The 54781-nt window shown below is 67.0% G+C and carries 57 protein-coding genes (2 of these 57 cut by a window edge); 32 read left to right on the plus strand and 25 right to left on the minus strand.

What is annotated here, in order from left to right:
- The 4 genes from tatC to AC07O0_RS05800 all read left to right on the plus strand — a co-directional run.
- On the plus strand, window positions 1-18 hold the end of the coding sequence (gene tatC, locus AC07O0_RS05785) for a twin-arginine translocase subunit TatC (protein ID WP_494620887.1). It extends 816 nt beyond the left edge of the window; 18 of the gene's 834 nt are visible here — the last part of the coding sequence; the start codon falls outside the window, past its left edge; the stop codon is at window positions 16-18.
- Window positions 19-178: 160 nt separating this feature from the next.
- A complete protein-coding gene (locus tag AC07O0_RS05790; RefSeq protein ID WP_494620889.1) occupies window positions 179-463 on the plus strand; it encodes a GIY-YIG nuclease family protein in 285 nt (94 codons plus the stop codon).
- 323 nt (window positions 464-786) lie between these two features.
- A complete protein-coding gene (locus AC07O0_RS05795) occupies window positions 787-1971 on the plus strand; it encodes an OpgC family protein (protein WP_494620891.1) in 1185 nt (394 codons plus the stop codon).
- An 11-nt stretch (window positions 1972-1982) separates the two neighbouring features.
- Window positions 1983-2738 (plus strand): SGNH/GDSL hydrolase family protein, encoded by a 756-nt coding sequence (locus tag AC07O0_RS05800; protein WP_494620893.1) that lies wholly within the window; start codon window positions 1983-1985, stop codon window positions 2736-2738.
- A 15-nt stretch (window positions 2739-2753) separates the two neighbouring features.
- Here the strand turns inward: AC07O0_RS05800 and AC07O0_RS05805 are convergent, their stop codons facing one another.
- Window positions 2754-3677 carry an RgsD C-terminal domain-containing protein gene (locus tag AC07O0_RS05805; RefSeq protein ID WP_494620895.1) on the minus strand — a complete coding sequence of 308 codons (924 nt, stop codon included), beginning with the start codon at window positions 3675-3677 and terminating at the stop codon, window positions 2754-2756.
- A gap of 118 nt (window positions 3678-3795) precedes the next feature.
- Between AC07O0_RS05805 and AC07O0_RS05810 the strand changes: the two genes are divergently transcribed.
- From AC07O0_RS05810 to AC07O0_RS05820, 3 genes are read left to right on the plus strand one after another with little or no spacing between them, the layout of a single operon-like run.
- A complete protein-coding gene (locus AC07O0_RS05810) occupies window positions 3796-4365 on the plus strand; it encodes a nitroreductase family protein (protein WP_494620897.1) in 570 nt (189 codons plus the stop codon).
- A gap of 5 nt (window positions 4366-4370) precedes the next feature.
- Window positions 4371-4976, plus strand: coding sequence for a flavin reductase family protein (locus AC07O0_RS05815; protein WP_494620899.1), 606 nt, complete (start codon window positions 4371-4373; stop codon window positions 4974-4976).
- A 5-nt stretch (window positions 4977-4981) separates the two neighbouring features.
- Window positions 4982-5173: a hypothetical protein gene (locus AC07O0_RS05820; protein ID WP_494620901.1), complete on the plus strand. Its 192-nt coding sequence runs from the start codon at window positions 4982-4984 to the stop codon at window positions 5171-5173.
- Between the two features lie 42 nt (window positions 5174-5215).
- On the opposite strand, the gene AC07O0_RS05825 is transcribed toward AC07O0_RS05820, so the two are convergent.
- Both AC07O0_RS05825 and AC07O0_RS05830 read right to left on the minus strand, forming a co-directional pair.
- Entirely contained in the window at window positions 5216-6094 is an 879-nt protein-coding gene (locus AC07O0_RS05825; RefSeq protein ID WP_494620902.1) for an HpcH/HpaI aldolase/citrate lyase family protein, read from the minus strand.
- A complete protein-coding gene (locus AC07O0_RS05830; protein WP_126110786.1) occupies window positions 6094-6585 on the minus strand; it encodes a MaoC family dehydratase in 492 nt (163 codons plus the stop codon). Before AC07O0_RS05830 ends, AC07O0_RS05825 begins: the two co-directional genes overlap by 1 nt.
- Window positions 6586-6722: 137 nt before the next feature.
- Here AC07O0_RS05830 and AC07O0_RS05835 point away from each other — a divergent pair, with 137 nt between their 5' ends.
- From AC07O0_RS05835 to AC07O0_RS05845, 3 genes are all read left to right on the plus strand, one after another.
- Window positions 6723-7859, plus strand: a complete 1137-nt coding sequence (locus AC07O0_RS05835; protein WP_494620904.1) for a transglycosylase SLT domain-containing protein — start codon at window positions 6723-6725, stop codon at window positions 7857-7859.
- On the plus strand, window positions 7856-9067 hold the full coding sequence (locus AC07O0_RS05840; RefSeq protein ID WP_494620906.1) for a DUF2336 domain-containing protein: 1212 nt from the start codon (window positions 7856-7858) through the stop codon (window positions 9065-9067). Before AC07O0_RS05835 ends, AC07O0_RS05840 begins: the two co-directional genes overlap by 4 nt.
- A gap of 233 nt (window positions 9068-9300) precedes the next feature.
- Window positions 9301-10887, plus strand: a complete 1587-nt coding sequence (locus tag AC07O0_RS05845; RefSeq protein WP_494620908.1) for an ABC transporter substrate-binding protein — start codon at window positions 9301-9303, stop codon at window positions 10885-10887.
- On the opposite strand, the gene AC07O0_RS05850 is transcribed toward AC07O0_RS05845, so the two are convergent.
- The gene (locus AC07O0_RS05850; protein WP_494620909.1) at window positions 10874-11137 is read right to left on the minus strand and encodes a hypothetical protein; all 264 of its coding nucleotides are present in this window, start codon (window positions 11135-11137) and stop codon (window positions 10874-10876) included. The two genes, AC07O0_RS05845 and AC07O0_RS05850, sit on opposite strands and share 14 nt — an antisense overlap.
- A gap of 182 nt (window positions 11138-11319) precedes the next feature.
- On the opposite strand from AC07O0_RS05850, the gene AC07O0_RS05855 reads away from it, so the two are divergent.
- From AC07O0_RS05855 to AC07O0_RS05865, 3 genes are all read left to right on the plus strand, one after another.
- A complete protein-coding gene (locus tag AC07O0_RS05855) occupies window positions 11320-12435 on the plus strand; it encodes a M20 family metallopeptidase (protein ID WP_494620910.1) in 1116 nt (371 codons plus the stop codon).
- Window positions 12436-12638: 203 nt separating this feature from the next.
- The gene (locus tag AC07O0_RS05860) at window positions 12639-13817 is read left to right on the plus strand and encodes an E22 family MetX-like putative esterase (RefSeq protein ID WP_494620912.1); all 1179 of its coding nucleotides are present in this window, start codon (window positions 12639-12641) and stop codon (window positions 13815-13817) included.
- Window positions 13818-13827: 10 nt separating this feature from the next.
- Entirely contained in the window at window positions 13828-14274 is a 447-nt protein-coding gene (locus tag AC07O0_RS05865) for a GNAT family N-acetyltransferase (RefSeq protein WP_494620914.1), read from the plus strand.
- A 6-nt stretch (window positions 14275-14280) separates the two neighbouring features.
- Here AC07O0_RS05865 and AC07O0_RS05870 read toward each other — a convergent pair whose 3' ends face one another.
- Both AC07O0_RS05870 and AC07O0_RS05875 read right to left on the minus strand, forming a co-directional pair.
- Complete coding sequence (locus AC07O0_RS05870) at window positions 14281-14814, minus strand: hypothetical protein (protein WP_494620915.1); 534 nt, start codon at window positions 14812-14814, stop codon at window positions 14281-14283.
- 56 nt (window positions 14815-14870) lie between these two features.
- Window positions 14871-15824: a GlxA family transcriptional regulator gene (locus AC07O0_RS05875; protein WP_494620917.1), complete on the minus strand. Its 954-nt coding sequence runs from the start codon at window positions 15822-15824 to the stop codon at window positions 14871-14873.
- Between the two features lie 84 nt (window positions 15825-15908).
- Between AC07O0_RS05875 and AC07O0_RS05880 the strand changes: the two genes are divergently transcribed.
- From AC07O0_RS05880 to AC07O0_RS05895, 4 genes are all read left to right on the plus strand, one after another.
- Window positions 15909-16574, plus strand: coding sequence for a DJ-1/PfpI family protein (locus AC07O0_RS05880; RefSeq protein WP_494620919.1), 666 nt, complete (start codon window positions 15909-15911; stop codon window positions 16572-16574).
- Between the two features lie 24 nt (window positions 16575-16598).
- On the plus strand, window positions 16599-16946 hold the full coding sequence (locus AC07O0_RS05885) for a gamma-glutamylcyclotransferase family protein (protein ID WP_494620921.1): 348 nt from the start codon (window positions 16599-16601) through the stop codon (window positions 16944-16946).
- Window positions 16947-17018: 72 nt separating this feature from the next.
- Window positions 17019-17408: a hypothetical protein gene (locus AC07O0_RS05890; RefSeq protein WP_494620923.1), complete on the plus strand. Its 390-nt coding sequence runs from the start codon at window positions 17019-17021 to the stop codon at window positions 17406-17408.
- A 102-nt stretch (window positions 17409-17510) separates the two neighbouring features.
- Window positions 17511-18896, plus strand: coding sequence for a PepSY-associated TM helix domain-containing protein (locus AC07O0_RS05895; protein ID WP_494620925.1), 1386 nt, complete (start codon window positions 17511-17513; stop codon window positions 18894-18896).
- Between the two features lie 23 nt (window positions 18897-18919).
- On the opposite strand, the gene AC07O0_RS05900 is transcribed toward AC07O0_RS05895, so the two are convergent.
- Window positions 18920-19552, minus strand: a complete 633-nt coding sequence (locus AC07O0_RS05900; protein ID WP_494620927.1) for a MarC family protein — start codon at window positions 19550-19552, stop codon at window positions 18920-18922.
- A gap of 261 nt (window positions 19553-19813) precedes the next feature.
- On the opposite strand from AC07O0_RS05900, the gene AC07O0_RS05905 reads away from it, so the two are divergent.
- The 3 genes from AC07O0_RS05905 to gyrA all read left to right on the plus strand — a co-directional run bounded on the left by AC07O0_RS05905 (window position 19814) and on the right by gyrA (window position 24377).
- Window positions 19814-20797: a Bug family tripartite tricarboxylate transporter substrate binding protein gene (locus AC07O0_RS05905; RefSeq protein WP_494620929.1), complete on the plus strand. Its 984-nt coding sequence runs from the start codon at window positions 19814-19816 to the stop codon at window positions 20795-20797.
- A 63-nt stretch (window positions 20798-20860) separates the two neighbouring features.
- A complete protein-coding gene (locus tag AC07O0_RS05910; RefSeq protein ID WP_494620931.1) occupies window positions 20861-21364 on the plus strand; it encodes a hypothetical protein in 504 nt (167 codons plus the stop codon).
- A gap of 223 nt (window positions 21365-21587) precedes the next feature.
- A complete protein-coding gene (gyrA, locus tag AC07O0_RS05915) occupies window positions 21588-24377 on the plus strand; it encodes a DNA gyrase subunit A (protein WP_494620933.1) in 2790 nt (929 codons plus the stop codon).
- A 163-nt stretch (window positions 24378-24540) separates the two neighbouring features.
- On the opposite strand, the gene AC07O0_RS05920 is transcribed toward gyrA, so the two are convergent.
- The 3 genes from AC07O0_RS05920 to AC07O0_RS05930 all read right to left on the minus strand — a co-directional run bounded on the left by AC07O0_RS05920 (window position 24541) and on the right by AC07O0_RS05930 (window position 29172).
- Window positions 24541-26286 carry an AsmA family protein gene (locus AC07O0_RS05920; RefSeq protein ID WP_494620935.1) on the minus strand — a complete coding sequence of 582 codons (1746 nt, stop codon included), beginning with the start codon at window positions 26284-26286 and terminating at the stop codon, window positions 24541-24543.
- A gap of 178 nt (window positions 26287-26464) precedes the next feature.
- Window positions 26465-28162, minus strand: coding sequence for an ABC transporter permease (locus AC07O0_RS05925; protein ID WP_494620937.1), 1698 nt, complete (start codon window positions 28160-28162; stop codon window positions 26465-26467).
- The gene (locus AC07O0_RS05930; RefSeq protein WP_494620939.1) at window positions 28159-29172 is read right to left on the minus strand and encodes an extracellular solute-binding protein; all 1014 of its coding nucleotides are present in this window, start codon (window positions 29170-29172) and stop codon (window positions 28159-28161) included. The genes AC07O0_RS05925 and AC07O0_RS05930 overlap by 4 nt, the downstream gene beginning before the upstream one ends.
- Before the next feature lie 668 nt (window positions 29173-29840).
- Here AC07O0_RS05930 and ilvD point away from each other — a divergent pair.
- The 3 genes from ilvD to AC07O0_RS05945 all read left to right on the plus strand — a co-directional run bounded on the left by ilvD (window position 29841) and on the right by AC07O0_RS05945 (window position 32938).
- The gene (gene ilvD / locus AC07O0_RS05935) at window positions 29841-31571 is read left to right on the plus strand and encodes a dihydroxy-acid dehydratase (protein WP_494620941.1); all 1731 of its coding nucleotides are present in this window, start codon (window positions 29841-29843) and stop codon (window positions 31569-31571) included.
- Between the two features lie 76 nt (window positions 31572-31647).
- Complete coding sequence (locus AC07O0_RS05940) at window positions 31648-32505, plus strand: tetratricopeptide repeat protein (RefSeq protein ID WP_494620943.1); 858 nt, start codon at window positions 31648-31650, stop codon at window positions 32503-32505.
- Window positions 32506-32569: 64 nt separating this feature from the next.
- On the plus strand, window positions 32570-32938 hold the full coding sequence (locus tag AC07O0_RS05945) for a hypothetical protein (RefSeq protein WP_494620945.1): 369 nt from the start codon (window positions 32570-32572) through the stop codon (window positions 32936-32938).
- A gap of 12 nt (window positions 32939-32950) precedes the next feature.
- On the opposite strand, the gene AC07O0_RS05950 is transcribed toward AC07O0_RS05945, so the two are convergent.
- From AC07O0_RS05950 to AC07O0_RS05965, 4 genes are all read right to left on the minus strand, one after another.
- A complete protein-coding gene (locus tag AC07O0_RS05950; protein WP_494620947.1) occupies window positions 32951-33241 on the minus strand; it encodes a putative quinol monooxygenase in 291 nt (96 codons plus the stop codon).
- Between the two features lie 2 nt (window positions 33242-33243).
- On the minus strand, window positions 33244-34023 hold the full coding sequence (xth, locus tag AC07O0_RS05955; protein ID WP_494620949.1) for an exodeoxyribonuclease III: 780 nt from the start codon (window positions 34021-34023) through the stop codon (window positions 33244-33246).
- Between the two features lie 75 nt (window positions 34024-34098).
- Window positions 34099-34551 (minus strand): hypothetical protein, encoded by a 453-nt coding sequence (locus tag AC07O0_RS05960; RefSeq protein ID WP_494620951.1) that lies wholly within the window; start codon window positions 34549-34551, stop codon window positions 34099-34101.
- A gap of 59 nt (window positions 34552-34610) precedes the next feature.
- Window positions 34611-35063, minus strand: coding sequence for a BA14K family protein (locus tag AC07O0_RS05965; protein ID WP_494620953.1), 453 nt, complete (start codon window positions 35061-35063; stop codon window positions 34611-34613).
- A gap of 212 nt (window positions 35064-35275) precedes the next feature.
- Here AC07O0_RS05965 and AC07O0_RS05970 point away from each other — a divergent pair, with 212 nt between their 5' ends.
- Window positions 35276-35845, plus strand: coding sequence for a TIGR00645 family protein (locus AC07O0_RS05970; protein WP_494620955.1), 570 nt, complete (start codon window positions 35276-35278; stop codon window positions 35843-35845).
- 55 nt (window positions 35846-35900) lie between these two features.
- Here the strand turns inward: AC07O0_RS05970 and accC are convergent, their stop codons facing one another.
- From accC to AC07O0_RS05990, 4 genes are all read right to left on the minus strand, one after another.
- Window positions 35901-37265 (minus strand): acetyl-CoA carboxylase biotin carboxylase subunit, encoded by a 1365-nt coding sequence (gene accC, locus AC07O0_RS05975; protein WP_494620957.1) that lies wholly within the window; start codon window positions 37263-37265, stop codon window positions 35901-35903.
- 29 nt (window positions 37266-37294) lie between these two features.
- Entirely contained in the window at window positions 37295-37762 is a 468-nt protein-coding gene (gene accB, locus AC07O0_RS05980) for an acetyl-CoA carboxylase biotin carboxyl carrier protein (RefSeq protein ID WP_494620959.1), read from the minus strand.
- Between the two features lie 289 nt (window positions 37763-38051).
- A complete protein-coding gene (locus tag AC07O0_RS05985) occupies window positions 38052-38834 on the minus strand; it encodes a DsbA family protein (RefSeq protein WP_494620961.1) in 783 nt (260 codons plus the stop codon).
- A gap of 35 nt (window positions 38835-38869) precedes the next feature.
- Window positions 38870-40276, minus strand: a complete 1407-nt coding sequence (locus AC07O0_RS05990; protein WP_494620963.1) for a M48 family metalloprotease — start codon at window positions 40274-40276, stop codon at window positions 38870-38872.
- A 173-nt stretch (window positions 40277-40449) separates the two neighbouring features.
- Here AC07O0_RS05990 and AC07O0_RS05995 point away from each other — a divergent pair, with 173 nt between their 5' ends.
- On the plus strand, window positions 40450-40731 hold the full coding sequence (locus tag AC07O0_RS05995; RefSeq protein ID WP_494620965.1) for a YARHG domain-containing protein: 282 nt from the start codon (window positions 40450-40452) through the stop codon (window positions 40729-40731).
- 33 nt (window positions 40732-40764) lie between these two features.
- On the opposite strand, the gene AC07O0_RS06000 is transcribed toward AC07O0_RS05995, so the two are convergent.
- Both AC07O0_RS06000 and AC07O0_RS06005 read right to left on the minus strand, forming a co-directional pair.
- Window positions 40765-41478: a DNA helicase gene (locus AC07O0_RS06000; RefSeq protein WP_494620967.1), complete on the minus strand. Its 714-nt coding sequence runs from the start codon at window positions 41476-41478 to the stop codon at window positions 40765-40767.
- Window positions 41479-41616: 138 nt separating this feature from the next.
- Window positions 41617-42552: a LysR family transcriptional regulator gene (locus AC07O0_RS06005; RefSeq protein ID WP_494620969.1), complete on the minus strand. Its 936-nt coding sequence runs from the start codon at window positions 42550-42552 to the stop codon at window positions 41617-41619.
- A gap of 120 nt (window positions 42553-42672) precedes the next feature.
- Between AC07O0_RS06005 and AC07O0_RS06010 the strand changes: the two genes are divergently transcribed.
- The 5 genes from AC07O0_RS06010 to aat all read left to right on the plus strand — a co-directional run bounded on the left by AC07O0_RS06010 (window position 42673) and on the right by aat (window position 46683).
- The gene (locus tag AC07O0_RS06010) at window positions 42673-43398 is read left to right on the plus strand and encodes an SDR family oxidoreductase (RefSeq protein WP_494620971.1); all 726 of its coding nucleotides are present in this window, start codon (window positions 42673-42675) and stop codon (window positions 43396-43398) included.
- A gap of 10 nt (window positions 43399-43408) precedes the next feature.
- The gene (locus AC07O0_RS06015) at window positions 43409-43870 is read left to right on the plus strand and encodes a carboxymuconolactone decarboxylase family protein (protein ID WP_494620973.1); all 462 of its coding nucleotides are present in this window, start codon (window positions 43409-43411) and stop codon (window positions 43868-43870) included.
- A gap of 11 nt (window positions 43871-43881) precedes the next feature.
- The gene (locus AC07O0_RS06020) at window positions 43882-44244 is read left to right on the plus strand and encodes an Atu4866 domain-containing protein (RefSeq protein WP_494620975.1); all 363 of its coding nucleotides are present in this window, start codon (window positions 43882-43884) and stop codon (window positions 44242-44244) included.
- A 145-nt stretch (window positions 44245-44389) separates the two neighbouring features.
- The gene (locus tag AC07O0_RS06025; protein WP_494620977.1) at window positions 44390-45895 is read left to right on the plus strand and encodes a helicase HerA domain-containing protein; all 1506 of its coding nucleotides are present in this window, start codon (window positions 44390-44392) and stop codon (window positions 45893-45895) included.
- Window positions 45896-46005: 110 nt separating this feature from the next.
- Entirely contained in the window at window positions 46006-46683 is a 678-nt protein-coding gene (aat, locus tag AC07O0_RS06030) for a leucyl/phenylalanyl-tRNA--protein transferase (protein ID WP_454027854.1), read from the plus strand.
- A gap of 7 nt (window positions 46684-46690) precedes the next feature.
- Here the strand turns inward: aat and AC07O0_RS06035 are convergent, their stop codons facing one another.
- Window positions 46691-47071: a VOC family protein gene (locus tag AC07O0_RS06035; protein WP_494620979.1), complete on the minus strand. Its 381-nt coding sequence runs from the start codon at window positions 47069-47071 to the stop codon at window positions 46691-46693.
- Between the two features lie 2 nt (window positions 47072-47073).
- Window positions 47074-47682: a DUF2155 domain-containing protein gene (locus AC07O0_RS06040; RefSeq protein ID WP_494620981.1), complete on the minus strand. Its 609-nt coding sequence runs from the start codon at window positions 47680-47682 to the stop codon at window positions 47074-47076.
- Between the two features lie 231 nt (window positions 47683-47913).
- On the opposite strand from AC07O0_RS06040, the gene AC07O0_RS06045 reads away from it, so the two are divergent.
- Window positions 47914-49260 (plus strand): Nramp family divalent metal transporter, encoded by a 1347-nt coding sequence (locus AC07O0_RS06045; protein WP_494620983.1) that lies wholly within the window; start codon window positions 47914-47916, stop codon window positions 49258-49260.
- Between the two features lie 9 nt (window positions 49261-49269).
- On the opposite strand, the gene AC07O0_RS06050 is transcribed toward AC07O0_RS06045, so the two are convergent.
- The 3 genes from AC07O0_RS06050 to AC07O0_RS06060 form a co-directional block, all read right to left on the minus strand.
- Window positions 49270-50466 carry an MFS transporter gene (locus tag AC07O0_RS06050; protein ID WP_494620985.1) on the minus strand — a complete coding sequence of 399 codons (1197 nt, stop codon included), beginning with the start codon at window positions 50464-50466 and terminating at the stop codon, window positions 49270-49272.
- Window positions 50467-50561: 95 nt separating this feature from the next.
- Window positions 50562-50972 (minus strand): NADH:ubiquinone oxidoreductase subunit NDUFA12, encoded by a 411-nt coding sequence (locus tag AC07O0_RS06055; protein WP_494620987.1) that lies wholly within the window; start codon window positions 50970-50972, stop codon window positions 50562-50564.
- A 217-nt stretch (window positions 50973-51189) separates the two neighbouring features.
- Window positions 51190-51885, minus strand: a complete 696-nt coding sequence (locus tag AC07O0_RS06060; RefSeq protein ID WP_494620989.1) for an NIPSNAP family protein — start codon at window positions 51883-51885, stop codon at window positions 51190-51192.
- Window positions 51886-52590: 705 nt separating this feature from the next.
- Between AC07O0_RS06060 and AC07O0_RS06065 the strand changes: the two genes are divergently transcribed.
- Window positions 52591-54781 carry the 5' portion of a vitamin B12-dependent ribonucleotide reductase gene (locus AC07O0_RS06065; RefSeq protein WP_494620991.1) on the plus strand. 1535 nt of this gene lie beyond the right edge of the window, so only the first 2191 of its 3726 coding nucleotides appear in the window; it begins with the start codon at window positions 52591-52593; its stop codon lies off the right edge, out of view.

A 54781-nucleotide genomic window follows, 5' to 3' on the forward strand; every position in this document is an offset into this window, starting at 1 on the left:
GACGCAGGGGGCGAATAAGCTTCGCGGTGGCGATGCGTTGCTCCCATCCGCGCGTCATCCTGGACAAGCCGCGCAAGCGGCGCAGCTCCGGGATCCATCGTAGAGTTCCGGCGCCTTACGATGGATCCCGGGACGAGCTGCGCTCGCCCAGGATGACGGTGGAGGGTGTGGTCACGGTATGTGGGTCTACATCACGGCCAGCGGCTGGAACGGGACGCTCTATGTCGGCGTGACCAATAGCCTGAGCAGGCGTATCGCCGAGCATCGAGAGGGGCGTGGCTCGGGCTTCGTGCGCAAGTATGGCGCCACACACCTCGTCTACGCAGAGCATTTCGAGCGAGCAGACGAGGCGATCGCGCAGGAAAAGCTGATGAAGCGCTGGCGGCGTGAGCGAAAGATCGCCTTGATTGAGGCGGCCAATCCGACTTGGCGCGATCTCTACGATACGATCCACCTGGATTGAGCCTTCGTTATAAAGCCCTGCTATTCTTGACGGGTGACGAAGGCCTCAAAGAGGCAGACGCCTAGCGCAGCTCGGCTACCCACCCAGCTCATACGATCACTCGTTCAATAGTGATGCGATCCGTCACAGGCCGTTGAAGCCGCTGGCGGATCGTGATGCTGCGCGCGCCGGTGACCGCCGAACCAGAGCGTCCTCGTCACGTTGATGCACAGGCTTGTGATCCGCCTCTGCGGAGCCTTGCTCGCAACAGAATGTTAAGATGAACGGCAGATGAACGAATGCACGGCCGCCTCACCGGCCGGACATGGCGACGCGGTGGTGACGTGAGCGGATTCTGGCGCCTGATGCTGTTCGGAAAAGGGCCCCGCGAAGCGGGTTCGCCCGGCCGCGACCTGCGCATCGACGTCATCCGCGGCCTGATCCTGCTGGTGATCTTCGTCAACCACATGCCGGGCAACATCGTCTCAAGCGCGATGCCGCACAATTTCGGCTTCTCCGATGCTGCCGACGTTTTCGTGCTCCTGGCGGGCGTCTCTGCGGCTTTCGCCTATGGCCGTCTGATCGACCAGCGCGGGCTCCTCGTCGGTTCGCTGAAGGTCGGCGCGCGCATCTGGACGCTCTATATCGCGCATCTGGCGCTGTTCGTGCTGGTCTGCGGCATCGTCGCGACGGCGGTGGTGCGCACGCAGAACGCGCTCTATGTCGAGGCGATCAACATCCAGCCCTTCTTCAGCGACACGCAGGCGGCGATCGTCAATGCGCTGGGGCTGGTCTACCAGCCTTACTATCTCGACATCCTGCCGCTCTACATCGTGCTGTTGGCGCTGTTCCCGCTGATCTACGTGATGGCCCGGACCAGCCCGCTCGCCGCGCTCGCGATCTCCTTCGCGGTCTGGCAGGGCGCGACCCTCGCCGGGCTCAATCTGCCGAACCATCCGGGCGAAGGCGGCTGGTTCTTCAACCCCTTCGCCTGGCAGATGCTGTTCACACTCGGCGTGGTCATCGGCCGCCTCGGTCTGGTTGGCGCCGGCGTGCCGAAGCTGCGCCTGCTTGATGCCGCGGCGGTCGCCATCCTCCTGTTCGCCGCGATGGTGAAGCTGTCCTCGGGCAATCCCTTCGGCGTCTCGTTCCTGAACGACTGGATCGACAGCCTGCAGATCGGCACCGACAAGACCAATCTCGCCTGGCCGCGCGTCGTGCACCTGATGGCGCTGGCCTGGCTCGTGCTGCGCTTCATCAAGCCGGACGCGGCCATGTTGACGGGGATGGCGGGCCGGCGGTTGGCGGCGCTCGGGCGGCATTCGCTCGAAGTCTTCTGCGCCGGAATCGTCCTGGCGATCACCGGACAGATCATCCTTGCGGAGACATCCTTTGCCCTTTTGGTGCAATTGCTCGTGACTCTGGGCGGGGTTATCATGCTGCTCGGGCTAGGAACCTTTCTCTCGTGGTACAAGACGCTCACGGCCCGCGCCGCCAGCGCCCCTCGCGAGCAGGCCGCTACGGTCTGAGCGCTGCCCTTATGATCCTGGCATCGGCCTTGCCGGTGACGGCCGGGCCGAGATCGCTTTCACCGATGAACGAGGGGCGCTGCCGGGCCGGTGCGGCCCAGCACCCGTTCAAGCCGGCGCTGCCGGCATCGAAGCGCACACTGACCGAAACCAACCGCCTCACCATCATCGCGCTCGGCTCGTCCAGCACCGCCGGAACCGGCGCGAGCGATGCCGATCGCAGCTACCCCGCCGTGCTCGAAGCCGAATTGCGCCGGCGCCTGCCGGGGCGCGAGATCAAGGTCGTGAACCTCGGCGTCGGTGGCCAGTCGGCTTACGAGATGTATCTGCGGCTCGACAATGAGGTGATCCCGGAGAAGCCTTCGCTGGTGATCTGGCAGACGGCGGTGAACGACGCCATCCGCGACATCGGCGAGGAGAAGCTGGCGAAGATCCTGCGTAAGGGGGCCCACAGGCTGCAGGAGGCCGGGATCGATCTCGTATTGATGGACATGCCCTGGCTGCCGCGCGAAGGGCGCTACCCGAAATATGACGATTATCGCGCCGTGCTGGCGAAGACGGCGAGCGAGAGCGGCGTCCCGGTCTTTCCGCGCTATGGCATGATGAAGACCTGGTCGGGCTCGAAGCAGTTCAGCGAGGAGGAGATCGTCGGCATGGACGGGCTCCAGGTGGTTGAGGCCGGCTATCGCTGCCTCGGCATTCGCCTCGCCGACGGCATCGTGGCCGAGCTCGGCGAAGGGCGCGAGCCGGGCAAGCCGACGAACTGAGCCGCGATTGGCGTCTCAGCGCGCGATCACTTCGATGTCGCGATCGCGCCCGGCCTCGACCTTGAAGTCGCGCGAGAAGACCTGGCCTTCCTGCCGGGCGATCAGGACATAGTCACCCTCGGCCAGGATCACCTGCGGGAAGGCGCCGATCGCTTCGCGGATGACGTCGCCGCCAGGGGTGAGCACGCTGAAGGCGGTGCCGGCGAAGGCCTCGCCACCCGGACCGGCGACGAGCTTCAGCGTCACCTGGGCGGCGCGATGGTGCAGGGTGGCCTGGGTGACCTGTCCGGATTCGACCCGGACATCGGCGCGCTGGATGGCGTTCGAATCGCCATAGGTCGAGACGACATGATAGGTGCCTTCGGGCAGGCGGATCAGTTCGCCGGACTTGGCGTTGGAGACGACGAGGCGCCCCTCGGAATTGCCCTGCAGCGGCACGAACACCGAGAAGTTCAGCTGGGCCGGGGCGATCGGCGTCTCGCCGATCGAGCCGGCGAGCGAGAGCGCGCCGGCGCTGATGCTGAGCCGGTCGCTCAGGCCCTGCGGGCCGAGCGTCACGCGCTTGGTCGCGCTGGCGAAGCCATAGGCGGCGTGCAGGAGATAGATTCCCGGCTGGAGCGAGAAACTCGGCTCGGCTTCGTCCGAACGAGCAACAATGCGCGGCGGCGAGCCGTCCGACGATTCGCTGAGCACACGCCAGACCAGGCCCGAGCGGACCGGCTTGCGGTTGCCGGAGAACTGCGCGCTCAGCGTCAGCATCGCCTGGCCGACGCGCGAGCCGATGGCGGGGTTCGCGGGGGAGCCGGGGGTGGTGGTCGAGGTCGCGGCACCCGGTGTCTGGGCGAGCACGGGCGACACGGTGAGGACAACAGCAAGGACGGCGATGCCGGCCTTGGTCAGGCCCCGCATCCGGTTCTGGAACTTTTCGTGTTGAAACATGCGCTGCGCCGTCATCGTCCTTGCGCCGGGGAAGGAGCAGGTTCGCTTGTCCTCATCATGGCGAAACCTTAACTGGGGAACCATCGCCCGCCACTGCCGCGCCATTTCCGGATCGTTCATGACCGACACGCTCTCCCTGCTCAAGCTCCGTCGCTCGGTGCCGCCGCAATTTCTCTCCGCTCCCGGGCCGGATGACGCTCAGCTCCGCGACATCCTGACGGTGGCGGCGCGCGTGCCGGATCATGGCAAGCTCGCGCCCTGGCGCTTCATCGTCTTCTCCGGCGCTGCCAAGGACAAGGCGGCGGAGATCGTCGCCAGTGTCTTCAAGGAGCGCAACCCGCAGGCCGATGAGGAGAAGGTGGCGTTCGAGCGCAAGCGCCTGCTCCATGCCCCGGTCGTGATCGCCGTGGTCTCGCGCGCCCGCAAGCACGAGAAGATCCCGGAATGGGAGCAGGAGCTCTCGGCCGGCGCCGTCTGCATGAACATGCTGATCGCTGCCGAGGCGCTCGGCTTCAACGGCTCCTGGCTGACCAACTGGTTCGCCTTCGACCGCAAGGTGCTGGACGCATTCGGGCTCGAGCCTGACGAGCGCATCGCCGGATTCGTCCATCTCGGCAAGGCGGATGGCCGCCCGGCCGACCGCGAGCGCCCGGATCTTTCCGCCATCGTCAGCCGGTTCGGAGCCTGAGCGCCGTGTACTACACCAATGAGGGGCGCGATCTCGACTTCCGGCACGACCCGTTCAAGGCGATCGTGGCGCCGCGGCCGATCGGCTGGATCAGCGCGGTCAACGCAAAGGGCGAGGTCAATCTCTCGCCCTACAGCTTCTTCAACGCGATCTCGTCGCGGCCGAACATCGTGATGTTCTCGTCCGAGAACAAGAAGGATGCCGTCGCCTTCATCGAGGAGACCGGGGAGTTCACCTGCAGCCTGGTCACCAAAGCGCTCGACCAGCAGATGAACCTGACTTCGGCGCCATTGCCGCGCGGCGAGAGCGAGTATCGCCATGCCGGGCTGGAGATGGCGCCATCGCGTTTGGTCAAGCCGCCGCGGGTGGCGGCGAGCCCGGCCGCGCTCGAATGCAAACTGCTCTCGATCCAGCAGCTCAGGGACATCGACGGCAATGACGTGCCGCGCTGGATGGTGCTTGGCCAGGTCGTCGCGGCCTATGTCGACGAGGCCTTCGTGCACGACGGGCGTTTCGACACGGCCGGGGCCAACCCGATCGCACGCTGCGGCTACGCCGACTATGCCGAGGTCAGCGAATTGTTCTCGATCATCCGCCCGGCCGGAGGCTGAGAGCCATGGTCCGGCGCCAGGATGAGGAGCCGGACGAGCAATGGCGGATGACCGTCAACCTGCTCGCGATCATCGCCGTGCTGGTGATGATCGGGGCCGGCTTCTGGCTGCTGCGCGAGCTCAACGCTGCCAAGAAGGCGCAGGAGTGCCTCGCCAGCGCGGCACGGCATCAGTGCCGGCAGATCGGGGCGCCGTGAGCAGGCCCCGAAACCTGAATCAGCCGAATCGCTTGCGCCGGGTCACTGACGCAATTTATCAGCTCGCGCCTTGAGCCGGCGGGCCCGCATCAGATGCGGCCGGTCGAGCATCTCGCCATCGAGCCCGACCACGCCGAGGCCGGGATTCTCGTCGAAGAGCTTGATGATCGCCTCGGCCCGGGCGAGCGACTCGGGCGAGGGCGAGAAGACCTCGTTGATCACCGGCACCTGCGCCGGGTGGATCGCCATCTTGCCGGTGAAGCCGTCCCGGCGCGCGGCGATGCATTCGCTGCGCAAGGCAGCCTCGTCGCGGAAGGCAGTGAAGACCGTGTCGATCGCATCGACCTGTGCCGCGGCGGCGGCGAAGAGCAGGAGCGAGCGGGCAATCCGGTAGGGGTCGGTATAGGTGCCATTCTCCAGCCGGTTGGTCTCGGCACCGAGATCGGCGGACAGGTCTTCCGCACCCCAGGTCAGGCCTGCGAGCCGGTGGCTGGCGCCGGCATAGCTGCCGAGGCCGAAGATGCCCTTTCCAGTCTCGGTGGCGATGGCGATGATCTTGGTCCCCCCGTCGGGCAGATCATATTCGGCCTCGCGCACCGCGATATGGGCAGCGAGATGGCTGAGGTCGGGGCCGCCTTCGGACTTCGGCAGCATGATCGCGTCCGGGCTGCCCTGCATGATCACATCGAGGTCGGCCTCGGTCATCCCAGTCGTCAGTGCGTTGACGCGCACGATCAGGCGCGGGCGCTTGGCGCGGGTATTCACCTCCTTGAGGAAATCGCTGGCGAGCTCGCGCGCCGCCGGCTTGGCGTCGAGCGCGACGGAATCCTCGAGATCGAGGATCAGCGCGTCGGCGCCGCTCTCCAGGCCCTTCTGCAGCTTCTTCTGGTTGTCGCCGGGAACGAAGAGGAGCGAACGCATCAGGCCTGTCCTTCGGTCGGGCGCTTCTTCATGAAGGCCTGGCGGCGACACTGCGCCACCAAAGTGCCGTCCTGCTTGTAGGCGCGATGGTGGAAGTCGACGATGCCCGCATCAGGCCGCGACTTCGATTCGCGCTTGGCGACGATCTCAGTCACGCAATTCACCGTGTCGCCCTCGAAGAGCGGGGCGGGGAAGGTGACGTCGGTCATGCCGAGATTGCCGATGGTGGTGCCGACGGTGGTGTCGTTGACGGATATGCCGATCATCAGGCCGAGCGTGAACAGCGAATTCATCAGCGGCTTGCCCCACTCGGTCTCGGTCGCGCAGAAATGCGCGTCGATGTGCAAGGGCTGCGGATTCAGCGTCATGTTGGAGAACAGCATGTTGTCCATCTGCGTGACCGTGCGGGTCAGCCGATGCTCGATCGAGGCGCCGATCTCGAAATCCTCGAAGTAGAGGCCGCCCCGCTTATGCCGCGCCGCTTCCGCCATCATCTTGCTCCTGTGGCACTTTTTCCGTTAGGGGCCGGGTCTGGCAAACGGCCGTTTTAACGGTTCGCTTACCATAATCGGTCCAGTCTCTTTGGGTGCTCCGGTCCGCTTGGAACGGCAGCGGCCCGAGTGACCCAATGTTCCTTTTCAGCACGCCGAGCACCCGCGAGACAACGCCCGCCAATCCTGTCGTCAGCGCCATCAAGGAAGGCGCGGACAAGACCGGCGTCGGCTTCGACTATCTCCTTAAGACGGCGCAACGCGAATCCTCGCTCGAACCGGATGCGAAGGCGCGCACCTCGAGCGCGACCGGGCTGTTCCAGTTCATCGAGCAGACCTGGCTGTCGATGATGCGTCAGGAGGGGCCTAAGCAAGGCATGGCCAACTATGCCGGCGCGATCAGCGACGACGGCAATGGTCGGTTGACGGTGTCCGATCCGGCATTGCGCGAGAAGATCCTGCAATTGCGCACCGATCCGCATGTGGCGACGGTGATGGCGGGTGCACTGACGCAGAAGAATGCCGAGCAGCTCGGCCAGGCGCTCGGGCGCCAGCCGCAGGCCGGCGAGCTCTATATGGCGCATGTGCTGGGTGCACGCGGCGCTTCCGACCTGATCCGCACGGCTGGTAGCGATCCGACTCGCGCCGCGGCCCGCGATTTCCCGGAAGCTGCCGCCGCGAACCGCTCGATCTTCTACGACAAGGCCGGCCGGGCCCGCAGCGCCCAGGAGGTCTACGGCCTGCTCGCCGCCAGCCATGCCAACACCCAGGTCGCGGCGACCACCGGCGCCATGCTGGCGCAGGCCCGTCCGACGGGGGCGGCCACGACCGCCACGGCCTATGCGGCCGAGCCGCCGGTCGTGCCGATCGCCGCCGCGCTGGCGCCGGGCCGGGCCAAGGGGCTGATCGGCCTGTTCTCGACGGAAGGGCCGCGCACTCCGGTCTCGAAGGCGGTCGCCAATCTCTGGACGACGCCGCGCAGCGGCGGCGCATCCCGCACCATCGATGACGATCCGGCGACACGGTATTTCCCGCGCGTTGGCTCGACGGCAGGCGAAGGCAATGCCTCACCCGCCGGCAAGGCCGCCAAGACCGACAGCGCGAGCGGTACGAGCACTACGGCCACCGTCAACACGCCGCTGCCGCCGTCGCGGCCGCGCGACCTGGCTGTGGCCGATACGCAGACGGCTGCCAGCGAAACACCCGCTACCCGCAAGCCGCGGCGTGGGCCGCTCGATCTCAGCCAGTTCATGACCCATGGGAGGCGCGGATGATCGTGCGCCGCTTCCTGCTCTGGGCTCGCACCGCTCCGGCCGAGGCGCGGGCGCAAGGTGCCGCCGCGCTGGCGGGAGCCTATCTGCGCTCGGCGATGTCGCCCGAGGACAGGCGCGAGGCCGAGACGGCGCTGATCGCGCTGGTCGACGATCCCTCGCCATTGGTGCGCCGCGCGCTCGCCGAGGAGCTTGCTGCCGCCCCGCAGGCGCCGCGCAATCTGGTGCTCGGCCTGATCGCCGAGCAGAGCGACATCGCGGCGCTGCTGCTGGCGCAGTCACCCGTGCTGACCGAGGCCGATCTGGTCGATGCCGCGGCGATCGGCGATGGCCTTGCCCAGCGCGCGATCGCGCAGCGGCCCTGGCTGGCGCCGGGCATCTGTGCCGCCTTGGCCGAGGTCGGCTGCGAGGAGGCGCTGGTCGCGCTGCTCGCCAATCCGACGGCGGAGCTTCCCGATTTCTCGCTGGAGCGCATCTTCGCGCGCGAGGGCACAACCGGCGCAGTGCGCGAGGCCATGCTGGCGCGCGACGATCTTCCCGCTGGTCTCCGCCAGGCTATCGCAGCCGAGGTTTCCGATACGCTCGCCGCCTTCGTCTCCGGCTGCGGCTGGCTCACCGAAGAACGCAGCGCCCGGCTCGCCCGCGAATCGACCGAGCGGGTCGCGGTCGCGCTCGCCGCCGGCGGCGAGGCGAGCGATGCCCCGGCGATCGTCGACTGCCTGCGCGAGAATGGCCGCCTGACGCCGGGCGTGATCCTGCGCTCGCTGCTGAGCGGCGAGCCGGCTCTGGCCGAAGCCGCGTTCGCGGCGCTCTCCGATCTGCCGCTGAAGCGCGTGCGCGCGCTGCTCTGGGACCGGCGCGGCGCCGGCCTCAAGGCGCTCTATCGCAAGGCGGCGATGCCGGAAGCGCTGCTGCCGGCCTTTGCGGCTGCCGTCGAGGCGCTGAAACAAGCCGGCCCAGGGCAGCACAGCGCGGGCGGCATCGACCGCCATCTGCTGGCACAGGTGTTGATCGCCTGCGAGGCGCTGGAAGGGCCGGGGGCCAATGCGCTGATGGCGCTGCTGCGCCGGCTCGATGCGGAAGCCGCCCGGGACGAGGCGCGGCTGCTGGCCGATTCGCTCGCCGACGATGCCGCGCTGGCGCTATTGGTCGAAGCTGATCCGAGTTTCCTGGTCGAACTCGAGCTGGACGAGCTGCGCGACGCCGCCTGAACGAGCCGCGCATCAGCGCCGGTCCGCTTGACCGGCCGCTGGCATGCTGATTGCCTGAGCGCCGCCGTATCGCCAGGGCTTCACCATCCCGGATCGACGTCCTGCTGCAGAGCCGGATCCGATCAGGTTGTTCCAACCTGATCGGTGAATCCGTCTCTTCCTTTTAGTTTGGAGACCGTTCGCCGATCGGCTTGCGGTGCAAGCTGATCGGAACGGGCTCCAGGGAGCCTGAAATGCCGACACGTCGCGCTTTCATCGCAGGCACGGCTGCCGCCATTGCGGTCAGCAAACCCAATATCGGCCGTGGCGCCGACAAGAACGTCATCAAGTTCGTGCCGCAGGGCGATCTCGCTGTGGTCGATCCGATCTGGACGACGGCGACCGTCACCCGCAACCATGCCTTCCTCGCCTATGACACGCTGTTCGGGCAGGACGAGAGCTACAAGGCGCAGCCACAAATGGCCGAAGGCGCGCTCGCCGAGGCCGATGGCAAGAGCTGGACGATCAAGCTGCGCGAGGGCCTGAAATTCCATGACGGCACGCCGGTGCTGGCCAAGGACTGCGTCGCCAGCCTGAACCGCTGGGCCAAGCGCGATTCCTTCGGCCAGACGCTGATGGCGCAGACCGACGAACTCGTCGCAGTCGACGACAAGAACCTGCGCTTCCGGCTGAAGAGGCCGTTCCCGCTATTGCCCGATGCGCTCGCCAAGATGACGGCCGCGGTGCCGGTGATCATGCCGGAGCGGCTAGCGAAGACCGAGGCGACGACGCAGGTCACCGAGGTGATCGGCAGCGGACCGTTCCGCTTCATCGCCAGTGAGCGTCAGGCCGGAAACCGGTCGGTCTACGAGAAATTCGCGGGCTATGTGCCGCGCAGCGACGGCAAGCCCGGCCGCACCGCCGGGCCGAAGATCGTCCATGTCGAGCGGATCGAATGGCACACTTTGCCTGACCCGGCGACGGCGGCGGCGGCCTTGCAGAGCGGCGAGATCGACTGGGTCGAGCAGCCCCTGCCGGATATTCTGCCGTTGCTGGCGAAGGATCCGAAGCTCGAGGTCGCGATCAAGGAGACCACCGGCTCGATCGCGATCATGCGGATGAACCATCTGCATCCGCCGTTCGACAATCCGGCGATCCGCCGCGCCGTGCTGATGGCGATCGACCAGGCCGAGTTCATGGAGGCGGTCGGCGGCCCAGACAAGGAACTGTGGCGCACCGGCGTCGGTCTGTTCCCGCCGGGCACGCCGATGGCGAACGATGCCGGCATGGAAGTGCTGAACGGTCCGCGCGACATCGCCAAGGTCAAGCAGGCGCTGGCGGCGGCGGGCTACAAGGGCGAGAAGGTCGTCCTGCTGGGGGTCACCGATCTCGCCAATCTCAAGGCCGAATGCGAGGTCGGCGCCGAGATGCTGAAGCGCATCGGCATGAATGTCGACTACCAGGTGATGGACTGGGGCGCCGTGGTGACGCGCCGGGCCAACAAGGAGCCGCCGGGCAATGGCGGCTGGAACTGCTTCTTCACCGGCTGGAACGGCATCGATATCCTCGACCCGGTGGGCCACATCTCGCTGCGCGGCAATGGCATGGCGGCCTGGCCGGGCTGGCCGGTGGCGCCGAAGATCGAGGCGCTGCGCGAGGCCTGGATGGAGGCCGCGGACCTTCCGGCCAAACAGAAGATTGCCGCCGAACTCCAGAAGCAGGCCTTCGAGGACGTGCCTTACGCTCCGCTCGGCCAGTACTTCCAGCCGACGGCGTTCAGCCGCAAGCTCACGGGCGTGCTGCCGAGCTTCCCGACCTTCTGGAACGTCAAGCGCGTCTAGCTAGCGTAGCTCTGACAAGAAGGCCGCCGAGCAGCAGGCAACCTGCCCGCAGCCAGGCCGCAAGCGCCTGGCGGCCGAGTTCCGGTGTGAGCTGGGCTGCCGGAGGCGGCAGGCCGAGCGAGCGCAGCAGCTGGTCGGCGAGAAGCGCGAGCGTGAGGACCGCAATGAAGCCGGCGAGCGCCGCCAGGAGGCCGCGCAGCCAGTATAGGGCCGGCAGTATGGCAATGGCTGGGGCGGCGGGCGAGCGCATCGTCTGGTCCTCGGCGGGTCTGCTGCGAGGACGGGCGAGGATCGGCCTTGCCGACATCGCGTCGAAATTTTTTTGAGACGCTGCGCCCGCAGGGCTGCTAGGCGCGTTTCGACATGGACAAAGCCGGCAAATCGGCGAATGTCCCGTTATCGCCACGCTTTCCTGCGAAAACACTCCCCATCATGACCATTCACGATCCCGCCGTTCCCGCGCTCTCCGTCTGGGTTGCGCTGGAGAGCCCCACCCATCACGTGCCCGGCGTCAACGGCATGATGGACCTCGTTGCGAAGGAGGTCGAAGGCCTGCCCATCGCCGTCGAGCGCATTCCCGGCCGCAATGGCCTCGGCGACAATCTGATCCTGCGCGCCGGCGTCCGGAACGGCGACAAGGCGATCGCCTTGATGTCGCATCTCGACACGGTCCATCCGGTCGGGACCAGTGCCAAGGATCTGCCGGTGCGCGTCGAGGGCGACCGGCTCTACGGGCCCGGCGTCTACGACATGAAGGGCGGCGCCTGGCTGGCGCTGCAGGCCTTCAAGGATGCCGCCAAGTCCGGCACGGTGCAGCGGCCGCTGGTCTTCCTGTTCACCCCGGACGAGGAGATCGGCTCGCCGACCTCGCGGGACCTGATCGAGGCTGTCGGCCGCGAGGCGATGGCGGTGCTGGTGACCGAGCCGGCACGCGAGGGCGGCAAGATCGTCACCGCGCGCAAGGGCGTCGGCCGCTTCGAGGTCAAGCTGGAAGGGCGGCCGGCGCATTCGGGCTCGCGCCATCAGGACGGCCGCAACGCCATCCGCGAGGCGGCGCACCAGATCCTCGCGATCGAGGGCATGACCGACTATTCGCGCGGCATCACCACGACGGTGGCGCTGGTCGGCGGCGGCACGGCGGCGAACGTCATCCCGCAGCATGCCTGGTTCAGCGTCGACTGCCGCGTCACCACGGTGGCCGACGGTGTCGCGATGGAAGAGCGCATCCTCGGGCTGAAGACGCATGATCCGGATGTGAAGCTGGCGATCACCGGCGGCATGAACCGGCCGCCTTATGAGAAGTCGCCTGAGGTTGCGGCGCTCTATGAGCAGGCGCGGGCGGTGGCGGCGAAGGTCGGCTTCGAGCTGCAGGATTGCCCGATGACCGGTGGCGGCTCGGACGGCAACTTCACCGCGGCGCTCGGCATCCCGACGCTGGACGGGCTCGGCATCGACGGCGACGGCGCCCACACCTTGCAGGAATATGCGCTGATCTCCTCGATCGCGCCGCGCCGCGCGCTGATCAAGGGGCTGCTCGAGACGCTTTGATTCCCTTCTCCCCTCGGGGGAGAAGGTGGCAGCGCGAAGCGCTGACGGATGAGGGAAGGACGGCTCACCCAGTCGAGCCGCCCTCATCCCCCTGCCGGGACCTTCTCCCCCGAGGGGAGAAGGAAGACCCCTTCCGTTAGCCGGACAAATCCGCTCTGATCCGTCTCAAGGCCGAGAACCCGGCCGGAGCGGAGGAGTGCGGCATGAAGGGCTGGATCGCGGGTGCGCTCGCTGTTGCAGGCATGATGGTGACGGGAATGGCGCAGGCGCAGGATCTGATCGTCGAGAAGAAGGTCTTCGATCTGCCGAGCTACACCACGCAAGGCGGGCGCACGCTGAAGAACGTCAAGGTCGGCTGGGAGAGCTACGGCACGCTCAACGCCGACAAGTCCAACGCGATCCTGATCTGCCATTTCTTCTCGGGCAATTCGCACGCCGCCGGCAAATACGCCGCTGCCGATGCCGCGCCCGGCTATTGGGACGCGATCATCGGCCCGGGCAAGGCGATCGACACCAACAAGTATTTCGTCATCGCCTCCGACACGCTGGTGAACCTCAACACCGGCGACCCCAAGACCACGACCACTGGCCCGGCCTCGATCGATCCGGATACCAACAAGCCCTACGCGCTCGACTTCCCGGTGGTGACCATCGGCGATTTCGTCAATGTCCAGAAGGCCCTGGTCGAAAGTCTTGGAATCAGGAAGCTCGTCATGGTCGCCGGCCCCTCGATGGGCGCGCTGCAGACCTATGAATGGGCGGCGAGCTATCCCGACATGGTCGGCAAGGCGATGGCGGTGATCGGCGCGGCCGAGGCTGACGCCCAGCTCATTTCCTGGCTCGACGTCTGGGCGGCGCCGATCCTGGTCGATCCGAACTGGAACAAGGGCGACTACTACGGCAAGACGCCGCCCAATGCCGGCCTCGCCAAGGCGCTGACCGTCGTCACCCTGCAGGCCAACCACAGCGACTGGACCAACGGCACCTTCGGCCGCCGCCCGGCCAAGGAGGGCGAGGACCCCGCCAAGGCGCTCGGCAACAAGTTCCAGGTCCAGAGCATCCTCGACAATGCCGGCGAGGCCCGCGCCAAGGTCTCGGACGCCAACCACTTCCTCTATCTGGTCAAGGCCAATCAGCTTTACGCCGCCGGCGGCAAGTCGCTCGCCGACGCGATGAGCCGGATCAAGGCGCCGCTCTTGATCATCAGCCAGCCCAAGGACCTGGTCTTCCCGGACGAGATGATCCTGCGCACCGTCGCCGAGGCGAAGAAGGCCGGGCGCGACGTCAGCCACGCCACCATCCAGGGCACGCGCGGCCATCTCGACGGCGTGATCTCGATGAAGCAGGCCGAAGCGACGGTGAAGGCGTTCCTGGAGAAGTGAGGAGGATCGCTTGAGCGCGCCGGTCGTCTCGCTGCGCGAGATCACAGCCGAGACCGTACGCACGATCTGTGAGCTCGAGCCGCATCAGGCGCAAAGCGGCTTCGTCGCGCCCAATGCGGTCTCGATCGCGCAGGCCCATTTCAACCCGGCTGCGGTGTTCCGGGCGATCTATGCCGGCGAGGAGCCGGTCGGCTTCATCATGTGGCGGCCAGACGATGACGGTGGGAGCTGTTTCCTCTGGCGCTTCATGATCGACGGGCGTCACCAGGGCAAAGGCTACGGGCGCGAGGCGATCGCGCTCTGGCTCAAGGGCCTTCCTCAGCAGGGATACAAGCTCGCAACACTGAGCTACGTGCCCGGCAATGGCGGGCCGTACGCCTTCTACCTGGCGCAAGGGTTTCGGGATACGGGCGAGACCCGCGCCAATGGCGAGAGGTTGATGGAGCTGGCGCTGTAGAAGCGCTTAGGCCGGGATTGGTTGCGCAGGCGCGTCGAAGACCGTTTCGATGAGACGTTCGAACGGGAAACCGTGCTTCAGCGCGTAGCCTTCGATCATGTCGGCGAGATAAGCGCGCCGGCCGAGCCGGATGCGCAGCTCCGCATAGGGGCTCACAACGTCGATCTCACGAAGCGCGGCGCGCCCTATCTTCTCGTCGATGACGGTGATGGCGTCGGCTGCCTTGAGCGAGTCGGCGAGCAGCGTGTCAGACACGATGCCGGTGCGGTGGTCATGGGCGGCGATCGCCTGCTGCGCCTCCAGCGGAATGCGATCGCCAAGCCATTCCACTGCCATCGGGCCGTGTCGGCTCCAATCGCCGCGAACCTCGAAGAAATCGAGATCATGGCAGAGGCCGACCACCTCCCAGAGCTCGGCCGGCTGCGACAGTGCCTGTGCGAGCTTGCGCATGACATGGGCGACGACGCGCGAATGGTTTGCTCGTGGCGCATCGCCGAGATGCTGCGCGACCAGTTCGTTCGCCTCGGCAATGCTCAGCATGCGAATTCCTACGCAGTCTCGAGGCCTTGAATGCCGATCATAGTGCAGATCCCGGGCTATCCGGCAAAGCGCTCGCGATAGGCCTGCGGGCTGGCTCCGAGCCGGCGCAGGAAGGCGCGACGCAGCGTTTCCTCCGAGCCGAAGCCGCAGCGGCGGCCGGCCTGCGCGACGGAGAGGCCCTGTTCGAGCAGGCGGCGCGCCGTCTCGATCCTGATCTCCTCAACGGCGCGGGCCGGCGTGCGGCCGGTGGCCTGGCGATAATGCCGGGCGAAGCTGCGCAGGCTCATATTCGCCTCACCGGCGAGCCGCTCCAGCGAGAGGTCTCCGCGCAGGTTCTCGACGATCCAGCCGTGCAGGCGGTCGAAGCGCTCGTCCTTCTCCTGCAGCGTGAGCGCCGCGCTGAACTGGGCCTGGCCGCCGGGGCGCTTCAGGAAGACGACGAGCTGGCGGGCGATGGCGAGCGCCGGCTCGCGGCCGAGATCGGCTTCGACCAGTGCGAGGGCAAGGTCGATCCCGGCGGTGACGCCGGCCGAAGTCCAGACCTCGCCGTCGCGGACATAGATCGGATCGGGTTCGAGCCGTACAGCCGGGAACATCGCCCGGAATTCGGCGCAGCGGCCCCAATGCGTCACGGCGCGCCTGCCATCGAGCAGCCCCGCCGCGGCGAGCAGGAAGGCGCCGCTGCAGACCGAGGCGATGCGCTGCGCAGCCTCGGCACGTTGCCTGACCCAGTCGACGAGTGCCGCATCGCGGCAGGCGGCGTTGACGCCATAGCCGCCGGCGACGACCAGCGTGTGCAGCGGTGCATCCGGCTCAGGCAGCGGCGCTGCGCCGAGTTCGAGCTTCGCGCTCGTGACGATACGGCCTTGGGCCGCGACGACTGCGGTCTCATAGGGCAGGGGCCCGCCGGCGAGATGAGCGAGGTCGTTGGCGGTGGCGAAGACCTGCAAGGGCCCGGCGACGTCGAGCAATTGCCCGCCGGGAAAGGTGAGGATCTCGATGCGGCGCATGTTTGGCCTGAAGCGAGGGATGCTTGGCAGTTCGGCCAGAGCTTTGCGCGCTAGGGTGTTCCCGTCAATCAGGAGATCGGTCCCATGTCCCTCAGCTTCGGCATTCTCGTCTTTCCGCAGGTCCAGCAGCTCGACCTGACCGGCCCGTATGAGGTCTTCGCCTCGGCCAAGGGCGCGCAGGTGCATCTGATCTGGAAGGACACGGCACCGCTGAAAGCCGCGACCGGGCTGACACTGACGCCGACCACCACCTTCGCCGACTGCCCGCCGCTCGACGTGCTCTGCGTGCCGGGCGGAGCCGGGGTCAATCCGCTGCTGAACGATGAGACCGTTCTCGCCTTCCTGCGCCAGCGGGCAGGGCAGGTGCGCTACCTCACCTCGGTCTGCACGGGCTCGCTGGTGCTTGGCATGGCCGGGCTGCTGAAGGGCAGGCGCGCGACCAGCCACTGGAACGCGCACGACCTGCTGGCGCGCTTTGGCGCCATCCCGACCGAGGGGCGCGTGGTGCGGGACGGCAACCTGATCACCGCGGGCGGGGTCACCTCTGGCATCGATTTTGGGCTGACGGTGATCGCCGAACTTCTCGGCGAGGAAGAGGCGGAACTGATCCAGCTCTCGCTCGAATATGCGCCGCAGCCGCCGTTCAAGGCCGGCACGCCGCAGGAGGCGCCCGCTGCCATCCTGGCTGCGGCAAGGCAGCGCCTTGCCGGCTCGCGCGCGGCGCGCGAAAAGCTGCTGGCGGCGCTATAGAGTCGCGCCTGGTACGGAGCGAGCATGGCCGAGGATCGCAGCATTCTCCTGTTCTCCTATGGCACCTTGCAGCAGGAGAACGTCCAGCTTTCCTCGTTCGGGCGCCTGCTCGACGGCCATGACGACGCCATGCCGGGCTTTGCCCAGACCATGCTGGAGATCACCGATCCCGAGGTGATCCGCACCAGCGGCAAGCGCTTCCATCCGGTGGTGGCGCCAAGCGACGATCCCGCAGATAGCGTGCCCGGCAAGGTCTTCAGCATCAGCGCCGAAGAGCTTGCCGCGGCCGACCGCTACGAGGTCTCCGACTACAAGCGCATCAGCGTCCGGCTGGCGTCGGGCAAGGAGGCCTGGGTCTACGTCAAGGCGTAGGGCGGCTGCGGCGGTTCGGCTGATGGACAGGGGCCCGGCACGTCGTTATCGACGGTGCCGGGGAGCCTGTCCTTGAGCGCAGCCAAGTCCATCAGAGCGAGAGCCTGGGTCGCGATCGTTGCGGCCTATGTGCTCGTGCTGCAGGGCCTGTTCGGCGCGGTCGTGTCCGGGCAGAGCCTTGCTCCGGCGCTGCTCGACCGCGCCGCGCATCTGACGCTCTGCGCGCCGGGAGCGCAGAGCGCTCCGCTGCCGGGCGAGGAGCCAGCGCCGCATCTGCCGGCCTGCTGCCTGCTCGGCTGCGCCTGGATCGGCGCGGCCTATGCCCCGCCCGACCGGCCGGCACTGCCTGAAAGCGTCGGGCCTCGCGTCACGGTCGTTGGCTTCGACGATCTGACCGAACGGCCATTGCCGGGGCAGGAGCGGCTCGCCGCCCGCCCGAGAGGACCTCCCGTCCGGGCCTGACGCCGTGGCGGCCCTGTGGTCGCCTTCCGTCTTAGTGACCGAATGCTCCGCCAGGCCAGCGCGCCAGCGGCATTCGGCAGGTCCATTTCGGGAAATCCAGCCATGACCGCTCACGCGGATATCCGCACGCGCGCCGATGCCGGCCGCAGCCTTGCCCTGTCGTCCGAATTCAAGGCCTTCATCGCAAGGCTGCACTTCTACGCCGGGCTGTTCGTCGGCCCGTTCATCCTGATCGCGGCGCTGACCGGCACGCTCTATGTGCTGACGCCGCAGATCGAGAGTTTCATCTATCGCGAGCAATTGACTGCGACGACCGCGGGCGAGCCCGCCTCGCTCGCCGCCCAGGCCGAGGCTGCGCGCAGGCATATCGGCGAGGGGCCGCGCTTCTTCGCCATTCGTCCCGCACCCGGACTGGGCGAAACCACGCGCGTGATGTTCGCTCAAGCCAGGCTCGGCGATTCCGAGAGCCGGGCGATCTTCGTCGATCCGGTCTCGCTGGCGATCAAGGGTGACCTTATCGTCTATGGCACCAGCGGCATCCTGCCGTTCCGGACGCAGCTCGATTATCTCCACCGCAACCTGCTGCTCGGCGAGTTCGGCCGCAACTACAGCGAGCTGGCGGCGTCCTGGCTCTGGGCGGTGGTGCTCGGTGGCGTCCTGATGTGGTTCTGGCGGCGCCATCCGCGGGCGGCCGAACGGGCGCGGGCGAACCCTGCGCTCCGGGACCGGCGCTGGCACGGGCTGATCGGGCTGACGCTCTCGCTCGGCCTCGCCTTCCTGTCGATCACCGGCCTGACCTGGTCGAACTATGCCGGCGACCGGATCGACGCGCTGCGGGCCAATCTGGGCTGGGTCACGCCCTCGGTGTCGCTGAAGCTCGGCGCCGCGCCCGCAGCCGACGAGCACGCCCATCATGGCGATCATGGTCCTGCCGTCGGCACGGCGGCTCCCGGCAGCGTCCAGCAGCTCGATGCGGTCTTTTCTGCCGCCAGGGCGGCTGGGATCGATTCCCCGCATGTCGAGATGCGGCCGCCTCGGGCTGAGGGCCAGGCCTGGCTGGTTCGGGAATATGATCGGAGCTGGCCGACGCAGGTGGACACGCTCGCGCTCGATCCGCGCGACCTCTCCGTCGTCAGCCGTGCCGATTTCGAGACTTTCCCGCTGATCGCCAAGCTGATCCGCTGGGGCATCGACGCCCATATGGGCATCCTGTTCGGCTGGCCGAATCAGCTCCTGATGGCGGGGCTCGGCATCGCGCTGATGCTGACGACGCTGCTCGGCTACCGGATCTGGTGGCGCCAGCGGCCGGCGCCGGGCTCGCTGCCGCGCACGCTGGTCCAGGCCTGGCTGCGGCTCGGCTGGCCGGGCAGGGCGATGGCAATCGCCAGTGCCGTGGGGTTGGGTTGGGCGCTGCCGCTGGTCGGCGTCAGCCTCGCGGCCTTCCTGCTCGTCGATCTCGCTCGCTGGCGGTTCGCGCGAGCTGCCTGAGCCGCCATGCGGTCCGGGGCGGCTCAGCCGCTCCGGATCACGGCCCGGACGCCGTCGATGACGAACTGCACCGCCAGCGCGGCCAAGATGACGCCGAGCAGGCGGGTCAGCACGACATTGCCGGTGACGCCGAGCAGCCGTGCGATCGGCACCGCCAGGAAGAAGACGACGAGGCAGGAGAGGATCACCAGCCCGCAGATCAGCGCGAGCGAGGAGAGCATCGCGATGTCGCCGTTGGCGCGGCCGGCGAGCAGCATCATCGCGGTCAGCGCGCCCGGGCCCGCCATCAGCGGGATCGCCAGCGGGAAGGCGGCGACGTTGCGGATATGATCCTTGGTGATGGCGGTGTCGGCGGTCGCCTGCTTGCGATCGTTGCGGCGCTCGAACACCATCTCGAACGAGATCCAGAACAGCAGGAAGCCGCCGGCGATGCGGAAGGCCGGCAGCGAGACGCCGAGCGCCTTCAGCACGATGTCGCCGGCGAGGCCGAAGAAGGCCATGATGCAGAAGGCGATGATGCAGGCGCGGACCGCGACCTGCCGCCGCTCGCTTTCCGACATGCCGCGCGTCAGCGACAGGAAGATCGGCGCCAAACCCGGCGGATCGAGCGTGACCAGCAGGGTGACGAGCGCGGAGGAGAGATATTCGGTCAGCATGTCTCGCCCCGAGCTTATTGCGCTGCTCTTGCCGCACCCTTGCCGTGTCGGCGGGCACCTCACTCCATCGTAGAGCCCATCGCTTGTCGATGGAAACCCGGGTTTGCACCGCCTCTGCGGCTTGTCCAGTCCGATTGTGCGGGTGGCTGCGATGAGTCAGCCCGGGCTTGGCCCAGCCTGTCAGCCGCCCATTGCGCTGTGCGCCGGGATTGGCGAGCATCCGACATGGGCGGCTCTCAGCCGCCAAGCCGGAGCATCGAGATGGACTATGCCTTGTCACGCCGCCAGCTGGCCGCCGCCCTGGCGGCGGTTCCGCTGATCGCCGTTGCCGGCCGGGGGCAGGCGCAGGCCTATCCCGGCAAGCCGATCCGCTTCATCGTGCCCTATGTCGCCGGTGGCACCACCGATCTGGTGGCCCGTCTCGTCGGCGAGAAGGTCGGCGCGCGTCTCGGCCAGCCGGTGGTGATCGAGAGCCGGCCCGGCGCCGGCGGCAATATCGGCATGGATGCGGTCGCGAAGGCGGCGCCGGACGGCTACACCATCGGCTTCGGCGCGATCTCGACCAACGCCCTCAACCCGCACATCTACAAGAGCGTCCCGTTCGACCCACGCAAGGATTTCACCGCGATCAGCCTGCTCGGCACCTCGACGATCGTGCTCGAGGTCGGGCCGAAACTGCCGGTGAAGACCGTCGCCGAATTCATCGCCCGAGCCAAGGCGGAGCCTGGACTGCAATACGGCACCGCCGGCAACGGCACCTCGATGCATCTTGCCGCGGTGCTGTTCGGGCAGATGACCGGTACGCAACTGACCCATGTCGCCTATCGCGGCAGCGCGCCCGGCATCAACGATCTCCTTGGCGGACATCTCGGCGTGATGTTCGACAACCTTCCCGCCTCGCTGCCGCATATCCAGGCCGGCAAGCTCACCGCTCTGGCGGTCGCGAGCGGGACGCGCTCGCCGGCGCTGCCGGATGTGCCGACGATCGCGGAGGCCGGCTTGCCGGGCTATGCGGTCGAGCCCTGGTTCGGTGTCTATGGACCGAGCGGCCTGCCGCAGGCGATCGTCGAAGCGCTCAACGGGGCCTTCGTCGAGGCGCTCGGCGCGCCGGAGGTCAAGGACAAGCTGCTGCAAGCCGGCTTCAACCCGAAAGCGTCCAGCTCCGCCGAGCTCGCGGCGCTGACGGCATCCGAGTACGAGAAATTCGGCAGGATCGCGCGCGAAGCGAAGATCACCATCGAATAGCCCGGCGCCCGGCGATGCCGTGGCGAGGCTGCGGAGGGGGAGCTTGAAAGCGAGGCAGACGAGATGAGTGCCGTTGATGTGCAGGCTGACGCCGAAACATCGGCAATCATCGAGTTTGAGAGGAGCGAGACCGACTGGCTACTGGTGGCCTATTTCGTCCTTGGTGCTGTCGCCATCGGGTATTTCCTATCGCATGGCGGGTTGGTGGTGGGCCTCTTCGGCTGCCTGCTTTTCTGGACGGCATACGGCAGGGCGATCACGATCCCGGAGCGCAAGGTCGATCTCGCGTTCGATCGCGAAGGGCTGTCGGTCCCGACAGTCTTCGAGCAAAAGCTGCCCTGGAGCGCGATCACCGGCTTTGTGCTCGAATACGGACATGAGGGCGGGCTGGAGCTCTACGTTGAGGTCACCGAGCCCAAGTCGTACGGACCGAGGTCGAGGCTATCGTTGATTGTGTGGCCGGTCTTTTCGTGCGGTTTTCGCCTCGGCCTCGACTCGATTGCCTGTAGCGAGGCGGGAGTCGAAGCTGCCTTTCGGCGCTTCGCTCCGCAGGTTCGGAAGGTCTAGCCCGCAGGCTTCGGACGACGGTTTCGTCAATTTCGGCATGCGACCGCCAGCGAAACATGGCGAGAATGCGGAAGGGGCGCGAAAGCGAATCAAAAACGCCCCGTAACCTGCTGCAACGAAACGGTTTTATTTTCTCTGAATAGAATCGCGTTTTGCTGGCTTCGTGTGCCGGAATCGGCTAGCCAGAACGTTGAAAAACCAGCGGTAAACGGGACTTTTTCCCTTGAGCGAAGACAACGACGACAAGCGCGACGACGGCCCGCAGCCGGGCGGCGACATCAAGCCGATCGCGATCACCGACGAGATGAAGAAGAGCTATCTCGATTACGCGATGAGCGTGATCGTGAGCCGTGCTCTGCCTGACGTCCGCGACGGCCTCAAGCCCGTGCACCGGCGCATCCTGTTCTCGATGCACGAGAACAAGAACCTGCCCGACCGGCCCTACACCAAGTGCGCCCGCATCGTCGGCGACACGATGGGTAAGTACCATCCGCACGGCAATCTCGCGGTCTATGACGCGCTGGTGCGCATGGCGCAGGACTTTTCGCTGCGCCTGCCATTGATCGACGGCCAGGGCAATTTCGGCTCGATGGACGGCGACAGCCCGGCGGCCGATCGCTATACCGAGGCGCGTCTCGACAAGGCGGCGATGCCGCTGCTCGAGGATCTCGACCTCGACACCGTGAACTTCCAGCCGAACTATGACGGCAAGGAGCACGAGCCGACGGTCCTGCCGGCGCGTTATCCGAACCTGCTGGTCAACGGCGCCGGCGGCATCGCGGTCGGCATGGCGACCAATATTCCGCCGCACAATCTCGGCGAGGTGATCGACGCCTGTATCGCGCTGATCGAGAACCCCGAGATCACGATCGACGAGCTGATCGAGATCGTGCCCGGCCCGGACTTCCCGACCGGCGCCCAGATCATGGGTCGCAGCGGCATCCATTCGGCCTATCACACCGGGCGCGGCTCGATCGTGATGCGTTCGAAGACGCATATCGAGGAGCTGCGCAAGGAGCGCGAGGCGATCATCGTCACCGAGGTTCCCTATCAGGTGAACAAGGCGACGATGGTCGAGAAGATCGCCGATCTCGTCCGCGAGAAGCGGATCGAGGGCATTTCCGACCTGCGCGACGAATCGAACCGCGAGGGCGTGCGCGTCGTCATCGAGATCAAGCGCGATGCGGTCGCCGATGTGGTGCTGAACCAGCTCTACCGCTTCACGCCGCTGCAGACCTCCTTCGGCGCCAATATGGTGGCGCTGACCGGCGGCCGGCCGGAGATCCTGAACCTCAGGGACTTCATCTCCGCCTTCGTCGAGTTCCGCGAGGAAGTAGTCTCGCGGCGCACGCGCTATCTGCTCAACAAGGCGCGCGAGAAGGCCCATGTCCTCTGCGGTCTCGCCACCGCCGTCGCCAATATCGACGAGGTCATCCGCCTGATCCGAACGGCGCCGACACCGTCGGCCGCGCATGAAGCCTTGCTGGCACGCAACTGGCCGGCCGAGGACATCGCGCCGCTGATTGCGCTGGTCGACGATCCGCGCCATCCGATGAATGCCGATGGCACCTACAAGCTCTCCGACGCGCAGGCCAAGGCGATCCTCGAGCTGCGCCTGTCGCGCCTCACGGCCCTCGGCCGCGACGAGATCGGCGACGATCTGGCGAAGCTCGCCAAGGAGATCGCCGACTATCTCGATATCCTGCGCTCGCGGGCCCGCATCCAGGAGATCGTCAAGACCGAGCTTACCGAGGTCAAGACGGCCTTCGCCACGCCGCGCCGCACCGTGATCCAGGACTGGGGTTCCGATCTCGACGACGAAGACCTGATCGCCCGCGAGGACATGGTCGTCACGGTCTCCCATGCCGGCTACATCAAGCGCGTGCCGCTCTCGACCTATCGGGCGCAGAAGCGCGGCGGCAAGGGCCGCTCGGGCATGTCGACCCGCGAGGAGGATTTCGTCACCCGCCTCTTCGTCGCCGATACGCATACGCCGATCATCTTCTTCTCCTCGCTGGGCCAGGCCTACAAGGAGAAGGTCTGGCGGCTGCCGCTCTCGGCGCCCAATGCGCGCGGCAAGTTCCTCAACAACATGCTGCCGCTGGACAAGGACGAGCGCATCACCACGGTGATGCCGTTGCCGGAGGACGAGGAGAGCTGGGAGCGGCTCGACGTGATGTTCGCCACCAGGACAGGCAATGTCCGGCGCAACAAGCTCTCCGACTTCGTCCAGGTCAACCGCAACGGCAAGATCGCGATGAAGCTCGAAGAGGGCGATTCCATCGTCGACGTGCAGATCTGCTCCGAGCATGACGACGTGCTGCTGACCACGGCCGAGGGCCAGAGCATCCGCTTCGCCGTGCCGGAGGTGCGGGTCTTCAAGGGCCGCGACTCGACCGGCGTGCGCGGCATCAACCTCGCCAAGGGCGACGAGGTGATCTCGCTTGCGATCCTGCATCATCTCGATGCGACGCCGGACGAGCGCGCTGCTTACCTGAAGCTCGCCTCGGCGGCGCGTCGCGCCGTGACCGGTGACGGTGACGAGACGGCCGCGCCGGTTGCCGACGCGGAAGAGGCTGCCGGTGACATCGAACTCGGCCAGGACAAGTACGCCGAGATGGGCGCGTCCGAGCAGTTCATCCTGACGGTGTCGGAAAAGGGCTATGGCAAGCGCACCTCGTCGTTCGAGTACCGGGTCACCGGGCGCGGCGGCAAGGGCATCACCGCCATGGTCGTGAATGAGCGCAACGGCAAGCTGATCGCCTCGTTCCCGGTGACCGACACCGACCAGATCATGCTGGTCACCGATGGCGGCCAGGTCATCCGGATTCCGGTGGAAGGGCCCAAGCCGATCCGCATCGCCGGGCGCTCGACCCAGGGCGTCACCATCTTCGACACGGCGGAGGGCGAGAAGGTCGTCTCGGTCGAGCGTATCGGCGAGGAGAGCGAGGAAGAGGGCGAGGCCGGCGAGGGTGAGAATGGCGGAGGCGAGGAGACGGCCGGCGAGGCGTGAGCCTTCCCAGTAGACTATGCTCCGGCGGCCTAGGCAAACCGGCGTCATGCTCGGGCTTGACCCGAGCATCTTAGGCCAAATGAGGCGCCCTTATGGGCGCCTCTTTCGTCTGGAGATTCTCGGGTCTGCGCTTCGCTTCGCCCGAGAATGACGTCGAGGGGGGTCAGCGCAACAGAGGGATCGCCGGGCCAGGGGTCCGCAGCGATGCATCGATCTCGGGCGTGAAGGCGGCGCCGAAGAACGGGCCGCGGACCTCGAAGGGCACGCGCGTCGAGGTCGTGGTCGAGCTCAGCGCTCCGTTGAGGTCGAGCCAGCGCCGGCCGAGATCGGCCGTGCCGTTGACGACGACGTTGTAGCCGGAGCCGGCGAGCTGGGTCTCGGTGAGGTAGAGCACGCCGAGATTGGCGAGGGCTGAGAGCTGCAAGGTCTCGAAGGCGCTCTTGCCCTGGCGCCAGTCGCGCGCCGAGGTCGGCGGCTTCTCGGCCTTGCGCAGCAGGTCGGGGAAGGCGATGCCGCGGAACTCGCCCTGGCGGATCGTCAGATTGGCCCGGCCGGTCAACGAGTTCACGACCTGGTCCAGGTTGCTGCCGACGCCGTCGAAGGCAAGCTGTCCCGTCGCCGTGCCGCTGAGGCGGGCGAGTTCGGGTAGATCATCGGCCGCCAGCGCCAAGTTCACCTTTTCGAGGCCGAACTGAAGCTTGACGTCGGCGCCGGCAGCTACGGGCGTGGCGAGAATGCGGGCCCGCGTCGTGCCGCCATAGGCCGTGGCACGAAGCAAGGATGCCTCGAAGCGGCCCTTGCGGATCAGTAATTGCGCTGCGAGATCACTGAAGCGCGTTGCACCGATCGAAGCGGAATCGAGAGAGAGGCGCAGATCGACGTCATTGGCCGTCCAGCCGTCGAATTCGAGCGGAAGGCTGGCGATCTCATTGCCGGGCTGTGCAGGCGGCTCGGCCTGGCGGAGCAGGCGGCCGAGATTGAACTCGGCGCCGGCGAGCGTGCCCGACAGCGCCCAGTTCGGCATCACGCCGTCGAGCTTGAGCGCGCCCTCCAGCTGATCGCCGTCGACCCTGGCCACGACACTGTCGAGCGAGATGCTGCCCTGGCCGAGCTTGGCCTGCGCCGTCAGCTCGACCTGGCGGACCAGGGAGGCGATCCGCGGCCGTGGCCCGATCCAGGCCAGGGCATCGGAGAGCGATTTCGTGCTGAACTCGACCTGGCCGCTGGTGAGGTTCTGGGTGGCGGAGCGTGTGCCGTTGAGGCGTAGGCTCATCAGCCGCGAGCCGAGGGAGAAGGCGGTGCGCGACCGCTCGCCCGCTACCGGCCAGAACAGATCGACCTTCGTAGGCTCGCCGCGCCAGGTGATTGAGCCGGCGAGGGCGATCGGTGCCTGGGCGTCGCGCTCCTCGATCACGACGTTGACGTCGCGCAATGTGGTCAGGACCGTGCTGCCGGAGCGCATCATGATGCTGCCGGAGGTCAGGACGAGCCGGGGCTGGCTCTCCAGCCGGGCGAGATAGCCGAGAGCGCGGTCCAGCCAGTCGGCATAGCCGCCGGCGGTATCGGCGGCCGCGATGTCGAGCTCCGGCACGACAAGGTCGATGCGGTCGAAGTCGAGCTGGCCACCGATCAGCGACAACAGCCTGGCGCGGGCGCGCAGACGTGCCGCCTTGCCCGAGAGCACGCCTTGCGGATCGACGAAGGTCACATCCGACAGGCTGATCCGGGGCAGGGGCAGAAAGGCGATCTCGGCGCGGCGCAGAGCCGTCACCTTGAGGCCGGTCCTGGCCTCGATGCCGGCGACGACGGAACGCTCGACATGCGACAGCGCAAGATTCCACGGCCGCAGCCCAAGGACGAGCAGCAACGCAGCGGCGGCGAGGCCGAGGATGAGGGTGCGTCGTGACATGGCCTGGCGTGTGGCCTTCATCGGCCCGACGGCGGAGGCTCGTCGTCAGGCAAGCTGATATCGCGGCAGAATCGGCCGGGGGGCAGCCGATTTATGTCGCGCGGCAAGGGTTTATTCCTCCAACCGGGGAATGTCGAGTTCAGCGCCGGCTCTGGTGCTGCAAAGCCGGGGAAACATTTCAGTTTTCGCGCGAAACTGACGGCTGTTCGCCGGCGCGGGCGAGCCTGAGCGCCGGGTAGATGCCGATCGCGACGATCAGCAGCGCCGCCAAAGCGCCATCCTCGAAGACGCCGCGGGCGGCATGGCCGTAGACCAGCGTGGCGAGGGTATCGAAGTTGAGCGGGCGCAGCAGCAGCGTCGCCGGCAGCTCCTTCATGCAGTCGACGAAGACGAGCAGGGCGGCCGCGGCAATGGCCGGGCGCATCAACGGCCAATGCAGCCGGCGCAACAGCTCGCGCCGGTCGGCGCCGAGCGAGCGCGCTGCATCGTCGATGCGCGGCGAGATGCGGGCATAGCCGCTCTCGACGCCGTTCACTGCGATGGTGAGGAAACGCACGAGATAGGCGATGACCAGCGCGGCGCCCGACCCGAGCAACAGCAGGCCCGGACTGGCACCGAAGAGCGCGCGGCTCGCATCGGCGACGAGGTTGTCGAAGGCTGCGAGCGGCACCAGCAGCCCGAGCGCCAGCACCGTCCCGGGCAGGGCATAGCCGAGCGAGGCGATGCGGGCGAGCAGCGGCAGCGCATGCTCGCGCCCGAGCCGCAGTGCCGCGGCGATGCCCAGGCCGATCGCGACGATCAGCGCGGCCGAGAACCCCGAGATCGCCACGGTATTGGCGAGCGCCCGCCAGAGCGTCGCATCGGCCTGGGCGATCAGGTCACGGCGCCAGAACTCGCCGAGCAGGTAGATGAGCGGCAGCACCGCGCCGAACAGCGCCGGCAGGAAGCAGGCCGCCGCCGCCGCCCAGGCGCGATTGCCCGAGAGCTGGATGCGACCGACGGGTCGTGGCCGCTTGACAGGCAGGGCGAAGCGCCGCGCCCCGCGCGTGCGCGCCTCGGCGGCCATCAGCCCGACCACGACGAGCAGCATGACGCAGGCGATCTGGGTGGCGCCGGCCAGCGAGCCGCGATTGATCCAGGTGGTGTAGACCGAGATCGTCAGCGAACGGACGCCGAGATACTCGCTGGCGCCGATGTCGTTCAGCGTCTCGAGCAAAGCGAGCGTCAGGCCGGCAGCGAGGGCAGGGCGGGCCATCGGCAGGCCGATGCGCCAGAACAATGGCCAGCGCCTGGTGCCGAGCGTCCGGGCGGATTCGATCAGCGCGGCGCTCTGCATGGCGAAGAGCGCACGCACGCTGAGATAGACATAAGGATAGAGCACGAGGCCGAGGATCAGGACCGCGCCCGGCAGGTTGCGCGGATCGGGGAACCAGTAGTCGCGTAAGCTACGCCAGCCGGTCAGCGCCCGGAGCGCGCTCTGGAACGGCCCCTGGAAGCCGAGGATCTCAACGTAGACATAAGCGGTGATGTAGGTCGGCAGCGCCAGCGGCAGCACGAGCAGCCATTCCAGGCTGCGACGGCCGGGGAATTCGTACTGCGTCACCAGCCAGGCGGCGCCGGTGCCGACGGCGCCGCAGAACAGGGCGACGCCGGCGAGCAGCAGCGCCGTGTTCCAGAGTGCGACCGGCAGGACGTTGGCAGCAAGATGCGGCCAGATTGTCAGTGCCTCGCCCGACAGGGCCGTGAAAGCGAGCGCCAGCACCGGCAGCGCGACGAGACCGGCTGCGGCCGCTGTCAGATAAACCAGACGCGTCGACGGCCGCCAGCGGGTTGCTGGCGGCCGTTCTGCATGTGTCGCGGACGCGTTCAGGCTCAATTGTCGAAGCCGACCTTGTCGACGAGCTCGGAGGCGGCCTTGCGGTTCTTGGCGACGTCGCCGAGCGGGGTCGTGTCGGGCGTCAGCGCGCCGAGCAGCTTGACCGCGGCGGCTTCCTTGACGTCGGGGTTGACCGGGTACTCGAAATTGCCGTCGGCATAGAGGGTCTGCGCCTTCTCACCGAGCATGTACTCGATCAGCTTGACGGCATTCTCCTTGTTCGGGGCGTTCTTGGCGATTGCCGCGGCCGAGACGTTCACATGGGTGCCGCCGCCGGCGAAGGTGGTCTTGATCGGCTTGATCGCGTCGTACCAGCCCTTCTGCTCGTTCGTCGCCTTGCTCATCAGCCCGATATAGTAGGTGTTGATGATGGCGATGTCGCACTGACCCGAGAGAATGTCCCGGGCGACGTCGCGGTCGCCGCCGCCAGGCTTGCGGGCGGTGTTGGCCTTGATCGCCTTCAGGAAGGCTTCGGTCTTCTCGGCGCCGTTGCGGGCGAGATAGGTGGCGAAGAAGGCGTTGTTATAGGGGTGCTGGCCGGCGCGGATGCAGAACTTGCCCTTCCACTTGGGATCGGCGAGCTCGTCATAGCTGATCGTGTCCTGCTTCACGCGATCCTTGGAGACGACGACGATGCGGGCGCGCTGGGTCAGCGAAACCCAGTTGTTGCCGGCGCCGCGCAGGGCGGCGGGAACCGTCTTGTCGACCAGCGCCGACTGCACGGGCTGCGTGATCCCCGCATCGGCGACCGCCTGGATCTCGCCGACGTCGACGACCAGCATCACGTCGGCCGGGCTGTTGGCGCCTTCGGCCTGAACGCGCTGCTGCAGGCCGTCCTTCAGGAAGACCGCATTGACCTTGATGCCGGTGTCCTTGGTGAAGGCCTCGATCACCGGGTTGAGCAGGGCCGGCTCGCGCGTCGTGTAGAGGTTGACGCTCTGCGCAAGGGCAGGGGCGGCCAGCAGGCAAGAGGCCAGGGCTGTCGCGGCAAGCGCGGTCTTGATGGTCATGTCTCGCTCCTTCGGGCGGGGGCTCTGAAATCGGCCATATGGGACGGAGCGGTAGAGCGGCAGGAAAAGGTGGTCAAGGAATTTTCCCTTTGGTTTCAATGAGTTATATCTATTCTAAACTAGATATTAATTACATAAATTCTAAACTGAGGATGGCGGGAGCATTTCGTGATCGCGGTTGCCGTCAGTTCGATGCTTCGAAAGTCGTAAGACTTCAAAGGGTTGGATCAGGCTCACTGCCACCCATGAGATGAGCTGACGTGAGCATTCAGCGTGGATCCGACAAATCCACTCATTCGCAATGCCCGGATCGTGTTTCGGTGGTGCCGGGATCGTGAACCGAAGATGTCGTGCCGGCACGCGCCAGGGTTGCGAGATGCAGCGGCATGCTTCGCGCCGCGACGGCTAAAATTCGTGACATTTCTACAACATGGGCAGCTATTGCAGTGCTGCGTCGGCGCGCTGCCATGATTGCCGCGAAGCCGCCACAAAGCGGCCCCAGCTGCAAACTTCAGTAACTATCTGAGATACGGAAGAATTAAGCCTCGTCTGGCAGAGTGTGGAGCAGAAAAATGCTTCGCAGCTTGCTCGGGGCGAATGATTGCACCAGCGGGCGGCGGCGTGGCACAGCTTTCGCCCGCCAGGTGGGGTGGCGGGACAGAGTTTGAATGGACGCGCGCGTTTTCGATAAGTCGAAGCTGCCCAGCCGGCATGTGAGTGTCGGGCCGGCCCGTGCGCCGCATCGGTCCTATTATTACGCGATGGGCATGACCGCGAAACAGATCGCGCAGCCCTTCGTCGGCGTCGCCTCCTGCTGGAACGAGGCCGCGCCCTGCAACATCGCCCTGATGCGCCAGGCCCAGGCCGTGAAGAAGGGCGTCGCCTCGGCCAGTGGCACGCCGCGCGAGTTCTGCACGATCACCGTGACCGACGGCATCGCGATGGGCCACCAGGGCATGAAGTCGTCGCTGGCGTCGCGCGAGGTCATCGCGGACTCGGTCGAGCTCACCATGCGCGGCCATTGCTATGACGCATTGGTCGGCCTCGCCGGCTGCGACAAGTCGCTGCCCGGCATGATGATGGCGATGGTTCGCCTCAACGTGCCGTCGATCTTCATCTATGGCGGCTCGATCCTGCCCGGCAATTTCAAGGGCCGGCCGGTCACAGTCCAGGACGTGTTCGAGGCGGTCGGCAAGCATTCGGTCGGCGCGATGTCGGACGAGGACCTGAAGGAGCTCGAAGAGGTCGCCTGTCCGTCCTCCGGCTCGTGCGGGGCCCAGTTCACCGCCAACACCATGGCCACCGTCGCCGAGGCGATCGGCCTGGCGCTGCCCTATAGCTGCGGCGCGCCGGCGCCCTACGATGTGCGCGACACCTTCTGCTACACCGCCGGTGAGATGGTGATGGAGCTGATCGCCCGGAACATCCGCCCGCGCGACATCGTCACCCGCAAGGCGCTGGAGAATGCGGCGATGGTCGTCGCGGCCTCGGGCGGCTCGACCAATGCGGCGCTGCACCTGCCGGCGATCGCGCATGAATGCGGCATCGACTTCGATCTTTTCGCCGTCGCCGAGATCTTCAAGAAGACGCCTTACGTCGCCGACCTGAAGCCGGGCGGAAAATACGTCGCCAAGGACATGTTCGAGGTCGGCGGCATCCCGCTCTTGATGAAGACGCTGCTCGACCACGGCTATCTGCACGGCGACTGCATGACGGTGACCGGCCGAACCATCGCCGAGAACCTCGCTTCGGTGAAGTGGAACGACCAGCAGGACGTGGTCTACCCGGCCAACAAGCCGATCACGCAGACCGGCGGGGTCGTCGGTCTCGAGGGCAATCTCGCGCCCGAGGGCGCGATCGTGAAGATCGCCGGCATGCCGCAGGAGAGCCTGGTTTTCACCGGCCCGGCGCGCTGCTTCGACTGCGAGGAGGATGCCTTCAAGGCCGTCTCCAACCGCGACTACCAGGTCGGCGACGTGCTGGTCATCCGCTATGAGGGCCCCAAGGGCGGCCCCGGCATGCGCGAGATGCTCTCGACCACGGCGGCGCTCTACGGCCAGGGCATGGGCGACAAGGTCGCGCTGATCACCGATGGCCGCTTCTCCGGCGCGACCCGCGGTTTCTGCGTCGGCCATGTCGGCCCCGAAGCCGCCGTCGGCGGCCCGATCGGCCTGCTCAAGGATGGCGACATCATCGAGCTCGACGCCATCACAGGAAAGCTCGCAGTCCGCCTTTCTGATGCCGAACTTCAGGAGCGTCGTAAGGCTTGGACGCCGCGCCAGACGGATTACCGGTCAGGCGCGCTTTGGAAATACGCGCAGACGGTCGGATCCGCCAAGGGCGGCGCCGTCACCCATCCGGGAGGCGCAGCCGAGACACAGTGCTATGCGGATATCTGAGGCTATCATTGCCGGAGCATTGCTTGCTCTGGGTTGCCAGTCGGCAGCCTGGGCGCAGGACGCGTCGGCCGAGCGCATGCCGGTGCCGCCGCGCCCGATTCCCGGCATCGCCCTGCCGGAGCCGGAGCTGGACAACCGCACGCCCGTTCCGCTCGCTCCCGGTCGCGCGATCGCGCCGGCGCCGAGCGGGCCTGCCGCCCACACCGCCTTGCCGATCGCCCCGTTCAGCAGCGCCCGCGACGCGCTGAAGGCCTGGATGCGCGATTCCACCGCCGGCGATCAGGCCGGCGCGGTCAAGGCGCTCGAATACGCCGCCGCCCAGGGTCATCTCGCTGCGCAGTTCAAGCTCGGCCGGGTCTATGCCAGCGGCGATGGCGTTCCGACCAACGATCTCAAGGCCTTCGAGTATTTCTCGAAGATCGCGGACGAGAACGCTGACCAGACTCCCGGCACCTCGGACGGGCGCATCGTCGCGGCCGCTTTCGTTGCGCTCGGCGGCTATTTCCTCGACGGGATCAAGGGCACCTATGTGAAGCCCAATCCCGACCGCGCCTTCGACATGTTCCATTACGCCGCTTCCTATTTCGGCGACCCGGATGGCCAGTACAACCTCGCCCGGCTCTATCTCAACGGCACCGGCGTTCCGCGCGATCCGCGCCAGGCGGCGCGCTGGATGAAGCTCGCGGCCGAGAAGGGGCACGCTCCGGCGCGCGCCGTCTTCGGCGACATGCTGCTGCGTGGCGGCGACGGCGTGCCGCGCCACCCGATCATGGGGCTGATGTGGCTGGCGCTCGCCCGCGAGAGCGCCGATGCCGCCCGCGAGGGCTGGATCGTCGAGCGCTACGACGCCGCCTTCGCCAATGCGAGCGCAAACGACCGGACGGCCGCGCTGGCCCTGGTCGAGCGCCAGCACGGCCGCGCCGAGCGGCGCTGAGCGCTGCTGCATCCAAGTTCGGCAGGGCGACGTAGCCGAGGTATCGGACCTCGGAGTCTTCGCCATGCGCGACGCCGCATTCTTCAGCTTCATCGCAGCCTGCGCAGCGCTTGCCTTTCACGGCGCCGGGGCGCAGGAGCGCTTCCAAGACTGGCCTCCAATGACGAACCCGTTCCCGAGCACGGGCGGTGGCGGCATCATGATCCACGACTACGATCCGGTCGTCGCCGGCGGCAAATGCACGACGAAGTTCCGTGCCGTGGAGCCGAACGGCACGACCTATCACAACCTGATCGAGTTCGAGGCGGCCGAGACGCAAGGCGGCGTGCTCTGCAGCAATGGTCGATGGCGTTCGGCCGATGGCAGCGCCAGCGGCACGACGCCGTTCCGCGTCTTCATCAAGGACGGCGTCAGGCGCGGCTCGCCTGAGTAGCCGGGCAGGGCCCTAGCTCTCGAATGCATCCATCAGCGTGACGATGCAGTCCTGCCGCTGATGCCGGTTGATCTGCGGCACCAGCCGGGTGAAGTGCTCGGTCCGGCAATGCGCGTCGAGCGCCGCGCGATCGGGCCATTGTTCGACGAAGACGAAATGGCCGGGGTCCTTCTGGTCGACGAAAAGATCATAGGCGAGGCAGAGCGGCTCGGCTCGCGTCTTCTCGACCAGCTCCCGGTAAAGCGGCTTCACCAGCTCGATCGCTTCGAGCTCGATGAAATCCTGGGCGATGACCTTGAGCATGTTCAGTTGAGTTCGATCAGCACCGGGACATGGTCCGAGGCCTTGTCCCAGCCGCGGACATGCTTGGCGATCGAGACGGCGCCGAGCCTGTCGGCGGCCTGCGGCGAGAGCAGCAGATGGTCGATGCGGATGCCGTTGTTCCGCTGCCAGGCGCCGGCCTGGTAGTCCCAGAAGGTGTAGAGGCCGGGCGCGTCGGTGGTGGCGCGCAGCGCCTCGGTGAAGCCCAAGCTCTGCAGCTTGCGGAAAGCGGTGCGGGTCGGCGGCAGGAACAGCGCATCGCCGGTCCAGGCAGCAGGGTCGCGGGCGTCGCGCGGCTCGGGAATGACGTTGTAGTCCCCGGCCAGCACCAGCGGCTCCTCATGGGCGAGCAGGCCCCTGGCATGCACCGCCAGCCGCTCCATCCAGGCGAGCTTGTAGGGGTATTTCTCGGTGTTCGGCGGATTGCCGTTGGGCAGGTAGATCGAGGCGAGGCGCACAACGCCTGAGCCCAGCGGCAGCACGCCTTCGAGATAGCGCGCCTGCTCGTCGCTCTCATCGCCCGGCAGGCCGCGGCGGACGTCCTCCAGGGTGCTGCGCGAGATGATGGCGACGCCGTTGAAGCCCTTCTGGCCATGGATCGCAACCTGCCAGCCGGCTTCCTCGATCTCGGCGCGCGGGAAATCGGCATCGACGCATTTCAGCTCCTGCAGGCAGAGCGCGTCGGGCTCGGCTTCCTTCAGGAAGGCGAGGACGTGGGTCAACCGCTGGCGGATCGAATTGACGTTCCAGGTGGCGATGCGCACGGGCCGACTCCGATTCAGACGAGCGGAGAATAAGAGGTGGCCGGGCCGTCAATGCAAGTCAGCAGACTCGGCAAGTCAGCAGACTCGGCAAGCCAACCGCAACCGCAAGCCCTTCAGGTCCAGGACGCCGACAAGATAGAAAATGGCGCCGCCCAGAAGCCCGAGAACCAGGGACAGAAGCAGGGGCACGAAAACATAGCCGCCGAGGAACGAACCCGAATCGAGAAAGACGAAAATCGCGAGGAGCAGCGAAGGGATGCTCGCAATCACGCCCCCGGTGACAATGACGACACGGGCGGTGGGCGCCACGTGGTCATAGTAGAAGAGCAGGAGGGTAGGGATGCCGAACATCAGCGCGGGTGGGTAGGCGCCCATCAGCGCGACTTGCTTCAGCTGGGAGAGATAGTGCGTGTAGCCGGCCTGCGATGAACTGGCGAACCAGAAGCCGGCGGCCAGCAAGGCGACCGGGATTACCGGCGCGATCAACAGAGCAAGGAAGAGGCGCCAAAGCGGCGGTCTGGCGGGCATGCCGCATGTTCGCATCGAGGCGGCCGCGCGTCAAAGCGCGCGACCGGCTTCGTCGAGCCTTACGGGCAGGCGCGGACCACGCCGCCGGAGCCGATATAGGTGCCGGTCTGCGGGTCGTAGCTGCGGAAGCGGCGCGAGCAATAGGCGATCGCGTCGGCATCCGGCTCCACGTAGACAGGCCGGGGGGCAGCATAGACCGGCGGCGGCACTGGCTCGGCATAGACCGGGCCGGGGGCGAGCAGGGCGCCGGCGGCGAGAGCGCCAAGCGCTCCGGCGGCGATGCCGGCACCGACGGCCGCGCCGCGGTTATAGCGATAGCCACGCCCGTAATAGCCGCCGCGATAGCCATAGCGCGGGCCGTAATAACGGCGGTACTGCACCTGCTCGACGAGATTGCTCGAGCCGGCGGTTGCGATGGCGGCGGAGGCCGGCGCGAGCGGCGCAGCCGTTGCCGGCGTCGCAAGGGCGAAACCGCCAGCTAGGGCGGCGGCGATCATCGTCGTCCTGATCATCTCGAACTCCTTGTCCCTCCCGGATGGGAGGATTCGCGGGCGAGCCTACCGGCATTGCCCAAACACTGTCACCTTACCCTAGGTAGTAGACGCAAAACGCGGCGAAATTTCAACGACTTCCGGCATTGCCTGGCAGTTTTCGGCTTGCGCGCCGCCGCGCCAGGCCCCATCTGGCGAACGTTTCCGCAGCCATCTATCCATCTGGGAGCCCCATGTCGCAGCCCGCCGATCCCGCCGACCTTCCCACTCAAGGCCTGAAGCCGCTGCCGCTGGTGATCTTCGCCTCACGCTGGCTGCAGGTCCCGCTCTATCTCGGGCTGATCGTGGCGCAGTGCGTCTACGTCTTCCTGTTCCTGAAGGAGCTCTGGCACCTCGTCACCCACGCCTTCGACTTCAGCGAGCAGCAGATCATGCTGGTCGTGCTCGGCCTGATCGACGTGGTGATGATCTCGAACCTGCTGATCATGGTGATCGTCGGTGGCTATGAGACCTTCGTCTCGCGCCTTCGGCTGCAGAACCATCCCGACCAGCCGGAATGGCTGAGCCATGTCAACGCCTCGGTCCTCAAGATCAAGCTCGCCATGGCGATCATCGGCATCTCGTCGATCCACCTGCTGCGGACCTTCATCGAGGCCGGCAATATCGGCGGGCCGACGGCGACGAACTACACCGCGACCGGCGTGCTGCTGCAGACGCTGATCCACAGCATCTTCATCGTCTCGGCGATTGGCATCGCCTGGGTCGACCGGATGACGCTCGGTGGCAGCGGCAAGGGGCACTGAGGCCTAGAGCCAGATCGTCATGCTCGGCCCCTTGCCGAGCATGACGGCGACCAAATCATTCCTCGCCCGGCTGATCCATGCCGCCATTGGCGAGGAATTTCTCCAGCCAGTGGATGTTGTAGTCGCCGTTCAGCATGTCCTGGTTGCGCACCAGGGTGCGGAACAGCGGCAGCGTCGTGTCGACGCCGTCGACGACGAACTCGTCGAGCGAACGGCGCAGGCGCATCAGGCATTCGGCCCGGTTGCGGCCGTGCACGATCAGCTTGCCGACCAGCGAGTCGTAGTGTGGCGGGATGACATAGCCCTGATAGGCCGCCGAATCGACGCGCACGCCGAGGCCGCCCGGCGTGTGGAACGAGGCGATCTTGCCGGGCGATGGCCGGAAATTCGCGGGATGCTCGGCATTGACGCGGCATTCGATGGCGTGGCCCTCGATGACGACGTCCTTCTGGCTGATCGAGAGCGGCGCGCCGGCGGCGATCCTTATCTGCTCGTTGACCAGGTCGATCCCGGTGATCATCTCGGTGACCGGGTGCTCGACCTGGATGCGGGTGTTCATCTCGATGAAGTAGAACTCGCCGTCCTCATAGAGGAACTCGATCGTGCCGGCGCCGAGATAGCCCATATCGGCCATCGCCTTGGCGCAGATCGCGCCGATCCGGTCGCGCTCGCCGGCATTGAGGGCGGGCGAGGGGCCTTCCTCCCAGACCTTCTGGTGGCGGCGCTGCAGCGAGCAGTCGCGCTCGCCGAGATGGATCGCCCGGCCCTGGCCGTCGCCGAGCACCTGGATCTCGATATGGCGCGGCTTCTCGAGATATTTCTCGATGTAGACGGCATCGTCGCCGAAATTGGCCTTGGCTTCGCTGCGGGCCGTGGCGAGCATGACGGAGACCTCGTCCTCGCTGCGCACGACCTTCATGCCCTTGCCGCCGCCGCCCGAGGCGGCCTTGATGATGACGGGCAGGCCGATCTCTCTGATGATGCGCAGCGCCTCCTCGTCATCGGCGACGCCACCCTCCGAGCCCGGGACGCAGGGGATGCCAAGGCGCTTGGCGGTGCGCTTGGCCTCGATCTTGTCGCCCATGCTGCGGATATGCTCGGCCTTGGGGCCGATGAAGGTGATGTTGTGCCGCTCCAGGATCTCGGCGAAGCGGGCGTTCTCGGAGAGGAAGCCGTAACCGGGATGGACCGCGTCGGCGCCGGTGATCTCGCAGGCGGCGATCAAAGCGGGGATGTTGAGATAGCTCTCGCGCGCCGGCGGTGGGCCGATGCAGACGCTCTCGTCGGCGAGGCGCACATGCATGGCGTTGGCGTCGGCGGTCGAATGCACCGCCACCGTCGCGATGCCGAGCTCCTTGGCGGCCCGCAGCACCCGCAGCGCGATCTCGCCGCGATTGGCGATCAGGATCTTGTCGAACATTTTCAGCCCGCTCCCGCCCGGATGGATCCTCACTCGATCACCAGCAGGGGCTCGCCGTATTCGACCGGCTGACCGTCCTCGACCAGGATGGCGATGACCTTGCCGGCGCGCGGGGCGACGATGTCGTTGAAGGTCTTCATGGCCTCGACCAGCAGCACGCGCTCGCCCGCCTTCACCTCCTGGCCGACCTCGATGAAGGGCTTGGCCTCCGGAGAGGGCCGGCGATAGGCGGTGCCGACCATCGGCGAATTGACCGTGCCGGGATGGGCGGCCGCGGCCTTGGCGTCGGCCGGAGCGGCGGGCGCTGCGACCGCGGCTGGCGCGGCGGCGTAGGCCGGCGCGGCCGCGACCGGCGCCATCACCGTCGCGGTGATGGTGCGGGCCACGCGGATGCGCAGATCGCCCTTCTGCACCTCGATCTCGGTCAGATCGGTCTCGTTGATCAGCTGCGCCATCTCGCGCACGAGTTCGGGATCGATGGGGCTCTTGGTCGCCATGGCGGATTTCACCGTCTTCGTGAGCTCGATGGGCGGGACGGCAGGTCCCGAAGGAGGTGCGCATAAGCGAAGGCATGACGCCGGATCAAGCCGGCGGCTTCGCAAGTGTCGCGCGTCTTTACCCGGAACAGCGGGGCAGGAAAAGGGCGAAGGCGCCCAAGGGGCGCCTTGCCTATGCATATCGCCGCCATTCCGGGAGTTGTTCCACAGGAACGACGTGGCGAAGGCCTGTTGCAGCGGTTCAAGCAGCTGCCGAGCCATCCGTCGAGACGGCCCGGCCCCGCTTACCTCAGCCGCTGCAGGTCGCCTTGCCGCATTTGCGGACGGCCTCGATCTTCTGCTTCAGCGCCGCCTGGCCGACCGCGCCGAACACGACCTCGTCGCCGACGATGAAGGCGGGCGTGCCGGTCAGGCCGAGCCGGTCGCCGAGCGCAACCGTCTGCTCGATCACCGCACGCGTCGCCGGAGCGTCGATCTCCTTCTTGACGCGCTCGATGTCGGCACCGGCTTCCTTGGCGATCTCCAACGCCTTGGCGCCGTTGATCCGGCCCTTGGTCGCCATCAGCTTGAGATGGAAATCCCAGTACTTCTGGCCCTGGAGCTGGTTCTTCACGGCGATGGCGACGCGGCTCGCCTCGACGGAATCGGGGCCGAGGATCGGGAAGTCCTTGATCACCACCTTGAGCTTGGGATCGTCCTTGGCGAGAGCGCGGACGTCTTCCATCGCCCTTTTGCAGTAGCCGCAATTGTAATCCATGAACTCGACCAGGGTGACGTCGCCCTGCGGATTGCCGGCGATCACCGAGGTCGCGGGATCGGTCAGGCTGGCCTTCTCGGCGGCGAGCGCATTGCGCTGGGCCTCGACCTGCGCGACCTGATTGCGCTTCTCGAGCTCGACCAGCGCCTCCTGGATCAGCTCAGGATTCTTCAGCAGCGTCTCCCTGACCAGCTCGACCACGGCCGCACGTTGCTCGGCCGAAAGCGACTGGGCCTCAGCCGGCACGGCGGCGACGCCGAGCGCGCAGGCGGCGATGCCGGCGAGCGCCAGACGGCGCAGCGAAGAGAAGATCATGACGACGGTCCTTTCCAGAGCGCGACTCAGGTGCGCTATCGTTGTTTGTCGGGGGGAACATACTCGACGATGTCGCGGGCGCGCAGCGCCGCAGGCGAGCCCTGCGGCAATTTGGCCAGAGCCCGGCTCGCCTGCGTATGGGCAACGGTCCAGTTGCCGGTGGCGAAAGCGTATTGCGCGGCCGAGAGCTCGGCCATCGCGATATTGCCCTTGGCGGCATAGGCGTTCGAAAGGTGCTGGTGCGCATCGGCCGAATCCGGCTCGCGCGTCGCCGCGTTCGAGAGCTCGCGGATGGCCTCGTCGAGCAGCGCCTTGTCGCCGGTCTGCTGCAACGCATGGCCGAGCATCTGCCGGATCAACCCGGCCTGCGGCGCCAGCGACACCGCCTGGCGCAGCACCGGCACGGCCTCTCGCGCTCGGCCTGCCTCGAGCAGGGCCTGGCCTTTGAGCTCGATGAAATAGGCGTTCTTCGGCTGCTCGCCGATCAGCCGGTCGATGGCCGCGAGCGCCTGGGCCATCCGGCCGGAGCGATAGTCGCTGATGGCGCGCGCATAGCGGGCGGCCATCGACTGGTCGGCCATGCCATAGCGGCGGGCGACGCCGCCCTCGCGCTCGATGAAACCCATCAGCTTGGCGCGCATCAGGTCGTGGCGCGCCTGCAATGCCGGTGGGTCGGGCTTGTCGAAATTGGGGCTCTGCTTCGCCAGGGTCTCGAGCTGGGCGATGCGTTCGGCCGGCATCGGATGGCTGATCGTGTAGGGATCGATCGCCTGCGAGAGGAAGGCGCTGTTCTCGGCGAAACGCCGGAAGACGGTGAGCATGCCCTTGGCCGATTGACCGGCAGCAGCGAGGAAGCGCACTGCCGCGCGGTCGGCGGCCTGCTCCTCCGAGCGCTGATAGGCCAGCAGCGAGCGTCGTACCAGTTCCTGCGGCCCCGCGATCGCCCCCGCTGCGCCGATACCGGCATTGCCGATCGCGGAGCTGCCGCTGCGCGCGCCGGCGACCGCGCCACCGACTCCGACCAGCAGGCCGGCGATCGAGAGGATCTGCGCGTTCTGGATTTCCTGCCGCAGCCGCGCCAGATGTCCTCCGGCGAGATGGCCGCTCTCATGGGCGAGGACGCCGATCACCTCGTTCGGCGTCGCGGCATCCATCAGCACGCCGATATTGACGAAGATCGACTTGCCATCAGCGACGAAGGCATTGAAGGCGCGGTTGTTGATCAGGATGATCCGGGTCGCGCCGGCATTGATCCCGGCGGCCTTGAATATCGGCGCCGCATAGTCGCGCAGCAACTGCTCGATCTCGGCGTCGCGGATCAGCGAGACCGAACGCTTCTCCTGCGCCAGAGCCGGCGCTGCGACCGCGACCAAGGCCAGCCCGGCAGCGAGCGATCGCCGCAGGGAGGCCAAAGGTGGGCGTCGGAGGCGAAAGGACTGCATGAGCTCGCGATTCTTGTCCTCCGGCAGCGCGGCAGCGTCAATTCACAGCTTTGCCAGCGGAGCGCTCGGGTGTTCCTGCAACAGGATCGTGATCCTGCCATGGCAGGGAGCGAAAAGGCTTGTCTCACCCGCAAGGGGCGGCAACAGATAGCTCTCAACCGCAAGAGGTCGTCATGTCGAAGCTGCTTCTCCCCGCCCTCGCTCTCGGCCTCTGCCTGCCTCTCTTGGCAACTGCCAAGCCCGCGGCCGCCCAGAGCTGCGAGGACCTCTGGTACCAGCGCAACGAGATCTACAAGGCGCAGGGCTACTGCTTCCGCACCCAGCGCGGCATCAGCGCCTTCGGCAATGCCGGCTGCCAGTACGACAATGTCGAGGACGTGCCGCTCTCGGCGACCCAGCGCCGCGTCATCGCCGACATCCAGCGCGCCGAGCGCACGAACCGCTGCCCGCGTTGACGCGGATATCCTCCTACCGAGCGTTCGAAGCCGCTACCCCGCCGCCTGGAAGCGGACCTCACCCTGGTTCAGGAAGCAGGCCTTGCTGAACAGCGACAGGTCGAGCGGGTTCGGCAGGCGGACATCGGCGAGGTCCGGGCAGGACTTGACCGCCGGATCGTAGGAGCGGTCGATCTGCGAGATAAAGACCAGGATCAGTCCCTTCTCCCGTGCGAACGCCTTGAGATCGCGGATCTGGACCGTCAGCTCGGGGTTGCCGCGCTTCTGGTCGAGCAGCTGCAGATAGTCGACGATCGCGAGCGTGCCCGGCGCCGCATCCGCCAGCGCGTGCATGATGTGGGCGGCGCTGATTGCATCCGAATCGTCGAAGGAAAACAGCGCCTCGAACTGCCCCGGCTCGACGCCGAGCGCCCGGAAGCGGCCGAGCACGTCCCTGGCCGTGTACTCCAGCGTGAAGAACACGGCGCGGCAGCCGGCTTTCATTGCTTCCAAGGCGAGCTCGAGGCTGAGCAGCGTCTTGCCGTGTCCCGGTCTTGCTCCGATGAGGAGCAGGTCTCCCGGTACGAGGCGGGCCCACAACCCTTCGGCGGACAGGGCGTCCGCCGATCTGGCCGCGAGCAGGCTCCAGGCGCCGAAGCCTTCGCCGATGGCGACGCGATCGAGCGCGAGATGGAGCGGGATGGCTTCCTTGCGCGCCAGAATCCTGGCCTTGCGCTTCAGGCGATAGACGGGTGCGGAAAGCTTCATCGATGGACCTCCTGATGCGAGCCTTGTCCGCAACCCCTCCTTATGCGCAGCGCTCGAACAGTCGGTTCGATGATGAAAATACCCTGCACGGCAGCGTGCTTCCCGGTTGGAGGGAGGAGGCGTGGGTGACGCCTGGAATCAGATCATAGCCGATCCCGCTCGCGCCGTCGCCTTGCGTCCATCCCAATCGAAACCGCGAAGATGCTCGACGAGGGCACGCAGCTTCGGCGCCATGGCGCGGCGGCTGGGATAATAGAGATAGAAGCCCGCGAAATAGGGGCAGAATTCCTCCAGCAGCGGCACCAGTTCGCCACGCGCGATCGCAGGCCGAAAGCTCTCCTCCATGCCGAAGGTGATGCCGGCGCCCGCGACTGACAGCTTGATCATCAGCGCCATGTCGCTCGTCGTGATCTCCGGCGCGACGGCGACGCTGAACTCCTTTCCGCCCTCGGCGAACTCCCAGCGATAGGGCGGCAGCCTCGGCCCCGGCCGCCAGCCGATGCAGCGATGTGCTGCGAGCTCACGCGGATGGGCCGGCACGCCGAAGCGCTCGCGATAGGCCGGCGCGCAGACGGCAAGCTGGCGTTCCTCGCCGCCGATCGAGACCGCGATCATGTCCTGCTCGATGACCTCGCCGAGCCTGACGCCGGCATCGTAGCCGGCGGCGACGATGTCGAACTCCTGGTCGGTCACGGTGATGTCGAGCTCGACCTCGGGATGGCCCGCGGCGAAGCTCGCCAGGAGTGGGCCTGACAGGAAGCGCTCGGCGATTGACGAGACGGCAAGGCGCAGGCGTCCGCGCGGACCGGCGCGCAGGTCGCGGGTCGCCTCGACGGCGGCGCGCAGATCCGACAAAGCGGGGGCGAGATCGGCGAGGAGGCGCTCGCCCGCCTCGGTCAGGCTGACGCTGCGTGTGGTTCGCTGCACCAGCGCGATGCCGAGCCGCTCTTCCAGCTTCCTGATCGCTTGGCTGACTGCCGAGCGCGTGACGCCGATGCGGTCGGCGGCGCCGCGAAAGTTTCGCTCCTCGGCCACGAGCGCGAACACGGCGAGGGCGTTGAGATCCATCTCCATTGGTTAGAATAACTCTCCAGACTGGAAAGGAATGAGGAGCTTATCGCGACAATGGCTCGCTTCTAGCTTTTGGGCAACCGCCGCACGGCGGTTTCACGAAGCAAACCAGACGGAGCAGACATGCCCACCGACAAGGTTGTCCTCATCACCGGCGCTTCCAGCGGGATCGGCGCCGGCATCGCCCGCGAGCTCGCGGCGGCCGGAGCAAAGCTGATGCTCGGCGCACGGCGCATCGACCGGCTCGACGCACTCGCCGAAGAGCTGACCGCAAAAGGCGGCGAGGTCCGTATCCGCCGGCTCGACGTCACCGATCGCGCCGATGTCGCCGCCTTCGCCGAGGCGGCGCGCGCGGCCTTCGGCCGCGTCGACGTCATCGTCAACAATGCCGGCGTGATGCCGCTCTCGCCGATGGCCTCGCTCAAGGTCGACGAGTGGGACCGGATGATCGACGTCAACATCAAGGGCGTGCTCTACGGCATCGCCGCCGTGCTGCCGCAGATGCTGGCGCGCGGCTCCGGCCAGATCGTCAACATCGCCTCGATCGGCGCGCTCGCGGTCTCGCCGACGGCCGCCGTCTACTGCGCGACGAAATATGCGGTGCGCGCCATCTCCGACGGCCTGCGGCAGGAGCACGCCGACCTGCGCGTCACCTGCATCCATCCCGGCGTAGTCGAGAGCGAGCTCGCGGGCACCATCACCGATCCGGCCGCGGCCGAATTGATGAAGAGCTACCGCGCCATCGCGCTCCAGCCGGATGCGATCGGCCGCGCCGTGCGCTTCGCGATCGAGCAGCCGGACGATGTCGACGTCAACGAGATCGTCGTGCGCCCCACCGCGACCCGCTGAGGAGGAAGTCATGAGCCTGGCCAAGCCATCCCCGCTGCGCGCCGCTGCAGCAGCCTTCGCCATCGCGGCGATGCCCGCGCCCACCTTCGCCGAATCGAGCGAGGAACGCCGCAAGCGCGGCGATGCCGTCATCCGCAGCCTGAACAATGGCGAGCCGCAACAGGCCCTGGAGCGCATGCGGCAGGAGTTCCCCTTCCTCGCCGAGGCGACTGAGACCTATGCGCTCGGCGATGTCTGGTCGCGGACCGGCCTCGACAGCCGCACGCGCCAGCTCGCAGCAGTCGCAGCCTTCGCCGCGACCGGCCAGACCGCCTTCATGAAGGTCCATGCCGGCTACGCCCTCAACATCGGCGTGCCCGAGGGAGAGCTGAAGGAGATCGTCTACCTGATCACCGTGCCAGCCGGCATCTCGCGGGCGATCGCGGCGTCGCAGGCGCTGTCGGAACTTTTCGCCGAACGCCGCAGACAGTGAAAGGAGCGATCATGAACACCCTGCTCGTGAATGCCTTGCTGGTGCTGACCGCTGGCGTCGGCCTTGCCACTACGACCATCCCCAACGGACCTGAAGGATCGACCCGCATGATGATTGCCCAGGCAGCCGCTGCCGAGAGTCACCCCTATGTCGGCATGTGGGTCACCGCTGACGGCAATGTCCGGCACAATCTCCTGCCGAACGACCGTTACGACGAGGCGCGCGGCAATCGCGAGAGCGCCTATCGCGGCCGGTACAAGGTCACCGGCAATTATATCGAGTACTGGGACGACACCGGCTTCACCGCCGACGGGACCTTCGTCGACGCCGATACGCTGCATCATGGCGGCATGATCCTACGCCGCCGCCCCTGACATGAGGTGTCGGAGCCGCCCCGCATTTGCTGTGGATGCGGCAACCGGCGACACCTGTGCGCTCGCGCCCGCGTGCTAGACCACCCCGCTCGCTCGCCCCGCTCCGGGACGGGCCGCGGGGACTTCAGGCGACACGCTGGCTGGCATGAAGACGGGCATCGATATGGGGTCGACGCGTAGCGGCGAACCCGCTGAGCTCGACCTCGCCGAACTGCTGGCGACGCGGCTCCTGGTCCAGGGCAACTCCGGCTCGGGCAAGTCGCATCTGCTGCGTCGGCTGCTCGAACAGAGCGCGCCGCTGGTGCAGCAGGCCATCGTCGACCCGGAAGGCGACTTCGTCTCGCTCGCCGACCAGTTCGGCCATGTCGTGGTCGACGGCACGGCGAGCCCGGTCGAACTGCAGAAGATCGCCTTGCGCGTGCGCCAGCACCGTGTCTCGGTGGTGCTCAACCTCGAAGAGCTCGACGCCGACGAGCAGCTGCGCGCCACTGCCGCTTTCCTCGGCGGACTCTTCGATATCGACCGCGCCCACTGGTATCCGATGCTGGTCGTGGTCGACGAAGCCCAGCTCTTCGCGCCCGTCATGGCCGGCGAGGCCTCGGATGAGGCGCGTCGGCTTTCGCTTGGAGCCATGACCAACCTGATGTGCCGTGGCCGCAAGCGTGGCCTTGCCGGCGTGATCGCGACGCAGCGCCTCGCCAAGCTCGCCAAGAACGTCGCGGCGGAAGCCTCCAACTTCCTGATGGGTCGCACCTTCCTCGACATCGACATGCAGCGCGCCGCCGACCTGCTCGGCATGGACCGGCGCCAGGCCGAGATGTTCCGCGATCTCGAGCGCGGCCAGTTCGTCGCGCTCGGCCCGGCTCTGTCGAAGAAGCCGCTGCCGGTCAGGATCGGCCCCGTCGCCTCGGTCGATCGCGGCGGCGCCCCGAGCCTGATGCCGCTGCCCGAGCAGGCGCCGGAAGACGCCAGCAAGCTGATCTTCACCGCCGGCGAAGGCGAGGCCGCGCCGGCGCCCTGGCCGAAGCAGCCGCGCCCACGGCCGGTGGTGGCGCCCGAGATCATCCGCCGGATCGAGACGCACCAGCCGGTGCCGCCGCCCGAACCCGAGATCGAGATGGATCCGGAAGAGCGCGCCGCCGCGCTGGTCGAGATCCTGAACGAGCTGCTCGACGATCCCGAGGCGCGCGACCGGCCGGTCGCCGTGCTCTACCAGGACTTCACCGTGCGCTGCCGGATGCGCCGCGTCAGTGGCCCGGAGACCGGGCTGGAGGCCTTCCGCAAGCGCCTCGCCGTCGCTCGCGCCGGGGCGAGCGAGGAGGTGCTGTCCTCCGATGCCTGGGAAAAGGCGCTGACAGCGGCCGAGACCCTGCCGGAAGACCTGCACGGACTCTTCCTGTTCATCGCCCGCAGCGCGATCGAAGGCGCGCCTTGCCCGTCGGACGCCGAACTGGCCGAGGCCTATGGCAGCCATTCGCCGAGCCGGGCGCGGCGCCTTCTCGGCTATATCGAGGAGCGCGGCCTCCTCGTCTGCCATGTCGATTTCCGCGGCCAGCGCACTCTGGCCTTGCCGACGCTCGGCGTCGAGACAGCGCCGGGTCTCGCCTCGCCGCTGGTCAAGGGATTGCCGCCGCGCCGGGCGCGAGGCTAGCCGTGATGCCTGCGCCGGTCGACCGGTGCCATTCGTTGCTCGGGCCTCAACCCGGACGGGAATGACGCTCGGCGTTGACACAGCCTGCCATCACGCGCTCCCATCCTGCCATGAAAGCCCGCTCCACACCCGCACGCGCGCCGGCGATCACGCCGGAACTGCTGCTGCGCGCCTATGCGGCCGGCGTCTTCCCGATGGCCGAGAGCGCCGACGATCCCAGCCTGTTCTGGGTCGAGCCCGAGATTCGCGGCATCATCCCGCTCGACGCCTTCCATGTGCCGGGCAGGCTGGCGCGGACCGTCCGTTCGGACCGCTTCGAGATCAGGGTCGATCAGGATTTCGCCGCGGTGATCGCGGCCTGTGCCGAAAGCCGGCCTGACCGGGCCGAGACCTGGATCAATGGCCGCATCCGGGGGCTCTATGGCGAGCTCTTCCATCTCGGCTACGTCCACACCGTCGAGTGCTGGCGCGAGGGCAGGCTGGTCGGCGGGCTCTATGGCTTGTCGCTCGGAGGCGCCTTCTTCGGCGAGAGCATGTTCCACCGCGAGACCGATGCCTCGAAGGTGGCGTTGGTGCACCTGATCGCCCGATTGCGGCGCGGCGGCTACCGTCTGCTCGACACGCAGTTCCAGACCAGCCATCTCGCCCAGTTCGGCACGCGCGAAATCCCGCGCGAGGCCTATCGCGTACTGCTCGACGCCGCGATCGCGGCCGAAGGCGACTGGTGGTCCTGGCCGGCCGGAACGCCTGTCAGCGGTCGCGAGGTGCTGGCGGACATGCCTGGCTGAAGGCCGGTCAGGCCTCCGTCCCGCCGCTCGCCATCGGCGATGGCTCCCAGAGCTCGATCGGATTGCCCTCGGGATCGTGGATGCGGCAGAAGCGGCCGACCTCGGAATCCCATTCCGGCCGGGTCTCGACCGCAATGCCCGCCGCACGGAGCGAGGCCATCATCGCGTCGAGATCGTCGACGCGGAAATTGACCATCCATTGCTGTTCCGGGCGGCCGAAATAGTCGGTGGTCGCGGCGAAGGGGCCGAAAATGGTCGGTCCGGCATCCTGGCTCCAGACGGCCTTGTTCAGGTCGGCGATGCCGAGATGGCGCTCGTACCAGGCGGCCAGGGCCTGCGGGTCGTGGCCGCGAAAGAACAGGCCGCCGATGCCGGTGACCCGCGCCATGGTCAGTTGCTGCCGGCGGGGTCACGCCCCTGTGCCGGATTGGTCGGGAAGAAGCGCTGCGACGGCGTCTGGCGTGGCTGCACCGGCACGCCCTGCGGTGGCGCAACGTCGATGCGCTGATTGCCCGGCGGCGGAGTCTGCTGGGCCGGACGGGCCGGGCGGCGTTGGTCTGGGTTAAGCGGCGGCGGCGGGGCCTCCGGCTCCTTCGGATCGACGACGAGCTCGGTGCCGCCTTTGCAGTCGGTTAGCCAGACATCGTAGATCGCGTGCTCGACGCCATGCAGGCCGGGGCTCGCCGCATACATCCAGCCGGTGAAGATGCGCCGATACTCGTTGTTGAAGGTGACCTCGTCGACCTCGGTGAATGAGGTCGTCTGCGGCGCCTCGGTCGGCGGGCGCGTCCAGCAGACGCGCGGGGTGATCTGCAGAGCGCCGAACTGCACGGTCTCGTCGATCGCCACCTCGAAGGAGATGATCCGACCGGTGATCTTGTCGAGACCGGCGAAGACCGCGGTCGGGTTGCGAATGCGGTCGGCCTTGGCGGGAAAGGCCAACATGAGCGCGGCGCCGGAGATGGCGGCGACTGCGAGGGCTCTGCGGAAGGAGGACATGCTGGCTTGGCGAATCTCTTTCAGCGCGGCCGCGCGCGACGGGGCGCAGTAGCACGCCAATCGCAGCGGAAAAAGGGCGGATGGCGAGGTTCGAGTCGCGGGCGCCATGACCAGATGCACGGGCCTGGCGTTGCATGGCCGCCATGCCTGCAGCGAACATTTGTGCAGTTGCAATCCATTTGCAAATTCATATCCTGCCAATGCCTTGCAAGTGCAGAACCGAGGATCTCCATGGAAGCGCGCGTCGAAGGAAGCTCGGCCGGCTGGCGTACCGACCGGGGCGAGGCTTCGCTGGCGGATGTCCATCGCTCGATCGCGGTGCGCAGTTCCGGCCCTGGCTGGCGCCGCGCCGCCGCTTTCGTCGGACCCGGCTACCTGGTCGCCGTCGGCTATATGGACCCGGGCAACTGGGCGACCTCGCTCGCCGGTGGCTCGAAGTTCGGCTACACGCTGCTCGTCGTCGCGCTGGTCTCCAACATCATGGCGATCGTGCTGCAGTCGCTCTGCGCGCGGCTCGCCATCGCGTCCGGCCGCGACCTTGCCCAGGCCTGCCGCGACGCCTTTCCCAAGCCCGTCGCCTACATGCTCTGGTTCCTCGCCGAGGTCGCGATCATCGCGACCGACATCGCCGAGGTGATCGGCACCGCGATCGGCCTCAACCTGATCTTCGGCATCCCGCTCGAACTCGGCGTCGTCATCACCGCGCTCGACGTCTTCCTGATCCTCTATCTGCAGCGGCTCGGCTTCCGCTGGGTCGAGGCGCTGATCATCACGCTGCTCGGCGTGATCGCGATCTGCTTTGCGATCCAGATTGCGCTGGCCGACCCGAACTGGGGGCAGGTGATCCGCGGTTTTGCGCCGACCACTGAGATCGTCACCAATCCGGAGATGCTCTATCTGGCGCTCGGCATCCTCGGCGCGACCGTGATGCCGCATAATCTCTATCTGCATTCGGGCATCGTGCAGACACGCGCCTATGGCGAGACCCTGCCGGAAAAGCGCCAGGCGCTAACCTATGCCACGATCGATTCGACGGTCGCGCTGATGTTCGCGCTGCTGATCAACGCCTCGATCCTGATCCTGGCGGCGGCGACCTTCAACAAGACCGGCCAGACGGGAATCGCTGAACTCGGCGAGGCCCACAAACTGCTCGGCCCGTTGCTCGGGCTCGCCATCGCACCGACACTGTTCGGCATCGCGCTGCTCTGTTGCGGCATCAACTCGACGGTGACGGCGACACTCGCCGGCCAGATCGTGATGGAGGGCTTTCTCAAGATCAAACTGCCGCCCTGGCTGCGCCGGCTGATCACGCGGGCGATCGCGATCGTGCCGGCGGCGGCAGTGACGATCTGGTATGGCGACGAGGGCACGGCGAAACTCCTTATCCTGACCCAGGTCGTGCTCTCGCTGCAGCTCTCCTTCGCCGTCTTCCCGCTGGTGATGTTCACCGCCGACAAGGCCAAGATGGGCGAGCTCGTCGCACCGCGCTGGCTCATCGCCTTCGCCTACCTGATCGCGGTGGTGATCGCGGCGCTGAACGTCAAGCTGCTGATCGATTTCGTCGGCGGGGCCGGCTGACGCGGGCGGTCAGCGCCCGCGCCGGGCCGCGATCACGAAGCCGATCAGGGCGAGCGTGGCGAAGGCCGCGCCATTGAGGAAGGTGGCGGCGGCCCCGTAACGCTCCCAGAGCACGCCGGCGACGAGGTTGCCGGCGAGTACGGCAAGGCCTGTCGCCAGATTGAGCGCACCGAAGGCGGTGCCGCGAGCTGCAGCCGGAGCCCGGTCGGCGATCAGTGTCGCGAGAATGCCCTGAGAGAAGCCCATATGCAGGCCCCAGAGCACGATGCCGGCAACCAGCAGAGCCGGGGTCTGCGCGAAGGCGAGCACGAGGTCGGCGGCGATCAGGAAGACGAGGCTCATGGCCAGTATGCCCTGGCGCCCGATGCGGTCGGAGAGGACGCCGACGGGATAGGCCGTGAGGCCGAAGACCAGATGCATCAGCACCATGATCAGCGGGACCCAGGCGAGGGCGAAGCCCGCCTGCTGGGCCTTGAGCAGCAGGAAGGCCTCGCTGAAGCGGGCGAAGGTCAGGATGGCGCAGAGTCCGATCACCGCCCAGGCAGCTGGGTCAAGCTGGAGGAGCGCGGCGAGGCGAGGCCGCTCGCTCCGTTTCCCGGCGGCCGACGTCGCAGGTTCCTCGATGCCGACGATGATGACCGCAACGGCGATCAGAGCGGGTACCGCTGCGATCCAGAAGACGGTGATGAAGCTGTCGCCGCTGAGCAGCATCAGGCCGATCGCGACCAGTGGGCCGATAAAGCCGCCGACCGTGTCGAGCGATTTGCGCAGGCCGAAGCTGGCGCCGCGCAGCTCGGGTGGGGTGACGTCGGCGATCAGCGCATCGCGCGGCGCGCTCCTGATGCCCTTGCCGACTCGGTCGAGGAAGCGGGCGCCGGCGATCCAGCCGACCGTGTCGGCCAGCGGCACGATCGGCCGCGACAGGGCGGCGAGCCCGTAGCCGGCGAGGATCAGCGGCTTGCGCTGCCCCGACCAGTCGGAGAGCACGCCGGCGAAGAGCCGGGTCACCATGGCGGTCGCGACCGCCAATCCCTCGATCAGACCGACAGTGATGGCGGAGGCGCCGAGCCCGGTCACCAGATAGAGCGGCAACAGCGTCTGGACCATCTCGGATGAGATATCCATCAGCATGCTGACCAGGCCGAGCAGCCAGACGCTGCGCGGGATGGCGCGGGCGGTGGCGGCGAAGGAGGTCGGGTTGGTCACGACATGCCTCCACGGTTCGCGCGTTTCACCGCGCGAAGTGCCATGGCTTCGTAGAGAGATGTGTTGGGCACCCGCTCATCGCGGGCGCGGGTCGCTCAGCGCCCGGGCGTCCAGGCCTGGTAGTCGCCGGTCGCGGCCGGGGTCTGCTTGTCGCCGAGGGTCGAGCCGGGCGGGCGATAGGCCAAAGCCGTGCCGGTGTAGTTCGGCTGGTGCGGCTTCTGCCACTCGCGCGGCGTATATTTTTCCTCGGACGGGGCAACGTCGACGGTGTGGTGCAGCCAGCCGTTCCAGCCCGCCGGGATCATCGAAGCCTCGACCGGGCCGTTATAAACCACCCAGCGGCGCTGGATGCCGAGCGCCTTGTCCTTCTTGCCGCCCTTGGTGCGGTAGTAGACATTGCCGAACTCGTCCTCGCCGACCTTCTCGCCGAAGCGCCAGGTGTGGAACCTCGTGCCGATGGTCTGGCCGTTCCACCAGGTGAGGAGCTGGAGCAGAGTCTTGGTCATCGTTTCGCGTCCGAGCGGGCCTTGGGCCGTCGCGCGACTTATGAAGATGCGGGCACGCGATGTCCAGTGCGGCCCCGTGTCCGTTCGGGAATTCGTGATGGCGGGCTGCGCCTGGCGTTTTTCTGCGCTTCGGTGCTCACGTACCCGACATACGTTCCGCTTCGATGCCCGAAAACCACCAGTCTCGCCACGCCTTGACGAATTCTCGAACGAACACTCAGCGCAGCAGCGAGCGCGCGGTCGGAATGACGCGGGCTATGTCCGGTGCCTGACCGGTCCCGATCGGCACCGCGAGCAAGGCCGCTTCGAGCGCCGGTATCGCCTGTGGCACCGCTGGCCGGACGAGCGTGACCGTGACGCATTCGCCCTCGCGCACTGGCAGGCGCTTGAAGCCGTTCTCGCTGTGGTCGCTGATCAGGCTGGCGATCACTTCGCTGCCAGTGGAGCGTGCGGCATCGGCGACTGCTTTGGCTGCGGCTGCGGCAGCAGCATCGACAGCATCCGGCGCGAGATGATGGATGGCGACCAGATAGGGATGGCCATCTCCGAGATCGGCCGTTCCCGGCGGCAGCCGTTCGAGCCCGGCGGTATCGAAGCTGGCACCGGGCACCGCCGGCTTCAGCATCAGCACGTCGTGCCATTCCAGCATGGTCTCGTTGGCAGTCGGGCCGTGCTCAGCCCAGACAGGGCCGCCATAGAAGGCGGGGAGGGCGCGGGCGCGCGCCGCCTGATCGGGAAAGCCGCGGAACCAGACGAACTGGTCGGGCGCCGCGGGATCGCGGAACTGACAGACCACGCTCATCAGGGCCGCCTCCTGTGTTTCGACCAGATGGGTGTCGAATACCTCGATCAAAGCCTCGCGCGTGCCGGGCTTCAGGGTGTAGCGGCGCAGTTCGAAGACGGTGTCGGTCATGGCGTGCCTCCAGCTCGCCGTGCTGCTAGGCGGCGCGACCGACCAGTTGCGTCAGTAGTGTCATTCGGGGCTCGCCACGATTCGGTCATGATTCGAGATGGCTCGAATCCGCTCTCCAAAGCGCGCCAGCCGGCCAAGCATCGCGCGGATTCAAGGACTTGTGGCTGCCGCTGCAGAGAGCGCTTTCGCTAGTAGCACTCTCCGGTTTCTGTTGACGCTTCATTAACCATGGTCCGGCGGATTTTAGTGGTTTCGCACCGGCAAGGATCGTTGCAAGCTCGCAACGGCGTCGCGATTCCGCATGTGATTCCTTGGGCTTAGCGGGTGCCTTGAAACTTATCCCCACGATCCACATCTTCCTACAAGATGTCGTATCCACACCTATCGATGCGCACTAATCCTTGACGCGGCGACCCAATCGGGACTAAATTTTGACGGTCGCGTGACGGCTGGCGGAGACGCCTTTTTCGACCCGCGAAACGAGTTCCCGGACGGGTCAAGGCGATCACCGCGGCGCGCCAGAGATGGCGACGGCGAACGGCGACGTGCGTGCTCCGGCTGGTCGCATCAGGAAACCGATGGCGGGGTGACACCGTTGCGGGATCCAGGGGCATCAAACCGAGTTGGACTGACATCAGGAGCCGGTGATCAACCGGCCGCGCGGAGCGTCTGATACGCCCGCGGCAAGCATTGGGGACGAAGCTTATGCGCATTGAGCGCCGCCATACCACCGCCGGCCAGTCGCCCTATTCGGCGATCCCGTTCCGCTCGGCGGTAAGCGAGATCCGCAATCCCGATGGCTCGATCGTTTTCCGCCTGGAAGGCATCGAGGTGCCTGATTCCTGGTCGCAGGTCGCGAGCGACGTGCTCGCGCAGAAGTATTTCCGCAAGGCCGGCGTGCCGGCCGTGCTGAGACGAGTCGAGGAGAATGACGTCCCGTCCTTCCTCTGGCGCTCGGTCCCCGATGAGGCCGCGCTGGCGAAGCTGCCGGAAGGCGAGCGTTTCGGCTCCGAGATCTCGTCCAAGCAGGTCTTCGACCGGCTCGCCGGCTGCTGGACCTATTGGGGCTGGAAGGGCGGCTACTTCTCCTCGGAGGAGGATGCCCACGCTTTCCACGACGAGCTGCGCTTCATGCTGGCCTCGCAGATGGTCGCGCCGAACTCGCCGCAATGGTTCAACACCGGCCTGCACTGGGCCTATGGCATCGACGGGCCGAGCCAGGGCCATTTCTACGTCGACTTCAAGACCGGCAAGCTGGTGAAGTCGAAGTCGAGCTATGAGCATCCGCAGCCGCATGCCTGCTTCATCCAGGGCGTGCAGGACGACCTCGTCAACGAGGGCGGCATCATGGACCTGTGGGTGCGCGAAGCGCGCCTCTTCAAATACGGCTCCGGCACCGGCTCGAACTTCTCGATGCTGCGCGGCGAGGGCGAGAAGCTCGCCGGCGGCGGGCGCTCCTCCGGCCTGATGTCCTTCCTCAAGATCGGCGACCGAGCCGCTGGCGCGATCAAGTCGGGCGGCACCACCCGCCGCGCCGCCAAGATGGTCGTGGTCGATGCCGACCACCCGGACATCGAGGCCTATATCGACTGGAAGGTGAAGGAGGAGCAGAAGGTCGCGGCCCTGGTCGCCGGCTCCAAGACCGTCCAGAAGGCGATGAAGGCGGTGATGAAGGCCTGCGTGAACTGCGAGGCCGCCGACGATGCCTGCTTCGATCCCGAGAAGAACCCGGCGCTGAAGCGCGAGATCAAGCTCGCCCGCAAGGCGATGGTGCCCGACAACTACATCAAGCGTGTCATCCAGTTCGCCAAGCAAGGCTATACCGAGATCCAGTTCGACACCTACGACACCGACTGGGATTCAGAAGCTTATCTCACCGTCTCCGGCCAGAACTCGAACAACTCGGTCTCGCTGACTGACGACTTCCTGCGCGCGGTCGAGAACGACGGCGACTGGAACCTCGTCGGCCGCACCACCGGCAAGGTCACCAAGACCCTGAAGGCGCGCGACCTCTGGGAGAAGATCGGCTACGCCGCCTGGGCCTCGGCCGATCCCGGCCTGCATTTCAACACCACGATGAACGACTGGCACACCAGCCCGGCCTCGGGACGCATCCGCGCCTCGAATCCGTGCTCGGAGTACATGTTCCTCGACGACACCGCCTGCAATCTGGCCTCGGCCAACCTGCTGCAGTTCTACGATCGGCAGACCAAGGCTTTCGACGTCGCCGGTTACGAGCATCTCTGCCGCCTCTGGACCATCGTGCTCGAGATTTCGGTGACGATGGCGCAGTTCCCGAGCCGCGAGATCGCCGAGCTCTCCTACGAGTACCGCACGCTCGGCCTCGGCTACGCCAATATCGGCGGCCTCTTGATGACCATGGGCCTCGGCTACGACAGCGATGAGGGCAGGGCGCTCGCCGGCGGCCTGACCGCGATCATGACCGGCGTCGCCTATGCGACCTCGGCCGAGATGGCGGGTGAGCTCGGCCCGTTCCCGGGCTACAAGAAGAATGCGCCGCACATGCTGCGCGTCATCCGCAACCACCGCGTCGCCGCCCATGGCCAGGCCTCTGGCTATGAGGGCCTGCAAGTCACCCCGGTGCCGCTCGACCATGCCACGCTGGAGCGCCTCGGCGGTTCCTCGGTGACCGTGTCGGAGCGGGCCAAGGCGAGCTGGGACGAGGCGCTGGCGCTGGGCGAGAAGCACGGCTACCGCAACGCCCAGTCGACGGTGATCGCGCCGACCGGCACGATCGGCCTGGTGATGGACTGCGACACCACCGGCATCGAGCCCGATTTCGCGCTGGTGAAGTTCAAGAAGCTCGCCGGCGGCGGTTACTTCAAGATCATCAACGGCGCCGTGCCGGACGCCCTGCGGGCGCTGGGCTATCGCG

This window comes from Allobosea sp. GW821-FHT10B12 (assembly GCF_059415545.1).

Excerpts from the sequence above, each read along its gene's own strand:
- AC07O0_RS06060 (WP_494620989.1), bottom strand. The coding sequence starts at position 51,885 with ATGACCGACACCGTCTTCGAACTGCGCCGCTACACCCTGAAGCCCGGC.
- AC07O0_RS05995 (WP_494620965.1), top strand. The coding sequence starts at position 40,450 with ATGTCGAAGCTGCTTCTCCCCGCCCTCGCTCTCGGCCTCTGCCTGCCT.
- AC07O0_RS05855 (WP_494620910.1), top strand. The coding sequence starts at position 11,320 with ATGACCATTCACGATCCCGCCGTTCCCGCGCTCTCCGTCTGGGTTGCG.
- AC07O0_RS05985 (WP_494620961.1), bottom strand. The coding sequence starts at position 38,834 with ATGATCTTCTCTTCGCTGCGCCGTCTGGCGCTCGCCGGCATCGCCGCC.
- AC07O0_RS05860 (WP_494620912.1), top strand. The coding sequence starts at position 12,639 with ATGAAGGGCTGGATCGCGGGTGCGCTCGCTGTTGCAGGCATGATGGTG.
- AC07O0_RS05970 (WP_494620955.1), top strand. The coding sequence starts at position 35,276 with ATGTCGCAGCCCGCCGATCCCGCCGACCTTCCCACTCAAGGCCTGAAG.
- AC07O0_RS05800 (WP_494620893.1), top strand. The coding sequence starts at position 1,983 with ATGATCCTGGCATCGGCCTTGCCGGTGACGGCCGGGCCGAGATCGCTT.
- AC07O0_RS05880 (WP_494620919.1), top strand. The coding sequence starts at position 15,909 with ATGTCCCTCAGCTTCGGCATTCTCGTCTTTCCGCAGGTCCAGCAGCTC.
- AC07O0_RS05825 (WP_494620902.1), bottom strand. The coding sequence starts at position 6,094 with ATGCGTTCGCTCCTCTTCGTTCCCGGCGACAACCAGAAGAAGCTGCAG.
- AC07O0_RS06040 (WP_494620981.1), bottom strand. The coding sequence starts at position 47,682 with ATGTCCTCCTTCCGCAGAGCCCTCGCAGTCGCCGCCATCTCCGGCGCC.
- AC07O0_RS06000 (WP_494620967.1), bottom strand. The coding sequence starts at position 41,478 with ATGAAGCTTTCCGCACCCGTCTATCGCCTGAAGCGCAAGGCCAGGATT.
- accB (WP_494620959.1), bottom strand. The coding sequence starts at position 37,762 with ATGGCGACCAAGAGCCCCATCGATCCCGAACTCGTGCGCGAGATGGCG.
- AC07O0_RS05960 (WP_494620951.1), bottom strand. The coding sequence starts at position 34,551 with ATGCCCGCCAGACCGCCGCTTTGGCGCCTCTTCCTTGCTCTGTTGATC.
- AC07O0_RS06025 (WP_494620977.1), top strand. The coding sequence starts at position 44,390 with ATGAAGACGGGCATCGATATGGGGTCGACGCGTAGCGGCGAACCCGCT.
- AC07O0_RS06005 (WP_494620969.1), bottom strand. The coding sequence starts at position 42,552 with ATGGAGATGGATCTCAACGCCCTCGCCGTGTTCGCGCTCGTGGCCGAG.
- AC07O0_RS05990 (WP_494620963.1), bottom strand. The coding sequence starts at position 40,276 with ATGCAGTCCTTTCGCCTCCGACGCCCACCTTTGGCCTCCCTGCGGCGA.
- AC07O0_RS05820 (WP_494620901.1), top strand. The coding sequence starts at position 4,982 with ATGGTCCGGCGCCAGGATGAGGAGCCGGACGAGCAATGGCGGATGACC.
- accC (WP_494620957.1), bottom strand. The coding sequence starts at position 37,265 with ATGTTCGACAAGATCCTGATCGCCAATCGCGGCGAGATCGCGCTGCGG.
- AC07O0_RS05870 (WP_494620915.1), bottom strand. The coding sequence starts at position 14,814 with ATGCTGAGCATTGCCGAGGCGAACGAACTGGTCGCGCAGCATCTCGGC.
- AC07O0_RS05810 (WP_494620897.1), top strand. The coding sequence starts at position 3,796 with ATGACCGACACGCTCTCCCTGCTCAAGCTCCGTCGCTCGGTGCCGCCG.
- AC07O0_RS05945 (WP_494620945.1), top strand. The coding sequence starts at position 32,570 with ATGCGCGACGCCGCATTCTTCAGCTTCATCGCAGCCTGCGCAGCGCTT.
- AC07O0_RS05910 (WP_494620931.1), top strand. The coding sequence starts at position 20,861 with ATGAGTGCCGTTGATGTGCAGGCTGACGCCGAAACATCGGCAATCATC.
- AC07O0_RS05875 (WP_494620917.1), bottom strand. The coding sequence starts at position 15,824 with ATGCGCCGCATCGAGATCCTCACCTTTCCCGGCGGGCAATTGCTCGAC.
- AC07O0_RS05895 (WP_494620925.1), top strand. The coding sequence starts at position 17,511 with ATGACCGCTCACGCGGATATCCGCACGCGCGCCGATGCCGGCCGCAGC.
- AC07O0_RS06035 (WP_494620979.1), bottom strand. The coding sequence starts at position 47,071 with ATGGCGCGGGTCACCGGCATCGGCGGCCTGTTCTTTCGCGGCCACGAC.
- AC07O0_RS05920 (WP_494620935.1), bottom strand. The coding sequence starts at position 26,286 with ATGTCACGACGCACCCTCATCCTCGGCCTCGCCGCCGCTGCGTTGCTG.
- AC07O0_RS05850 (WP_494620909.1), bottom strand. The coding sequence starts at position 11,137 with ATGCGCTCGCCCGCCGCCCCAGCCATTGCCATACTGCCGGCCCTATAC.
- AC07O0_RS05900 (WP_494620927.1), bottom strand. The coding sequence starts at position 19,552 with ATGCTGACCGAATATCTCTCCTCCGCGCTCGTCACCCTGCTGGTCACG.
- AC07O0_RS05950 (WP_494620947.1), bottom strand. The coding sequence starts at position 33,241 with ATGCTCAAGGTCATCGCCCAGGATTTCATCGAGCTCGAAGCGATCGAG.
- AC07O0_RS05835 (WP_494620904.1), top strand. The coding sequence starts at position 6,723 with ATGTTCCTTTTCAGCACGCCGAGCACCCGCGAGACAACGCCCGCCAAT.
- AC07O0_RS05885 (WP_494620921.1), top strand. The coding sequence starts at position 16,599 with ATGGCCGAGGATCGCAGCATTCTCCTGTTCTCCTATGGCACCTTGCAG.
- AC07O0_RS05830 (WP_126110786.1), bottom strand. The coding sequence starts at position 6,585 with ATGGCGGAAGCGGCGCGGCATAAGCGGGGCGGCCTCTACTTCGAGGAT.
- AC07O0_RS05840 (WP_494620906.1), top strand. The coding sequence starts at position 7,856 with ATGATCGTGCGCCGCTTCCTGCTCTGGGCTCGCACCGCTCCGGCCGAG.
- AC07O0_RS06055 (WP_494620987.1), bottom strand. The coding sequence starts at position 50,972 with ATGACCAAGACTCTGCTCCAGCTCCTCACCTGGTGGAACGGCCAGACC.
- AC07O0_RS05805 (WP_494620895.1), bottom strand. The coding sequence starts at position 3,677 with ATGTTTCAACACGAAAAGTTCCAGAACCGGATGCGGGGCCTGACCAAG.
- AC07O0_RS05965 (WP_494620953.1), bottom strand. The coding sequence starts at position 35,063 with ATGATCAGGACGACGATGATCGCCGCCGCCCTAGCTGGCGGTTTCGCC.
- AC07O0_RS06045 (WP_494620983.1), top strand. The coding sequence starts at position 47,914 with ATGGAAGCGCGCGTCGAAGGAAGCTCGGCCGGCTGGCGTACCGACCGG.
- AC07O0_RS05930 (WP_494620939.1), bottom strand. The coding sequence starts at position 29,172 with ATGACCATCAAGACCGCGCTTGCCGCGACAGCCCTGGCCTCTTGCCTG.
- aat (WP_454027854.1), top strand. The coding sequence starts at position 46,006 with ATGAAAGCCCGCTCCACACCCGCACGCGCGCCGGCGATCACGCCGGAA.
- AC07O0_RS05790 (WP_494620889.1), top strand. The coding sequence starts at position 179 with ATGTGGGTCTACATCACGGCCAGCGGCTGGAACGGGACGCTCTATGTC.
- AC07O0_RS05845 (WP_494620908.1), top strand. The coding sequence starts at position 9,301 with ATGCCGACACGTCGCGCTTTCATCGCAGGCACGGCTGCCGCCATTGCG.
- AC07O0_RS05905 (WP_494620929.1), top strand. The coding sequence starts at position 19,814 with ATGGACTATGCCTTGTCACGCCGCCAGCTGGCCGCCGCCCTGGCGGCG.
- ilvD (WP_494620941.1), top strand. The coding sequence starts at position 29,841 with ATGGACGCGCGCGTTTTCGATAAGTCGAAGCTGCCCAGCCGGCATGTG.
- AC07O0_RS06020 (WP_494620975.1), top strand. The coding sequence starts at position 43,882 with ATGAACACCCTGCTCGTGAATGCCTTGCTGGTGCTGACCGCTGGCGTC.
- AC07O0_RS06015 (WP_494620973.1), top strand. The coding sequence starts at position 43,409 with ATGAGCCTGGCCAAGCCATCCCCGCTGCGCGCCGCTGCAGCAGCCTTC.
- AC07O0_RS06010 (WP_494620971.1), top strand. The coding sequence starts at position 42,673 with ATGCCCACCGACAAGGTTGTCCTCATCACCGGCGCTTCCAGCGGGATC.
- AC07O0_RS05940 (WP_494620943.1), top strand. The coding sequence starts at position 31,648 with ATGCCGGTGCCGCCGCGCCCGATTCCCGGCATCGCCCTGCCGGAGCCG.